Here is a 56,302-nt window from a genome sequence, read left to right on the forward strand (position 1 = left end):
CCGTCATGTCCACCAGCGTGGTGACCGGAGACGCGAGAATAATCCCGATGCAGTTGCGCTTCTCCAGCTGGCGGATGATGTTCAGCGCCAGCTCGATGTCGTCGCCGTAGTCGTAGACGGTGAGCAGGGTCTCGTTGCGCCACGCCGCTTCCCGCGCCTGGCTGATGGCGTCGATAAACGGGTCGAAGCTCTGCATGGAGCTGACCAGCAGGGCAATCTCCTCCTGGTTGCGCGGGGCGTGAACGGCGGGGAGGCGGTCGTAGCCGAGTTCGGTGGCCACGTTAATCACCCGCTGGCGGGTGTCGTCGCTGAGCTTGATGTTGCGGGACTGGTTAAGCACCAGCGATACCGTCGCCTGCGACACGCCCGCCGCCCGCGCAATATCGTTCATCGTCACTTTCGTTTTTCGCTTCATCCGTCCTCTCCCTTTCGCGACTTCGCATCATACCCTAACCGCACGCTTTAGCGCCGTCGATCACGTTTCTCATTCATCGAAGCGTGAACTTTGTGAGAGCCGTCGCTTTTCTAAACGCCGTGATTTGCGCATTTATCCCGCAACTAATATTTATTAGCTAAATATTATCAGTAAGAGGACGCGTAATGAAAGAGCAGTGGAGCAGGGAGCAGGCACAGGCGTGGTATGAGCAAAAAGGCTGGCTGTGCGGTTTTAATTATCTGCCGTCGACGGCGGTGAACTGGACCGATATCTGGCAGGAAGAGACCTTCGATGCCGCCACCATCGAGCGCGAGCTGGGCTGGGCGGCGGACGCGGGCTACAACACCCTGCGCATCAACCTGCCGTTTATCGTCTGGGAGCACGATCGTGACGGGCTGATGGCGCGCATCGACCGCTTTTTGACGATTGCCGACGGTCGCGGGTTCAGCACCATGCTGACCCTGATGGACGACTGCGGCTTCTCCGGCGACGAGCCGTACCTCGGCCCGCAGAAGCCGCCCGTGCCGGGCAAGCACAACAGCCAGGCGGCGGCGAGCCCGGGGCGCGACAAGGTGTGCGATCCCGACTGCTGGGCTGACATTGAACGCTATATCCGCGACGTTGTCCGCCAGTTCCGAGACGATAAGCGCGTGCTGCTGTGGGATCTTTATAACGAGCCGGGCAACCGCGGCATTTTCGCGACCGGCACCCAGGAGGTGCTGTACGACGCGAAGCTGGAGACCTGCGCCCACGCGCTGATGAAGCTCGCATTCCAGTGGGTGCGTGAAGAAGACCCGACCCAGCCGCTCACCGTCTGCGCGTGGCGTCTGCCGCCGGAAGAGGAGGGCGAGACGTTCTTCCAGCATCCGCTGGACCAGACCGCGCTGGCGCTCTCGGACGTGGTGAGCTTCCACGCCTACACCCATACGGGGCGCATGACGGCGATTATCCAGCAGCTGCAACAGCTCGGCCGCCCGCTGTTCTGCACCGAATGGCTGGCGCGCCACGTGGGCAGCACCATCGAAGAGCAGCTCCCGCTGATGTACGCCGCGAAGGTCGCGCCGTACCAGTGGGGGCTGGTGCGCGGCAAAACCCAGACGTGGTTGCCGTGGCCGGTGGTGATGAAGGAGTCCACGGACTACTGCCGCCTCTGGTTCCACGACGTGTTCGAGGAGAACGGCATTCCGTTCTCGCGCCGTGAAATCGCCCTGATGCAGCAGCTGCGCAAGATCGCCCCGAAAGTTCAGGGCTAATAATATCGACCCGGCGGCCGACCGCCGGGCAACCAGGCAGGCATATAACAATGGCAACGACAATGAAAATACCGTCTCGCGAGTTGTGGTCTTATTTTGGCTATGGTTTAGGTCAGTGTTTTAGCTTTGGTTTAGTGGGTTCGTTTATTAACTATTTTTACACCGACGTGCTGGGGATTTCGGCGCTGGCGGCGAGCACCATCTTCCTGATTGCCCGCGCGTGGGACGCGGTTCACGATCCGCTGTTTGCCAGCATTATGGACACCATTAACAGCCGGTTCGGCAAGTTTCGCCACTTTTTGCTGATCGCCCCGCTGCTGATCACCGGCGTCACGCTGCTGTCGTTCTATAAAATCGAAGCGGACATGACCACCAAAATCCTCTACGCCGGGGTGACCTATATCCTGTGGGGGACGCTGTACGCCATCTCCGATATCCCGTTCTGGTCGATGTCGTCGGTGATGACCAACGACTCCGCCCAGCGCACCCGCGCGGTGACGGCGGCGATGCTCGGGGTCAACGCGGGGATAGCCTGCGCCAATATCTTCTTCCCGAAGCTGGCGGCGTTCTTCGCTCAGTACAGCAACGATAAAGGCTATTTTATGGCGGCGCTGGTGATGATGCTGGTGGGCCTGCCGCTGATGCTCAACGGCTTTATGCAGATCAAAGAGCGCGTGCCGCCGAGCCCGGAAAAGGTGACCATCCGCGACACCTTCCACAACCTGCGCCAGAACAAGCCGCTGTTTATCGTCCTGCTGTCGTTCTTCTTCTGCGTGTTCCACAACGTGGCGGGCGGGCTGTATATCTACTTCTTTATCAACAACCTGGGCGACGGCAGCCTGCAGATGGCGATTGGCGTGATGGGGATCGTGGCGGCGGTGCTGTGCCTGGTTGCGCCGATGCTGACGCGCCGGATGCAGAAGCGGAAGCTGTTTATGATCCTCTGCGGGCTGGACGTGGCGGTGCGCGTGGTGATGTGGTTTGTCGGGTATCAGCAGGTGACGATGCTGTTTATTCTGCTCGGCCTGAGCACGCTGTTCGTGATGATGACCAACATCCTCACCTCGTCGATGATTGCCGACACCATCGAGTACGCGGAGTACCACACGAACAAGCGCTGCGCTGCCATCACCTTCTCCGGGCAGACCTTTACGGGCAAGATGTCGGTGGCGGTGGGCGGCGGGTTAATCGGGGTGTTTCTGACGATGATTGGCTACGTGCCGCAGGCGCAAATTCAGAGCGAAGGCGTGCTGTCGGGACTGTTCTTCGGGATCTGTTTGTTACCGGCTATCGGCTCGCTGATCCGAATGGGCTTTATGTCGCGCTTTACCTTCACCGAGGAGAAGCATGCGGAGATTTGCCGGCTGCTGGCGGAGCGGAACGCGTCTGCGAAAGCGCCGGGTGGCGGCTGCGCCTTACCCGGCCTGGAAAAAATTACAGCGACTTCACAAACGCCAGCAGATCTTCGTTGAGCTGGTCCTGGTGGGTCAGCGCGAAGCCGTGCGGCGCATTGTCGTACACCTTCAGCGTGGCGTTTTTAATCATCTCTGCCGCCAGCTTGCCGGTGCTTTCAAACGGCACGATCTGGTCGTTGCTGCCGTGAATAACGAGCGTCGGCACGTCGATTTTCGCCATATCCGGGCGGAAGTCGGTTTCGCCGAACGCGGTCACGCAGTCGATGGTGCCCTTCAGCGACGCCAGCAGGGCGATGTTCAGCGTCTGGGTCAGGGCTCCGGCGGAGACGGTCTGCCCGGCGTTGATGCCGTAAAACGGCGTCGCGAAGTCGCTGATGAACTGGGCGCGATCTTTACGCAGTCCGTCGCGAATGCCGTCGAACACGCTCTGATCCACACCCTGCGGGAAGGAGTCGGATTTGCCGAAGATTGGCGTCACCGCGCCCAGCAGCACCAGACCGGCGACGCGCGCGCTGCCGTAGTTGTTGATGTAGCGCGTCACGTCGCCGCCGCCCATGGAGAAGCCCACCAGCGTCACGTCCTGCAGGTCTAGGGTGGTAATCAGGTCGTTGATATCGGACGCAAAGGTGTCGTAGTCGTAGCCGTTCCACGGCTGATCGGAGCGGCCAAAGCCGCGACGGTCAAAGGCGATGGCGCGGAAGCCGCGCTCCGCCAGATAGTTCAGCTGGCTGTCCCACATATCGCCGTCCAGCGGCCAGCCGTGGCTGAAGAGAACCGGTTTGCCCGCGCCGCAGTCTTTGTAGTAAATCTGCGTGCCGTCTTTTGCCTTAAACGTTGCCATAGTGTGTTCCTGTGCAGGTGATGGTTATGGTTATACCGGCGCGACCAGGTAGCGAATAGCCGGTGATGTTGTGCCCTGATGAAAAGCCAGAACGCGGCTCTGCAGCAGGAGGTCATTCATGGTGTGGCGCTCCTGCTGGCGCAGATGCTCAATCCAGGAGCCCATCAGGAAGGTCTCGATAAACAGGCCGGGGCGCTCAATATCTTCGTATACCGCCCAGCTCATCGCCCCGGCGCGGCGGCGCACCCGGCGCAGCTCGTGGACCGCCTCCAGGAAGGCCTTCGTGTTGTTTGGGTCGATGATGTACTCGTGCGACACCAGCACCGGGCCGCGCTCGTTGGGCAGGTCAATCTCCACGCCGTCCAGCGGCTGGCCGCTCAGGTCGAGGTTCAGGTCCGGATCTTTGCCCAGCTTCCAGCGGAACACCGTCGCGCTCGCCAGCACCATCCCCAGCGTGGCGACAACCAGCGAGGTCGGGGTGCCGAAGCGGGAAGCGATCTGCCCCCAGATGGCGCTGCCCGCGGTCATCGAGCCGAAGAACACCGTCAGGTAGACCGCCAGCGCGCGGGCCTTCACCCAGCGGGCGGCGCTGCGCTGCGCGCCGAGGTTGAGGGTGGAGAGCACCGCAATCCACGCGAAGCCGGTGAAGAATTCAAACAGATTGAGCAGCCAGACGTGGCGCACGAACGCCAGCGCCAGCATGGTGAGGGCAAAGGTCAGGCTGGCGGCCACCATCAGGCGGTCGGCGTCCAGCCGCTGGCGCAGGCGCGGCAGCAGGATCGCCCCGGCAATCGCTCCCAGGCCAATGCACGCCAGCATCACGCCGTAGCCCGCCGGGCCTAAGCCCAGCTCGCGGCGCGCCACCAGCGGCAGCAGCGCCCAGCCCGCGCTGCCGAAAACGAAGAAGGCCACCGTGCGCACCAGCACGTTGCGCAGCACCGGCGCGGCGTGTACGTAGCGAATCCCGGATCGCACCGCAGAGAAGAAGTGCTCCGGCGGCAGACGCTGAATGGACGGCGCCGGACGCCAGCGCCACAGCACCCACGCCACGCCGACCACGGAGAGCGCGTTCAGGGCAAACACCATCCACGGCCCGGCGAGCGAGAGCAGGAAACCGCCCAGCGCGGGGCCTATCGCCCGGCTGATGTTCACCCCGAGCGAGTTGAGCGCCACGGCGGCGCCCAGCTCCGGCTTGCTCACCAGATCGGGCACCACGGCCTGGAACGGCGGCGAGCTCATCGCCGCGCCCACGCTCAGCAGAAACGTCGCTACCAGCAGAACTGCGGGGGTGACGTGTCCGGTGAAGGAGAGCACCGTCAGCCCGGCGGCGGCGATGAACACCCACAGCTGGGAGAAGAGCAGGTATTTACGTCGATCTACGATGTCCGCCATCACCCCGGACGGCAGGGCGAAGAGGAACATCGGCAGGCTGCTGGCCGCCTGCACCAGCGCGATATCCAAAGGATCGGCGCTCAGGGTCAGCATGCTCCAGTTGATACCGACGTCGCTCATCCATGAGCCGACGTTAGAGACCACCGTGGCGATCCACAGCATGCGGAACACCGGCTGGCTCAGCGGCTGCCAGGGCGAAACCGCCGATGCGGGCGTCGTCTCGACGTGTGCGTCGCGAACGTCGTTAACCTGGGTCATGCGAACCTCTCCGCTGCCTTACGCTGCAGCCGCCACTGGCCCGGCCCGGTGAGGGCAAGGGTGGTGAAGATAATCAGCAGCAGCCAGCCAAATTGCCCTTCGGCAATCGACCAGTTCGGGTGGACCGCCAGCATCGCCACCAGCAGCACGGCGATAATCGGCAGGCACGCCAGGCGGGTGTACACGCCCGCAATGATAAACAGCGGGCAAATCACCTCGGCGACAATCGCCGGGATCAGGCTGGCGTAAGGCCCGAAGCCGAACGGATCTTCAATGCGCGTCAGCTCTTCGCTGAAGTGCAGCACCTTCGGCAGGCCGTGCACGTACAGCAGCAGCAGGCTGCCGGTCAGGCGCAGGAAGAACAGCCCCAGGTCGACCCGGGGCGGAGCAAAGGTGTTTTTCATCAGAATGCAAAGCAGCTGCAGCCCAGCGCCCCCCAGAAAGCGTTATCGTCGGACACCGGCATCTCTGACGTGCGGGCGAAATCATGCTGGTGGCTGTGCACCCCGCACGGGCCGCTGCAGTGGTGGATAGGGCTCATGCCGACGCGTGCGGCCTGCGGCGGCGCGCTGCGGTAGTGGCCCGGCACCTTGACCACCGGGGACCACTCGGGCAGAACCGGAATGGCAGGCGGCGCGAGCGGGCCAAAGCTGCCTGCGGCGTAAACGATATCGCCGTTGACCACCGTCAGGACGGACTCGATGCCCTTGATCTCCTCTTCCGGTACGCGGAAGTAGTCTTTGCTCAGTACCGCCAGATCGGCGAGCTGGCCGACCTTGATCTGCCCCTTCTGGTTCTGCTCGCTGGAGAACCACGCGCTGCCCTGGGTCCAGAGCATCAGGGCGGTATCGCGATCAAGACGGGCGCTGTGGTCGTACATCTGCATCCCGCCGACGGTGCGGCCGGAGACCAGCCAGTAGAGCGCGGTCCACGGGTTGTAGCTCGCCACGCGGGTGGCGTCCGTTCCTAAGCCCACCGGCACGCCGGTCTCGAGCATTTTTGCCACCGGCGGCGTATGGCGGGTGGCTTCGATGCCGTAGCGCTCGGCAAAGTATTCCCCCTGGAAGGCCATGCGGTGCTGGACGGCAATGCCGCCGCCGAGCGCTTTGATGCGGTCGATGTTGGCCTGGGTAACGGTTTCTGCATGGTCGAAGAACCAGTGCAGGCCGTTGAACGGAATGTCGCGGTTCACCTTCTCGAAGACGTCCAGCATGCGGCTGATGGATTCGTTATAGGTGGCGTGCAGGCGGAACGGCCAGCGGTGCTCCACCAGATGGCGCACCACGCGCTCCAGCTCGTCCTCCATGCCCGGCGCGAGGTCCGGGCGCGGCTCGAGGAAATCTTCAAAATCGGCGGCGGAGAAGACCAGCATCTCGCCCGCGCCGTTGTGGCGGAAGAAGTCGCTGCCCTGTCCCGGCGTGAGCATGTCGGTCCATTTTTCAAAGTCTTCCAGCTCGTGGCCCGGACGCTGGGTAAACAGGTTGTAGGCGATGCGGATGGTCATCTGCTTTTTCTCGTGCAGCTCGGCAATCACCTCGTAATCTTCTGGGTAGTTCTGGAAGCCGCCGCCCGCGTCGATGGCGCTGGTCAGCCCCAGACGGTTCAGCTCGCGCATGAACTGGCGCGTGGAGTTGACCTGCTGCTCCAGCGGCAGCTTCGGCCCTTTGGCCAGCGTAGCGTAGAGGATCATGGCGTTCGGACGGGCAATCAGCATCCCGGTCGGGTTGCCGTTGGCATCGCGCTGGATCTCGCCGCCCGGCGGGTTCGGCGTGTCTTTGGTGTAGCCGACCACCTTCAGCGCGGCGCGGTTGAGCAGGGCGCGGTCGTACAGGTGCAGGATGAAGACCGGGGTGTCCGGCGCGGCGTCGTTAATTTCGTCGAGGGTCGGCATGCGGCGCTCGGCAAACTGGAACTCGGTCCAGCCGCCCACCACGCGCACCCACTGGGGCGACGGCGTGCGCAGGGCCTGCTCTTTCAGCATCCGCAGGGCGTCGGCCAGCGACGGCACGCCTTCCCAGCGCAGCTCGAGGTTGTAGTTCAGCCCGCCGCGGATCAGGTGCAGGTGCGAGTCGTTCAGGCCGGGGATGGCGGTGTGGCCTTTCAGGTCCACCACCTTGGTGCCGTCGCAGTGGTGTTGCATCACCTCGGCGACGGTACCCACTTCCAGAAATTTTCCGTCGCGCACGGCAACGGCTTCCGCGACGGGGTTCTCGCGATCGACGGTGTGAAACTGGCCGTTAACCAGAATGAGATCGGCTTTACCGAGGGTAACCATAAACTGCTCCTGACTGAGAGGGGAATGGTCAGGATTATGGGAACCGGTTTCGGCAAAGATCCAGTTATACAATAGGATAGGTATACCAAAGTATAACTATACCTAAGGTTAACTATACGAAGAGATAATTACGCGCAGGGACGGAAAACCGCAGGATGAGGGTGACTTTATCGTCGCGGCGCTCGCGGCGATTTCACCCTTAACCACTGGAAAATGCTATGACCTCTTCAAAGCTCGAAGTGTTAACCCCTGCGAACTGTCAGATCATCTTTATCGATCACCAGCCTCAGATGGCGTTTGGCGTGCAGTCTATTGATCGTCAGGTGCTGAAAAACAACACCGTGGCGCTGGCGAAAGCGGCTAAGGTGTTCAACATTCCAACCATCATCACCACCGTTGAGACCGAAAGCTTCTCCGGTAACACCTATCCGGAACTGCTGGACGTGTTCCCGGGCCAGGACATTCTGGAGCGTACCTCCATGAACTCCTGGGACGACCAGAAGGTGCGCGACGCGCTGAAGGCCAACGGCAAGAAGAAGGTGGTGGTAGCCGGCCTGTGGACCGAAGTGTGCAACAACAGCTTTGCCCTGTGCGCGATGCTGGAAGGCGACTACGAAATTTATATGGTGGCGGACGCTTCCGGCGGCACCTCCAAAGAAGCCCACGACTACGCGATGCAGCGCATGATCCAGGCGGGCGTGATCCCGGTGACCTGGCAGCAGGTGATGCTGGAGTGGCAGCGCGACTGGGCGCGTAAAGAGACCTACACCGCGGTGATGGATATCGTGCGCGAGCACTCCGGCGCGTACGGCATGGGCGTCGATTACGCCTACACCATGGTGCACAAAGCGCCGTCTCGCCAGAAGAGCGAGCACCGCACCTTAGCGCCGGTCCCGGCCCGCTAAGTTCCGCTGGCGGGCTGGTCCCTCATCCGGCTCGCCGCTGCCTCTTTCTCTGGAGTTCACAATGAGTATTGGGCTGATATCCCTTGCGGCAGGCGTGTTAATTGGCCTGATGTATGCCGTGCTGAAGGTGCGTTCCCCCGCGCCGCCCGCGCTGGCGCTGATTGGCCTGCTGGGGATGCTGGCGGGCGAACAGGCGACGCGCCATCTGTTATCCCGCGACGCTGCGCCCCCTCCTCAGGCGACCGTTCCGCAGGCCAAATCGCAGACGGGAGCGTCCTCATGAAAGCATGGATAATTTCGCTGGTGTGCGGCGTGGTTGCTGGGGTAATTTACGCTCTGCTCGACGTCCATTCCCCGGCGCCGCCGGTTGTCGCCCTGCTTGGCCTGTTTGGCATGCTGGTGGGCGAACAGCTCATCCCGGTGGGACGGCGTTTACTGAGTCGCGAACCGCTTACCCTCGCCTGGTTTCGTCACGAATGCGTACCGAAAATCAGCGGCACGGCGCCTCCTGCGCCCGCGAAGGACGATCGCGACGTTTAATGATTTACCAGAGGAAAGACAGCATGACGCTGCCGTGGCGCATTGCCATCATTGATGACGAACGTTCCGTCCGCAGCGGGCTGAGTAATCTCCTGGAGTCGGAAGGCTATGCCGCCGATACGTTTGATTCGGCAGAGGTGTTTCTGAGCCATCCGCTCGCCCTGTCCGGCGCAGCGATGGTGATCGCCGATATCAAGCTGCGGGGCATGAGCGGCCTGGAGCTGTTTGAAAAGCTGCGGCTGCTGGCCGTTCCCCCGCCGCCCGTGATTTTTATCTCCGGTCATGCTGATGAAAATATGCAGCGGTACGCTCTTGATCTGGGCGCCGCTGCATTTTTGCGTAAGCCTATTAACATCGATATTCTGCTGGATCATATTCAGCGGGAGATGGCCCGCCGACAATAAGGATCGCGGATGAACGAACACGAGCAGCCTGCATTCTGGCCCGCCCAGGGGAATCTTCACCAGGGGCGGGTTTTTGTCCTTAAAGAGGATGTGATTTTTACCGTGCTGGCGCAGGAGGGCGGTATCGCCTGGATGCACGCGCGACATCCTCATTCCGGCGGCTCGTTCATTATCGCCACCGCGGTGAGCGACGAAGAGGAAGAGCGGGCCACGCGGCTGCTAAAAAACGAGTTTGCGCTGCGCGACCTGCTGCAGGACAGCTGGGCCATCCGCGCCGTTGCCTCCACCCAGTACCGGGGGCGCTTTGCGCTGGTGTACGCCCCGTTTCCGTTTGAGCTGCTGGCGCTGCGCGCGGGCAGGGCGATCTCGGGCATCACGTGCTTTCTCGAGATGGCGATCCAGATCTGCGTTCCCCTGCGCCAGATGCATCTGCAAAACCTGATCCACGGCGATATCAAGCCCGGCACTATTTTTGTTCATCACGATGCCACCTGCCGTCTGGGCAGCTTTGGCCTTTCCAGCAGTCTCTCCGATGCCATCACCCAGACCCGGCTTGCCGTTTCAGGCGGTACGCCCGCGTATATGTCTCCGGAGCACACCACCCGCACCCAGCGCCCCGTCGACGGCCGCAGCGATCTCTACAGCCTCGGCATGGTGCTGTATGAACTCCTGACCGGACGCCTGCCGTTTGAGCTGGGGAAGGACGAACAGACCAACTGGGCGCACTACCATATTGCCTCGGCGCCGCTGGCCCCGGACGCGATCCGCCCGGACGTGCCGGAAATGCTGTCGACCATCATTCTGAAGCTGCTGGAAAAGCACCCCGATAACCGCTACCAGACGGTCGACGGGCTGATTGCCGACCTCCGCCGCTGCCAGGCGACGCTGACCTGCGAGGGCGAGATTGTCGCCTTTACCCCCGGCCAGCAAGACCGCACCCCGGCGATCCATCTGGCGGACTCCCTCTTCGCGACGCATCCGCAGGCGAATGACGTCGTGGCCGCGTTTGAACGGGTGGGGCAGAGCCTGGTGCCGGAGCTGGTGACGATCGGCGGGCCGTCGGGGATCGGCAAATCCTCGATTATCGCGACGGCGCTCAAAACGCTGCAGCAGCGTACGGTGCTGCTGGCGGTAGGCAAAGTCGATCAGTTTTCGCCATCGCTGCCCTACGGCGTATTAAGCTCCGCGTTCCGCACCCTGACGCTGCACCTGCTGGGACTGCCCGCAGAGGACGTGGCGAAGTGGAAAATCCGCCTGTCTCGCGCCCTGGAGGGGCACGAGGCGCTGGCCGTCAGCCTGGTGCCCGAGCTGGGCCTGCTGCTGGAGAGCAAGCCGCGCTTCTCGGCGGATACGTTTTCCATTGATGCCCGGGCGCGCTTCAGCCATATGGTGCTGGCGCTGGTAAAAACCTTTGCCTCGCAGGGCTGCCCGCTGGTGCTGGTGCTCGACGATCTCCAGTGGAGCGACGCCGCCAGCCTGCATACGCTCAAATATCTGCTGATGAACTGCGGCGCTGTTCCGCTGCTGGTGGTCGCGGCCCACCGGGATATCAGCGCCGTGCCCGACGCCGCCCTGCAGGCGCTGCTGGCGAGCCTGCCGGAGGCGGCGCAAAACGCGAGCGAGATTGTCCCGCAGGCGCTTTCCGTGAAAGCGGTGGCGCGCTGGCTGGCGACGGTATTTCGCACCCGCAGCGCGGCGACGACCGATCTCGCCACGCTGATCCACGAGAAGACGGGCGGCAACCCGCTCTTTGTGCACGAGTTTTTCCGCCGCATCGTCGATGACGGCCTGGTGGTGCACAACAAATATCAGGACAAGTGGCACTACGATCTGCAGGCGATCCGCGCCAGGCATTACACCGAAAACCTCGTCACCCTGGTGCTGGAGCAGCTCGAAGAGCTGCCCGACGAGACGCGCCGCCTGCTGGGCAGCATCGCCTGCCTCGGCGGCACGGGCGAGATGGAGATGATCTGCCGCGTGGTCGGCATGTCGATGGCGGAAATGCGCTATGCGCTGCACCCGGCGGTAATGGCCCAGCTCATCGTGCTGACGGAAAAAAAGTACGCCTTCACCCACGACCGGGTGCAGGAGGCGGCCTTTGCGCTGCTGGAACGGCATGAGAAAAGCCATATTCACCTGACGACCGCCAGCCTGCTGGCCGACGCCGCGCGTCAGGCGGCGGGGAACGAGCTGCTGTTCCGCGCCGTTCACCACGTCACGGCCGCGCTGGACAGCATCCAGCCCGCGCCGCAGCGGCAGATGTTCCGCGAGCTGAGCCTGCTGGCCGCGCGACGCGCGAAGCGTTCGGGAGATTACCTTTCGGCGCTCGGCTATATCCAGACCGCCAGAGCGCTGGGCAACGCCGGGACGGTGTCGGACTTTATGCTCGATATCGAAGAGGCGGGCTGCGAGTTTGCGCTGGGGCACCTGGAGCGCACCCGCGAGCTGTGTGACGCCATTCTCGGCTGCCCCGGTGGGCTGACCGAAAAGGCGCTGGCGGCCAACCTGCTGGTGGAGGTATACATTCGCCAGTCGGACAGCCGTCTGGCGCTGGAGGCGGCGCTCTGCTGGCTGGGGATTTTCGGGATCCAGATTAGTCGCTATCCGGAAGATGCCGACTGCGACGAGGCCTGGGCACTGTTTTGCAACCGCACGGCCGACGCGCCGCAAAACCTGTTTGCCCAGCTGTCGCTAATGGATAACCCGGAAACCGAAGCGGTGATGAACCTGCTTTACAGCGCCAGCATCTGCGCCAGCTTCATCTGCCCGCGCCTGCACTTTTTGCTGCTCTGCCGCATGATGCACCTGACCCTTGACCACGGCATTACCGGCGCGTCCACCACGGCGATGGCCTGGTTTGGCGTGCTGATTGGCCACCGCTACGCCGAGTACCGCCTCGGGTTCCAATACGGCACCCTGGCCCGCGAGCTGGTCAATCGCCACGGCTACGACGCGTTCGAAGCCAAAACCCTGCTGCCGCTCGACCAGCTCAGCGTCTGGACCCAGCCTTTATCCTTTACCATCGAGTGCGCGAAGGCCTGCTTCACCTCGGCGGTGACCCACGGGGATATGACGATGGCCTGCTTTGCGGCCTGCCATCAGGTGATTAACTTCCTCTCGCGGGGCGATCACCTGGACGGGGTGCTGACCAGCATCGATCGCGGCCTGGCGTTCGTGCGTAAAACCCACTTCCAGGACGTGGAAACCATTCTGATGGTCCAGCGCGGCTACGTTGAGTTTCTGCGCACGCCGGTCATCGGCACCTGGACCGCGGCGCAGGTGCTGCCGGAGGCGCTGCTTCCCGCGTCGCCGGAGCAGGCGCCGGAGAAGAACTCCACCATGCTGTTCTGGTACTGGCTCTATCGCGGCATGGCGCACTTTACCTGCGGCGAATATGCCGATGCGCAGGCGGATCTCGAGATGGCGGGCTGGTACGCGTGGTCTGCGCCGGGGCACATCCATCTGCTGGATTACCATCTCTACAGCGCGCTGGCGCTCTCCCGTCAGCTGACGCCGGAGACCTTCTCGGCGAATCACCGCCGCAGCATTCACGCCCACTACGACAAAATAGCCCTCTGGGCGCGCATTAATCCCGGCACGTTTGCCGATAAAGAGGCGCTGATCTACGCCGAAATCGTGCGTCTGGACGGGATGAACAGCATTGCACTCGAGCAGTATGAGAAGGCGGTCCGGCTCTCCCGCGAGGGCGGGTTTAACCCGATCAACGCCCTGGCCCACGAGCTGGCGGGCCGCTTTTCGCTGGCCTGCGGCTACCCGACCGCCTCGGACGCGCACTTCCGCGGCTCGATTGCCGCCTGGGGCCGTGCGGGGGCGCAGGCCAAGGTGCGCCAGCTGGAGCAGGATTTCCCGCACCTGCTGGCCTCCGGGCAGGCCAGCGCCTACGACACGGTGGCGTTCGCCCAGAACGAGACCATCCGCGATCTGCAAAGCGTCATCAAAGCCTCCCGCGCGCTGTCGGAAGAGATTAACCTTGAGCGCCTGATCGAAAACCTGATGACGATCCTGCTCGAACGCGCCGGGGCGCAGCGCGGTCTGCTGCTGCGCGTGAGCGAGAGCCTCATCCCGGAGATCGAGGCCAGCGCCTGGACCAGCACCGAGGGCGTGCGGGTGCGGATCCTGAAAGACGTGCCGACGGCGACCGACCTGCCGCTGTCGGTGCTGGCGGCGGTGATCCGCACCGGGCAGGAGATCCGCACCGGCAGGCCGGAGGAGTTCCATCCCTTCAGTCAGGATCCCTATCTGGTGACCTCGGGGGCGGCGGTGATGTGCGTCCCGATGTTCAAACAGGCGCGGCTGGTGGGCGTGCTGTATCTGGAAAACCGCCTGATGCCGGAGGTCTTCACCGCCGAGCACTCGCGCGTGGTGAGCCTGCTGGGCGCGCAGGCGGCGGTATCCCTGGAGACGGCGCGGCTATACGCCGAGCTGCTGGCGGAGAACATCCAGCGCCGACGGGTGGAGAAAGAGCTGCGATCCAGCCAGACCTCGCTGATGCTCGGCGAGCAGATCAGCCACACCGGCAGCTGGCGCTGGGAGCTGGAGCAGGATCTGATGTTTGTCTCGGAAGAGTACGCCCGCATTCTCGGCCTGCCCGAACGGCAAAAGATGATCTCCATGGCGGAGTTTTTGACTTTCGTTCATGAGGACGATTACGCCCGCATCAGCGCCATTGTCACCGAGAGTGTGCGCGACGGGCTCTCCATGCGTGCGGAGTTTCGCGTTAAGCGTCCCGACGGCTCAACGCGCTATATCCTCGGGATTGGCGATCCGGTGGGCGTGGGTAGCGAGGTGAACGAGTATTACGGCATCATCACCGATATCACCAGCCAGCGCGCCGCGGAGGATGCCATGCGGGTCGCGCAGGCGGATCTGGCGCGGGTGTCCCGGGCCACCACCGTTGGGCAGCTGACCTCCTCCATCGCCCACGAGATCAACCAGCCGCTGATGTCGATCGTCTCGAACGCCGGGGCGAGCCTGCGCTGGCTCAGCCGCGAGCCCGCCCGGTTGGATAAAGTGCGCGAAGGGCTGGAGGAGATCGCCGCGGAAGGCGAGCGGGCGGGGGAGATCATTCGCAGCATCCAGTCCCTGACGCGCAAGCAGGATCCCACCTTCTCGCGCATCGACATGCACTACCTGATCCACCATATCATCACGCTTTCGCGCAGCGAGCTGGAGCAGCGACACATTAGCGTTGATTATCTGTTAAGGGCGCAGGACAGCTTTATCACCGGCGATAGCGTGCAGATTCAGCAGGTGCTGCTAAATCTGGTGATGAATGCGGTAGAGGCGATGGCCGAGGTGAAGGATCGCGCCAGCACCATTACCCTCAGCACCGCCAACGCGGACGGGAAAGTGATCGTCGAGATCGCCGATACCGGGAGCGGCATTGAGCCCGAGCGGCTGGAGCAGATTTTTGACTCGTTCTACTCCACCAAAGCGCAGGGGATGGGGATGGGGCTGACCATCAGCGCCAGCATCATCGAGCGCCACTGCGGGAAGCTGAGCGCGCGCCGTCGGGAGCCGTACGGCACGGTGTTTGCGTTTGCGCTGCCGCAGGCGGCGCAGGAAGGGTAAAGGTTACTCCGCGGGCAGGCTTTAGGTCAGGCGCTCAACGGCCCTGACCAGCTCCGCCACCGAGCGCACCTGCATTTTCTCCATCACGCGGCGACGGTGTACCTTCACCGTGATCTCGCTGACGCCCAGCTCGGCGGCAATCTGCTTGTTCAGCATGCCGCTTATCGCCAGCGTCAGCACCTCATGCTCGCGCGGGGTGAGGGACATGTGGCGCTGCTTCAGGGCGTAGTGCTCTTTATTGCGCTCGGCGTTGTGTTCCGCCAGCTGAAGCGCGGACTCGATGGCGTCAATAAGCGCGGTGGATTCGACGGGCTTGGTGAGAAATTCGTACGCGCCGCCTTTAATGGCGCGCACCGACATCGGGATAGTGCCGTGGCCGGTAAGAAAGATAATCGGGATCTCGCGCCCGCTGTCCTTTAGGGCGTCAGCCACCTCAAAGCCCGAGATGGCGGGCATTTGCATATCGAGGACCACGCACGACGGCAAATCCTCAAAGCGGTGTTGAAGAAACGCTTCTGCCGATGAAAAGCCGACGGCGTTCAGGTCTGCCGAATCCAGCAGCCCGATCACGGACTGCCTGACTGCGTCATCGTCATCTACCACATACACAATGTGTTCCATTCACCGCCCCGGTGCTGATTGACATGTCGAGGATGCAAACAATCCCGACCGTTACGTAAGGGACTGTTTATGCTGACTTTCATCTTAACACATTAACTATCATTATCATTTCACAATATGATAACAGTATGAAGATGAAGTATAGCGATACGTGACCGGGGCGGCTAAGCAACGAAACGCTGATTTTATGCACCCACAAGCTCGATGCGGTTGCCGTCCGGATCCGCAATTACGGCTTCATAGAAGCCGTCCCCGGTCATGCGCGGGGCGCTGAGCAGCGTGCCGTTTGCCTGCGCCCGCTGGGCCATGCCGTCCACCTGCGCTTTGCTGCCGACGTTGATGGCGATATGCGCCCAGCCGATAAACTCCGGGTGGGCAGGGGCACCGGGCAGATCCGGCAGTGTCATCAGCTCGATGGTCGGCCCGTTATCCAGCGTAATAAAGTGTGATTCAAAACCGGGACGATTTTTACTGACGTAGCGTTCGTTACTGCGGCCATTAAAAACTGTTTCCCAGAACTCAACCTGGGCGTTCAGGCTGCGGGTCCAGAGTGCGACATGTGCAATATTCATAATAACCCTCGTTGTTTGTGTTGCGCGGTTGTGCAACATTATGCGCATTGATACTCGATTAGACTTTTACCAGGGACTTCTTATGCTCGATTATGCTGCTTTTCCGGAGCAACGACAAGCCAGGATCCGCCAGATCCTTCAGAAGAGCGGAAGGGTGGTGTGCGCTGAACTGGCGAGCCAGATGAACGTTTCCGAGCACACCATTCGCCGGGATTTACATGAACTTAGCAAAGAGGGCTATTGTAAAAAGGTCTACGGCGGCGCGGTGCTTCAGCTGCCGGATGCGGGGAATTTTTTCAGCCGCGAACAGAAAATAAGTGCAGAAAAGAACACAATCGCGCAGAAAGCAGCAGCCCTGGTTAAGCCTGGCGGCTGTATTTTTATCGACGCGGGCACGACTAACCTGGCGCTGGCGAAAGCCCTCCTGGCGGATCTCCGCGTCACGGTGGTCACCAACTCCCCGGCGATTGCCGCGGAGCTGCTGCATCATCCGCTGTGTGAGGTGATCATCACCGGCGGGCAGATCCAGCGGACGTCCGGCGGAACGGTAGATGCCACGGCGGCAAGCCAGATCCAGGGGATTATCTTCGATCAGGCGTTTATCGGCGGCTGCGCGATGGATCCGGAGATGGGGCTTACCGGGTTTGATTTTGCCGACTGCGCGTTCAAAAAAGTTGCGATCGCCCAGAGTAACCAGACCATCGTGGCCCTGACCGCCGACAAGCTTCCCGGCGTGGCGCGCTATGTGGTGGCGAAGAGCCGCGACATCGATGTGCTGGTGGTGGCAGAGGGGATTGAAAAGAGCGTTCTCGACGCGTTTGCGGCGCAGGAGGTTCGCATTGTGTGCGCCTGAGGACTTTCGGCGGTAAAACAGGCTACACTCTGGTTTTGAGCGCGACAAGCTGAGGAAATAACAATGCACTACACACTGAAAGAAAGCGACAAGGAAAAAGCGGAAGGGTCAAACGGCGCGGGCGCTCTGCAGCAAAAACTGCTGGAGTCCCGTTCGATTGTGATCTCCGGTGAGATCAACCAGGAGCTGGCGCAGAAGGTCATCACCCAGATGATCCTGCTGCAAAGCGTCAGCAACGATCCGATCAAGCTGTACATCAACAGCCAGGGCGGCCACGTGGAAGCGGGCGATACCATCCACGACTTCATCAAGTTCATTCGTCCGGAAGTGCACGTCATCGGCACCGGCTGGGTGGCGAGTGCCGGGATCACCATCTTCCTGGCGGCGAAGAAAGAGCACCGCTACTCGCTGCCAAATACCCGCTTCATGATCCACCAGCCGCTGGGCGGCGTGCGCGGTCAGGCAACGGATATTGAGATCGAAGCGCGCGAGATCATCCGCATGCTGGATCGCGTGAACAAGCTGATCGCCGACGCCACCGGCCAGCCGCTGGAAAAAGTGAAAAAAGACACCGACCGCAACTTCTGGATGTCTCCGGCAGAAGCGCTGGACTATGGCATCGTAGGCAAGATGATTACTCATTATGACGAGCTGAAGCTGGATTAAGTTTTCGCGGCGTGTTTGAGTCGGGTGATACCCGACCTACACGCCCTCGTTTGACCCATGACAAGTTCCCCCTCTGCCTTCTTGCCTATAATCGCGCCTGTTTCCCCTCTCACTGGTGCTACCCATGGCGTATCAACTGAACCTGAACTGGCCGGAATTTCTCGAAAAATACTGGCAAAAAAAACCCGTAGTGCTGAAAAATGCCTTCCCGAATTTTGTCGACCCGATTACCCCGGACGAGCTGGCAGGTCTGGCGATGGAGCCGGAAGTCGATAGCCGCCTGGTGAGCCATTTCAACGGTAAATGGCAGGCCAGCAATGGTCCGTTTGAGCACTTTGACGATCTGGGCGAAACCGGCTGGTCGCTGCTGGCGCAGGCGGTGAACCACTGGCATATGCCCGCGGCGGAGCTGGTGCGTCCGTTCCGCGTCCTGCCGGACTGGCGTCTGGATGACCTGATGATCTCCTTCTCCGTGCCGGGCGGCGGCGTGGGTCCGCATATCGATCAGTACGACGTGTTTATCATTCAGGGGATGGGCAGCCGCCGCTGGCGCGTGGGCGACAAGCTGCCGATGCGTCAGTTCTGCCCGCATCCGGCGCTGCTGCATGTGGACCCATTTGAGCCGATCATCGACGAAGATCTGGCCCCGGGCGATATTCTCTACATTCCGCCTGGATTCCCGCACGACGGCTTTACCCATGAGACGGCGCTCAACTACTCCGTCGGTTTCCGCGGGCCGAACGGTCGCGATCTGATCAGCAGCTTCGCCGATTACGCGCTGGAAAACGATCTGGGCGGCGAGCACTACAGCGATCCGGATCTGACCTGTCGCGAACACCCGGGCCGCGTGGAGCAGTACGAACTCGATCGTCTTCGTCAGATGATGTTCGACATGATTAGCAAGCCGGATGATTTCACAAAATGGTTCGGCAGCTTTGTCTCCACCCCGCGCCACGAGCTGGATATCGCCACTGCTGAGCCGCCGTACGCGCCGGAAGAGGTGCTGGACGCGCTGCAGGGCGGCGAAACGCTGTCCCGCCTGAGCGGCCTGCGTGTGCTGAACGTCAACGGCAGCTTCTTCATCAACAGCGAACAGCTGGAGACGGTAGACGCGAAGGCGGCGGATGCGCTGTGCCGCTACACCGAACTCGGCCAGGCCGAGCTTGGCGATGCGCTGAATAACCCGGCGTTTGTCGAAGAGCTCACCGGGCTGATTAACCAGGGGTACTGGTACTTCGACGAGTAGTGCGGCACGGTTTTCTCCCTCTCCCTGTGGGCTGAGGGATCCCCAGTAATGATTAAACAGAAGCAATAACGTTGTTTCAGAAAGATTGAAGACTTACAGCGACGCCCTGGTCCGGCTGTAAATCGCTGAGGCGTTTCCTGCAGGCCGGGGCGAGGCGCAGGGATGCGCCGAGAGGGCGGGCTTTACAGGGACGTTACCTCCGCCCGTACCCGATAAGCCGGAAGGAATAAGCCGAGGGCACCGCGAAGCGGCGATTTACCGCCGGGAGCCCGGGTCGCCAGGGTGGTGGCGACTGAGCCACCCTGGCACGTTCACCGGTCATGTCGTTACAGAGTAGCAAGGAACATAAATTGAACGGAATGACCACCAGAGCTGTATATTCCCCCTCACCCCAGCCCTCTCCCTCAAGGGAGAGGGGGTCGTCCGTGCTGGCATTATTTTGTGGGGATTCCTCAGCCCTGTGGGAGAGGGGCGGGGTGAGGGCACCAGGCCGCGCTAGCCCTCCTCCATCGCAATCACAATCGCCTCACCCATCTTCTTCAACGCCTCGCGATTTTTCTCCGTCGGCGGCAGCGCCACGTTGATCCGCAAGCAGTTACGGTACTTCCCGGAGGCGGAAAACAGCGACCCGGCCGCGGCCTGGATCTTCAGCCGACACAGCTGCTTGCTGACGCACACCATATCGACCTTCTCCGGCAGCTCAATCCACAGCAGGAAGCTGCCCTGCGGGCGCGTGACGCAAATCTCTGCCGGAAAATACTGCCGCACCCAGCAGGTGTAGGTTTCCATATTCTGCTGATAAATCTGGCGCATACGGCGCACGTGGCGATGGTAATGGCCGTCGCGAATAAACGCCGCCACCGCCATCTGCGTGCCCGGAACGTTAAACCCGCCCGCGGCGTATTTCATGTGCATCACCCGGTCGTAATAGCGCCCCGGCACAATCCAGCCGACACGCAGGCCCGGCGCCACGGTTTTGGTAAACGAGCTGCAGAGGATCACGCGGCCGTCGATATCCATCGAGTGGATGGTGCGCGGGCGCGGGTACTCCGCCGCCAGCTCGCCGTAAATGTCATCCTCCACGATCACGATATCGTGCCGCTGGGCCAGGGCTAAAACCTGCTTTTTCCGCGCTTCCGGCATGATAAACCCGAGCGGGTTATTGCAGTTGGGCACCAGGATCACCGCCTTGATCGGCCACTGTTCCAGCGCCAGCTCTAACGCCTCGATGCTGATGCCGGTCTCGGGATCGGTAGGAATTTCAATCGCCTTGATGTCAAACCCGCGCAGCATCTGCATGGTGCCGTGAAACGACGGTGACTCTACCGCCACGATATCCCCCGGCTTGCACACCGAGAGCAGGGCGATCGACAGCGCGCCGTGACAGCCGTTGGTAATGACAATCTCGTTCGCTGCCACGGTGGAGCCGCCGTCCAGCATCAGGCGGGCGATCTGCTCGCGCAGCTCCAGACGGCCGTCGAGCACGTCATAGCTCAGCATTTCACCCGGATTATGCTGCGCAATGCGGCTCATCTCGCGCCACAGGGGCTTCAGGCTCGGCTGATTCACGTCCGGCGAGCCGCCGCCGAAGGAGATCATCTCTTTGTCGGCGCGGGCGTCCAGCAGCATCATCACCTCATCCCACTGGGTGACGTCCACGGGGCGCTGCACCGGGCGCGTCATGGCCGGAACCGGCGGCTGGGCTTTGCGCTGCGAAACAAAATAGCCGGAGCGCGGCTGAGGGGTGATCAACTGGAGGTTTTCGAGGATCTGATAGGCCTGCTGTATGGTGCTGATACTCACGCCGTGCTCCTGGCTCAGCGCGCGTACCGACGGCAGACGTTCGCCGCTGCGATACAGCCCTTGTTCAATACGTTCTGCCAGAAGGTTGGCGAGATGTTGATAGCGCGTCATGCTGTATCCTTTGTTTTCACCATACAGATTGTAAAACCAGTACAGATTGCCGTAAAAATTGGCATGCAGATACTGTTTTAGCGGATCTGTATGTTAAACAAAAGTTGTTTTTGAGTCTGTATTGCATGGGCTGATTTCCAGGATGATACCCCACTGGCACAGTGAGGAGAGCATCATGGAATTCTATGAGAATCGTTCAAAACGTCCGTTTATTGTCTTCGTCTGGATCGGCAAAACGATCTGCAACTGGTATCGCATCAACCGTACCCGCCGCATTCTGAGCCAGATGAGCGACGAGCAGCTCAAGGACGTTGGGTTGTCGCGGTATGATGTGTAGGCGAAGATAAACCGTGGATCGTAGGCCGGGTAAGGCGCAGCCGCCACCCGGCGATTTTCAGCTCAACAGCGCAAGCGTCTGCCGCTTCGGCCTTTCCAGCAAATCCAGCGCCTCCTGATACGACCGCACGTTGTTATAGCCCATCACCAGCCCGTAGCGTTTGCCCGACCCGCGATACCACTCTGAAAGCGCATTCACCTGTAACTGCTGTTCCTGCCAGCAGCGCGCCACTTCCCGGTCACCGCTTCCTCTGGTCAGGAACGCCACGATATGCATCCCGCCGTCGTTTTGCTCGGTGAAAAACAGATCGCCATACACCTCGCGCAGGGCGGCAATCATCCAGTCGCGGCGGGTCTGATACAGCGCACGCATCTTTTTCAAATGACGGAAAAAATGCCCTTCGTTGAGAAACGCGGTGAGGATCTTTTGCGTCAGCACCGGCTGGCCGCTGGTGGTAATGTCCGCGCAGTCGGTAAAGGCCCCGACAGTGCTGGCGGGCATCACCACGTAGCCCATGCGCAGCGACGGCATGATGGTTTTACTGAAGGTGCCCATAAAAATTACCCGGTCGTGCTGGTCGAGGCTTTTCAGAGACGGCAGCACCTTGCGGGTGTAGTGAAACTCCCCGTCGTAATCGTCTTCGATAATCCACGCCTCGTTCTGACTGGCCCAGTCGAGCAGCTGCTGCTTGCGCGGCAGCGAGAGGGTGACCGCCAGCGGGCTCTGGTGCGACGGGGTGACGATGGCAAAACGTGCATCGCGATGGTGACGGAGCAGGTAGTCCGTGTCGATACCTGAACGGTCGACCGGCACCGTGTGCAGGCGCGGCACGATCCGCTTGAGCAGCTGCTGGCCCATAAAATAGCCCGGATCTTCAAACACCACCTTGTCGCTGCGGCTGGCAAGGGTGTCGAGGATCAGCCGCAGGCTGCCGCTGTAGCCGCTGGTGATCAGCACCTGCTCGGCGCTGCAGGACAGCCCGCGTGAGATATTGAGATAGCTGGCGATGGCCTGGCGCAGCGGATACCAGCCCAGAACGGGCGGATTGAGCATCTCCTCCTGACGCATGGCGCGCGTCGCCTGGCCCGCCAGCAGCAGCCATTTTTTATACGGGAAGCTGTCGAGGGCAGGGATGCCGGGACGCAGAAACCCCGCCCGCTCGCGCTGGCTGATGAGCGATGCCGGGAGCGCGCCGGTGGGCTGTTCCGCAGGGGCAGTGTTATCCGGCAACAGTAAATCCGGGTTAACCCGCGTGCCGCGCGCGCCCTGGCTCACCAGATACCCCTCACCCGTCAGAATGGCGTACGCCGTTTCGACGGTTTTACGCGCCACCTTCAGCTCTTCCGCCAGCACGCGGATGGCGGGCACCTTATCGCCCGGCTTCAGCACGCCGCGCGTGATATTGTCGCGATAGCGGGAATAAATCTCGTGATAGCCCGGCTTCATGTCCTACCTCGTTTCACGCGTTTTGTATCTTTTTACTATGTCATGAACGGCGTAGATTTGCCGCATCGCATGACATATGCCGCACAAAAAGAGGAAAGACAATGAGCACTCGCGTTAACCACCATAAAGTTACACCTGCCCTTGCCAACGCGCTGTCTGCCCTGAGCATGGAGGTGGCAAAAACCTCCATCGACCCGGCGCTGAAGCACCTGATCGACATTCGCGTATCGCAGCTGAACGGCTGTACCTTCTGCCTGGATATGCACTCGAAAGAGGCCAAAATCGCCGGCGAGCGCGAGCTGCGCCTGTACCATCTGGCGGCCTGGCGCGAGTCCCCGCTGTTCAGCGCCCGCGAGAAAGCCGCGCTGGCCTTCACCGAAGCGCTGACCCAGATTGGCGTTCACGGGGTAAGCGACGCGCTGTACCGCAGCGTGGCGGAGCACTTCTCGGACGTGGAGATTTCAGAGCTGAACTTCGCCATCGTGGCGATCAACGCCTGGAACCGTCTGGGGATCACCTCCCGCATGGCGCCCGGCTCGCTGGACGCGGCTTACGGGCTGAATAAGGCTAACCTGGAATAATCCCGCGCTCGCGGATCATCGCCACCAGCGCCCGTAGCCCTGGCGGAACGTGGCGATGGCCGGGGTAATACAGGCGCAGCCCGGCAAAGGGCTGCGCCCAGTCGTCTAAGACGCTCACCAGTTCTCCACGCTCAAGCTCTTCCCGGATATACAGTTCCGGCAAAAATCCCACCCCTAATCCCGCTTTCACGGCGCGGATCGAGGCAAAAAGATCGGACGTCGCAAAGCGCGGCGGCACGGCAAGGACGTACGTTTCCCCCCGACGCGCCAGCTCCCAGCGGTAGATCCCGCCGTGGGCCATGCGCATGCCGATCCCCTGATGTGAAAGCAGATCGTCCGGCGTCTGCGGAATGCCGTGACGTGCAAAATAGTCCGGCGTGCCGGTCACCAGTTGGCGGATCTCTCCGGTTAGCGGCACGGCAATCATGTCCTGCGGCACGGACTCCTCAAGGCGGATCCCCGCGTCAAAGCCTTCCGCGACGATGTCGATCATTCGCGCTTCGCTGACGGTCTCTACGCGCATCTTCGGGTAGCGGATCATAAAGTCGATCAGCAGCTGGTCCAGAAACAGGGCGCCGATATGATTCGGCACGTTCAGACGCAGAGTGCCGGTAAGTTCCCCGGTGTCGCTGTGGATCTCCTCGCTGGCGAGACGGATCTCCTGCAGGGCCGGGCCGATACGCGCCACGTAGCGCTGTCCGGCGTCGGTGAGCGCCACGCTGCGGGTGGTGCGGTTAAAGAGGCGGGTATCAAGGCGGCTCTCCAGCCCGGCGATGGCGTTGCTGACCGCCGTGGCGGACATGCCCAGCTCCTGCGCCGCGGCGCGAAAGCTGCCGCGCCGCACGACGGCCATCACTACTTCCAGCTCTGTCAGACCTGAACGATGCATAGATTATCCTGAAAATCGAAACAACCCTTGCAGCATAGCGTGGATTATCGCAACGGAGAAGCCGTGCCAGACTGTGCTCACACAGCCTGAGGAGGTTTATATGCACACCATCGAACAGATTTTTATTAACGGCGAATTTGTTACCCCGCACGGTACCGAGTGGTTTGATTTGTACAACCCGGCGACGGCGAAGGTCATCGGCCAGGTTCGTCTGGCGGATGAGGTTGACGCAGAGCGCGCCGTTGCGGCGGCAAAAGCGGCGTTTCCGGCGTGGTCGCAGACCACAAAGCAGGAACGCATCGCGGCGCTAAAACGTATGCACGCCGCCGTGGCCGCTCGTCACGACGATCTGCTCGACGCGATCGTTGAAGAGTACGGCGCGCCCGCCTCACGATCGGCGTGGATGGCCAGCTATCCGGCGGAGGTGATTGCTCAGGCCATTGAGGCGCTGGAGGCGTTTGAGTTCGTCACTCCCGCAGGCGCGGCCACGGTGCAGATGACGCCGCTTGGGGTGGCCGGGCTTATCACGCCGTGGAACAGCGACGCGGGGTTTATCTGCGGCAAGCTGGCGGCCGCGCTGGCGGCGGGCTGTACGGCTGTCATCAAGCCGAGCGAAATGAGCGCCCTGCAAACCCGGATTGTCACCGAAGCACTGCGCGATGCCGCGCTGCCGCCGGGCGTGTTTAACATCGTCACCGGGCGCGGCGAGACGGTAGGTGAAACCATTAGCCGCCATCCGGACGTGGCAAAAATCTCGTTTACCGGCTCCACGAATACCGGCAAAGCGATCCTGCGCAACGCGGCGGAGAGCTTTAAGCGCGTGACGCTGGAGTTAGGCGGTAAGTCGCCGACGATCCTGCTGGATGATGTGGATCTGGCGCAGGCGATCCCGCTGGTGATTCAGGCCGGGTTTATGAACAGCGGGCAGGCGTGTGTGGCCGGAACGCGCATTCTGGTGCCGCAGGCGCGTAAGGCGGAGATCGAAACCGCGCTGGCGCAGGCCGTGGCGGCGGTGAAATCCGGCGACCCGCGCGATAGCGCGACGGACGTCGGCCCGATGGTCAGTGAAAAGCAGTGGCAGCGGGTGCAGGGCTATATCCGTAAAGGCATCGAAGAGGGGGCGCGTCTGCTGGCGGGTGGAGAAGGGAGACCGGACGGGACGCGAGACGGCTGGTTTGTGCGCCCGACGCTGTTTGCCGACGTGAACAACCGGATGGCGGTTGCCCGTGACGAGATTTTTGGCCCGGTGCTGTGCGTCATTCCCTATCGTGACGAGGCGGAGGCCGTCGCCATTGCCAATGACACAGAATACGGGCTGAGCGCGATGGTGCTGGGCGGCGATGCGGACCGCGCGCGACGCGTGGCGCAGCAGATTGTTTCCGGTCGCGTGCTGGTGAACACCCTCGCCCATGAACCGAAAGCGCCGTTCGGCGGGTTTAAGCACTCCGGCGTGGGGCGCGAGATGGGCGAGTGGGGGATTAGGGCATTTATGGAGCCGAGGTCGATTCTGGGTTAAGACCGCTGAAGGTAAAGCACGCCCCGCTAGCCGGGGCGTTACGTGCTGGATCACTCTTCAAACACGCTCTCAAAGGTTTTCGTCGGTAAGAACAGCGTGCATTCATTCTCGGCCAGGAGCGGTATGAACCCCATTTTGAGGTAAAAATCTTTGGCTTTATGGCTGAGTGCTTCAACAAACAGGCCGTGAATGCCGACGGCAAAGGAGGCCAGATAAACGGTCTTCATGGCATGAATAACGAGTAATTCTCCATAGCCTTGCCCCTGAATACGTTTATCAATCGCCAGACGGCCAAGGGTGACGCTCGGCACATTTTTATAAGGAATACGTTTTTGCTGACTTTTTGAGGGCAGGTAAGCCTTTTCAAAACAGCTTCCGGAGAGCGTGTAATAGCCCAGAATACGCGGTTTTGGCTCTCGTGTGGTGAGGACATAACCCCGCAAAAACTTTCCACGATGCTGGCGTTTCAGGTGCTCCGTCAGGAAAGTGTTAAGGCTCTCTTCTCCGCAGTCGAACTGGCTTAGGTCATACTCAACGTCTTCTGAAAAAATCCCTATCTTCACGTCGTTCACGTTTTACTCCATATCCAGGAGACGCTTAGCCGCTCGCTTCAGGCGGTTATTTGGCGCAGGCGGATTGCTGATAGCATCCATCACCGTATTCCAGGATGCTTCGCTAAGGACCAGACGGCGGTGCTGGTCAATGACCTCTGCTGCGCGTTCAGAGGCTGTGCTGACCATAAATTGAGAAATCGACTGGTTTGTCATCGCCGCCGCTTCTTCGATCATGTTTTTGTCATCTTCGGTTAACCGGAGATCGATGCGCTGTTTCTTCAGTGCTGACATGGTTTCATTCTCAGACTTTATTCGGGCTTAACGCCTCGTTTCATAGGTAAAAATAATGTACGGTATTTATCCGTACATTAATCATAAGTGTGTCCTCACCGGAATTCAACGAGAAGTTGAGCGTAGCGCCATCTGGCACAACGCTTCGCTCCCTACCGAAGTATTGTGCTTTTTCATCCTGCATCCTCTCCGCATCCTCACAACGGAGATACACCCATGATTGCAGTCATTTTCGAAGCCAAAGCCGCGCCTGCCCATCAGGTGCGCTATCTTCAGCTTGCCGCAGAGCTTAAGCCTTTGCTGGCCGACATCGACGGCTTTATCGATATCGAACGGTTCCAGAGCCTGACGACCGACGGCAAAATCCTGTCCCTTTCCTGGTGGCGGGATGAAGAGGCCGTCCGCCGCTGGAAGCAGAACGTCTTCCATCTGGCCGCTCAGGCCGAAGGGCGGGAGTCGATTTTTTCTTTCTACCGTATTCGGGTAGCACAGCTGGTGCGGGAGTACAGTTCCGAAACCGGAGGGCACGAGGATGTATGACGTTCATGTGATTTTTAGCGATATCCCCGGTGAACTGGCGCGCTTTGGACAGCTGCTGGGGCACAACGGCGTGGGGCTGGAAGGCGGTGGCGTATTTGGCACGAATGCCCACTTCCTGGTGGAAGAGGGGGAAAAAGCCCACCGGGTGCTGGTGGAAGCCGGGTTCAACGTGCAGGCCGTACGCAAGCCGGTAATCAGAAAACTGAAACAGGAGCGGCCCGGCGAGCTGGGCGAGCTAGCGGCCGCGCTGGCCGCAAAGGGCGTGTCTATCCTGACCCAGTACAGCGACCATGCGAATCACCTTATTCTGCTGACGGATAATGATAAGCTGGCCGCAAAGATCACCAAACCCTGGGCGACGAATGTTAAAGACGAGCTTACCCCCTGATAACAGCGCGGCGCTGGAGCAGGCCATTGCGGCGGTGGCGGCGGCTATAGCCGATCCGTCGCGCGTGAAGATGCTGTGCGCGCTGATGGACGGGCGGGCATGGACCGCCACCGAACTGAGCGCGGCGGCAGACGTTGCGCCGTCGACCGCCAGCGGACATCTCGCCCGGCTGGTGGAGGGAAAGCTGATCACCTGCCTGTCTCAGGGGCGGCATCGCTACTATCGCCTGGCGGGCCACGACGTGGCGGCGCTGGTCGAGCAGATGATGGGGCTCTCCTGGAGCCGCATCACCCCGCCGGAAACCACCGCGCCGAAAGCCTTGCGTGAAGCGCGGACCTGCTACGACCATCTTGCCGGAACGGTGGCGGTGCAAATCTATGATTTCATGCAGGCAGAAGGCTGGCTGGAGGCCGACGGTTCAGCGCTCACGCCGTATGGCCGCGAGGAGTTTCTGAAGCTCGGTATTCCGCTAACCCCTCATCCCCGTCGCAAGGCCTGCTGCGCCTGTCTGGACTGGAGCGAGCGGCGGTTTCATCTTGGCGGTGAGGCGGGCGCGGCGCTGTTGATTTATCTGGAAAGCAAAGGGTGGATCCAGCGCGTGGCGGGGTACAGGGAGGTGGTGGTGACGGCTTTGGGAAAAAGTGCCGTTCAGAGACTTTTTAGCCGCTAAACTCTGCTGCGGGCTGGTGCCCTCACCCCGACCCTCTCCCACGGGGAGAGGGAGAACATCGTTTTCGCAATTCCTGCGCTTTAACTTCTCGTTTCTTGATACTTATCCTGATAACTATTATCGTGATGGCGTACTACGAGAGGATTTCCCATGAGTGAAGAAGAACTGTTCTGCCGCAGGCCGATGGGTATGCGGATGGCGATGATCGTGCGCCAGTGGCGTGCCGTCATTGACGACGCCATTCTCGATACCGGGTTAACCCAGTCGAGCTGGACGGTGATGATGCAGCTTCATCAGCTCGGGGATAACGTCTCGATGAGCGAGCTGGCGGAGGTGCAGGGCATTGAACTGCCGCCGCTGATGCGCACCCTGACACAGCTGGAAAAGCAGGGTTACCTGCTGCGCACCGTATCGCCTTATGACAAGCGCATCCGGCTTCTGACGCTGACGCCTGAGGGAAAAGCCATATTAAAAAGGCTCACTCAGGTGATTGAGACGTATCAGGCGCGCGTATCGCAAAACATCGCGCCGGAACATATCGACATTTTCAGCGCCACGCTGAATCAAATCGCCTGCAATTTGCGGTCAATCCGCGAAGAAGATAACAAGACCGAAAAATAATGACTCCTGAACAAAAGTTTGCCCGCTGGGTAAGGGTAAGTATTGCCTCTTTCCTGCTGATGTTTGTCTACTTTATCGTCGCGGATATCTGGATCCCGCTGACGCCGGACTCCACCGTGATGCGCGTGGTGACGCCGGTTTCTCCGCGCGTCTCCGGCTATGTGGCGGCGGTACATGTCCACAACAACAGCCAGGTGAAGAAAGGCGATCTGCTGTTTGAGCTCGACGACACGCCGTTTCGCAATAAAGTGGAAGCGGCGCAAATCGCGCTTGAGCAGGCACGCCTGTCCAACGACCAGTTGGACGCGCAGATCGCCGCCGCGCAGGCCAGCCTGAAAACCGCCGTGCTGACCGCGCGTAACGATAAAGTCACCTTCGACCGCTACCAGAAGCTGAGCACGCTGCAGAACGTTTCGCAGGCGGATCTGGATAAGGTTCGCACCACCTGGCAGAGCAGCGAGCAGTCCGTCAGCTCCATTCAGGCCAACATCCATAACCTGCGCATTCAGCGCGGCGAGCGGGACGAGCACCGCAACGTGACGCTGCAAAAATACCGCAACGCGCTGGATGACGCGGAACTCAACCTCGGCTGGACGAAGGTCTACGCCCAGGCGGACGGCACGGTCAGTAACCTGCAGTTAAGCCCGGGCTTTTACGCTTCGTCCGGCTCCGCCGCGCTGGCGCTGGTGAATAACCAGACCGATATCGTCGCCGATTTCCGCGAGAAGAGCCTGCGCCACACCCATCAGGGCACCGACGCCGCCGTGGTGTTTGACGCCTTCCCGGGGCACGTTTTCCGCGCCCACGTGACCAGCAGCGACGCGGGGATACTGGCAGGTCAGGAGGCCGTGAACGGTCAGCTGTCCGAGCCGGAAACCTCTAACCGCTGGGTGCGCGATGCCCAACGCATGCGCATCCACGTGGCGCTGGACGAAGAATTGCCGAAGCATCTGCCGACCGGCGCACGCGCGACCGTGCAGCTCTACAACAGCGAGGGGCCGTTTGCGCGCTTCTTCTCCGGGATGCAGATCCACCTGGTGAGCCTGCTTCACTATGTTTATTAGTTCGATGTCTATTAGCACCCTGGCGCGGGTCTTTACCCCGCACGGCAACATTGTCTACACGGCAAACGACTTTCGCCAGACCCTGCGTATCGTCTTTGCCGGGATGATTGCGCTGAGCATCTCCAGCTTTTACAACACCAGCTACGGCGTGTTTTTTGTGGTCTATCCGATCATGCTCCTGTCGCTGGTGCCGGTCTTTAACCGCCACGTGGCGAAGCAGTTTATTTTCAGCGCCGCGCTAAACTGCGTCGAAATGATCTTCATTATCGGCTATCTGTCGCAATGGCCGGTCATCATGACGCTGGTGGTGTTTGCCCTGTACGTGATGCGCTTTCGCTTTATGAGCAAGGGGCCGCTGTTCCTGTTTGGCTCAATGGGCGTGGTGTGCCAGAGCGTGATGCTCAACTTTATGAGCTACCCCACCACCAACTGGCACACGCTGCTGTTTTCCAACATCGAAGCGAGCGTGATGGCGGTGTGCCTGAGCGCGCTGATGAACTACCTCCTGCCGGACGTGGAGCCCCGCAAGCCGCCACCGCTGATTGAGAAAGACGACGCCCGCGTGCGCCACGAGTCGCTGCTCTCCGGCACCGTCGCGACGCTGATATTCGTGGTGTTTCAGATTAGCGACTTAAGCGATTCGCTTTCGGCGCTGATGGCGGGGATTTTGATTCTGTTCCCGATGCACTATCGCGGTTCGGTGATGAGCTCTATCTGGCGCGTAGTCGGCGTGGTGCTGGGCTGCCTCTACATTCTGGTGGTGCAGCTGATCCTCTACGATCACAGCAGCCATATGCTATTAATGATGCCGCTGATTGGCCTCGGGCTGGCGTTTGGCGCGCGCCTGCACGTGATGGAAAAGGTGGGCGCGGGCGTGGGGTTCTCCAGCATCACCACCATCGGTATTATGTTCGGGCAGAACATGCATCCGGACACTGACCTGGTGTTCAGCGATCTCTACCGCATCACCTCCGTCACCTTTTCGCTGGTCGCAACGCTGACGATGGTCTTCCTGGTGCACCTGATTCTCAACCGCTTCGAGGCGACGCGCTACGTCATCGCGCCGCCCAAAGTAGATTAATGCCCCAGCACGGCAGGCAGCTGCGAGAGTAAAAACAGAATCAGGCCAATCGTCCCGCCGACCAGCGTGCCGTTGACGCGGATGAACTGCAGATCTTTACCGATGTTAAGCTCAATCTGGCGGGACATGTCTTTGGCGTCCCAGCTTTTGACCGTGTCGCTGATGTGGCGGGTCAGAAACGCCGCGAAATCCGGTGCGAGGCGGTGTGCGGCCTGCTCCAGATGCTCGTTCAGCGACGCCCGCAGGCTGGCGTCGTTAGACAGCGTTTCGCCAAACCACAGCCCGGCGTTGGCGATGCGTTGCTTCACTCGCGAGTCTTCGCTTTGCATATCTGCCTTCAGCCACTGGCGCAGGTCAGCCCACATCTCTCCCAGATAGCGGTTAAACGCCTCATCGTTTTTCAGGTAGTGCTTGATGTTGTCGGCTTTCGCCGCCATTTCCGGATCGTTTTTCAGGTTGTCGATAAGCTTCAGCGTGGCGCGGTCGAACGCCTGGCGGATCTGGTGCGTGCTATCGTGGCTGATATCGTCCAGCAGCGCGTTCACCGCGTTCGACACCATCTCCGCGCTTTGATCGCCCAGCCACTCGGTGGGCAGCACCATCGCCTTGCGCGGGTGTTCGGTCTTCAGCCAGTGGACAATTTGATCGGCAATAAAGTCCCGCGTGCTCTCCCGCTGAATCAGGGTAATCAGACGGTTAATGATCGCATCCAGCAGCACCTGGTGGCGGTTGTTTTTGGTCATGCTCTCCAGCATCACGGCGCTGGTTTCAGTGAAATCGACCTTGTCGATGGCCTTATGCACCGCCCGTTTGAGCAGACGCTGAATGCGTCCGTCGTCGGTGAGTTCGAGAAAACCGCTCATCACCTGCATCAAATGCAGCCCGACGCGCTGGGCGTTGTCGGGCTTGCTGAACCAGGCGCCGATCATCTGGGCAGGTTCATAGCGGCGGATCAACGCCACCAGCGATTGCGTGTCGAGAAACTTCTCCTGTACAAACTGGCCGAGATTGTCGCCGATTCGGTCTTTATTGCGTGGGATAATCGCGGTATGGCGCGAGATAAACGGAATCGGCACCCGGCGAAACAGCGCAACTACGGCAAACCAGTCTGCCAGCGCGCCGACCATCGCCGCCTCGGCAATGGCCTTCACGCCGCGCACCCAGAAGGTCTGCGGCAGGAACAGGGTGGTGATAAAGGCCGCGGCGGCAATCAGCAGCAGCGACAGCGCCAGCAGCTTGGCGCGTTTGAGTTCAGCTATTTTTTCCATGGGTTAAGGATAGAGGGAAGCAGGGGGAATGTGCAAAGGTGATCTGGTTACTATTTGCACTCTCCCCATTCACAGTTTTCGCAGGTAATTAACATAGAATTGTAAATTTTGTTCTAATTTGTGAGTGTAATAATCGGTAATTAAATATTTTAGATTGCCATATTTTTTTCTATTTATTTTTAACTGTTCTATTGATTTTTTAATTGTAAGTAGTTTTATGATTTTTATTTGATATTTTTTTTGAAATTTAACTTTTTGTTTACAAGAGTGTTTTGCTTTGAATATATATTTCCGGAGACCGATTTTTGAGTAAACAGATAAGTATTAAAAGTAAATGTTGAGTTAATGACTAATAATTGTTAAGGATAATAGCAGGAAAGGATGTGTGGTTGAAAGCCATTATGTAGATAGTGGATAACAGTCTAAGCGAAAAGTAACGTTAAAGCTTTTATATTTTTGATTATGGGGGTAATCTTGATAAGATTCTATTTCAACGAGTTGAAGTTATGAGCTATGTAATCTTTCGAACCATCAATGGTATCGTCAGGCCTTTTACTGTAGGCAATTCGTCTGCGAAATCCAAAGTGAAAAAATCAACGGTTGAGTCTGATTACAATCTTAAGAAGAATCATTATCGTGATTTCCGTTCATTTACTGTGCCGAATGTAGAATGTAAAACGTGTGGTCAGCGTGTTTACTATTATGAGCATCCATCGGGTTCTCGGGTATTGTTTGATGCGCTTGGTCCGCCGTGGCCTCTTCATCCGTGTTTTATTTCTGGGCAAAATGCGAAGAATAAATTAGCTAAGCCCATTGGTGATGTAGCGGCTAAAAAAGAGAAAGGTTGGTTACCCGTTGTGATTGACCATGTCCAATTGCAAGTAGATCGTATTGAGGTACGTGCACGTACTGAGAAAGAGGAGCTACTTTTTACCATTAAAGCGTCTACGTTAAAGTCGCGAAAAATTCATGTTAATCAGGTGAAAAATCTGTTGGTATTAATAAAGCGGCAGTCAGGAACAGTAGTTCGTGTGCAGCTGCATGATGGTAAATCAGGATGGGAGCAAAATGGGGTATTACAACATCTGAACAGCAAGCAGTCAGCAACGCTTGCACCAATGGTTCTAAGCGAGAAGAAATTTAAGTCACTTACTCCGTTACAAAATGGACGGATAGTCATCGAAAATGAGCGGCTTCGGTTCGATTTTTTATTCTATGGAAAAAAATATCACCAGTCTATCGGTGGAAATCAGTGGCATACTTTAAGGCATAAACTTGATCGTCTTAAACTTTATTTCGGAAAAAACAAAATGGAGGATAAGATTATTATTTATGCTCTTGACCTTGTAACACGAGAATTCATTAATTTTACTATCAAGGGTGAGGACACTCCTGAACTTTCAACGATCCCCGATAATTCGGATAAGCGAGTCTTGCTTGAAGATATTTATCTTGAAGACGTTGAGTCTCAACGAATTAAGCTTTTAGGAAAAATTGATGATAGCTATATTACCTTTTACATGTCCAGAAGGTATCTTCGAGCCGATGAAAATATTGATGTTTTACTTGATGGTGGCATAACACTCTGGCTCGAACATGCTGAAGGTGCGGAATGTCACCTATATGTCGAAACAGCTTCAAGAAAGAAAACTATTCGCGGCAAGGTAACTATACTCTCTTGCATGAAATCGAGCCAGATACAATTGCCTGAATCGACTGATTTTATTGTTGAGAATATTGATTTGCGTAAGGAGGAGCATTTGCTGCTCTCTGTTACTTCTAAAAGAAAACGTTGGGAAATGCAATTGTTTGTCAGCGATTTTCAGCGTAACTATTTATTAAATAGGTTTGACTCTGCTGCTGAAGTTCCCTTAAGGCAGCGGAGAAATACAAAAAAAATATCACAGGTCTTTACATTGAAAACAGATGTGTAGGTTACTACAAGGCTTTAATTGCACAGTCAGCTTCAACACTGGAGGAGGTTGTTCTTGAACATATTACAGAACATACCTTGCTTGGTATGGCATTTAGTAAAGCGCTGAAACGTTAGTTTGTATCTTATGTTAAGAAAGGCTCATTATTGTTGTGACCAAAGTTTCTTGGCCTCACTCATTCCTAAATGAAATAATGAGGACAGCTTGCTTATTGTCCTCATATCTGAGGTAAGCTTTAATTCGAAAGATGGTTAATTCCTGTTAGATCTATGCTCCTTAATATCCGGGCTATTCGAGTATCCGCAACAGCACCCATCCCCCAAACCCCATCAACACCACCCCCGCCGTGCGCTCAATCCACCACAGCGAACGGCTGAGCTTCTGTTGCACCGCCGATAAGCCCATCAGCGTCACCAGCGCCAGATCCCACGCCAGCACTACCATTACCATCCAGACGCCGCAGGTCGCCTGCTGAAGCAGCGTGACGTCCGGCCCCAGCAGCGCCGTCATCAGCGCCAGATAGAAAAGCGCGTTCTTCGGGTTTAACAGCGCCGAACCGAGCCCCAGCAGGATCTGCTTGCGCAGCGAAGGGAAGCGCTGGTGAGTTTCATTTAGCGCCAGCGCCTGTGGTCGGCTGCGCACCAGATGCGAGCCGATCCACAGCAGATACAGCGCCCCGCAAAGTTCGATCAGCGTAAACAGCCACGTAAACTGGCGCAGCGCGCTCCAGCCGATAATCACCAGAAGAATATAGAGCGCGTTTCCCGCGGCGATGCCGAGGCACAGCCCGGCGCTGCCGCGCAGACGATAGCGTGCGGCGTAGCCTACCAGCAGGAAGAAATCCGGACCCGGGCTGAGCAGGGCAACAAAATGCGCCAGCGCCAGCGCAAGAAAAGCGGAAGGAAATAACAGTTCCATTGAGACCTCGGTTAACAATCCGAGGTCAGTGTACGGCGCTGCAGAACCTATTTATTGTCGGATATTGATCGGCCCGTGGCGTACTGGCGCGGCGTGGCGGCGGTATAGCTCACGAAGGTCTTATGAAAGTGGCTCTGGTCGGCAAAGCCGCTCTGGTAGCCGACGTCGGCAATATCATCCCCGGCGCGCAGCCGCGCTTTAGCGTATTCCACGCGGGAGATGTTGAGAAAGCTGCCCGGCGTCAGGCCGGTGTCCTGCCTGAAGGTGCGAATCAGCGTCTCCTTGCGCAGCGAGAAGCGCTGGGCAAGCTCGTCGAGGGACGGCGGGCAGGTGAGATCGGAAAGAAATGCCTCCTGAACCTGCTGGCTGGTTGAGCGAAGCGCGTCTGCGTTATCCGCACCGCGGGGAAGGGCAGAAAGCAGCGTGTCGACTGACGCTGGAGACATTGTCTCGACAACGTCCAGGTAATGGGCAAACAGGTCAGGGCTACGAATCACCTGTAGCGCCAGCGGAAGCCCGGTGTCGATATAGAGCATATGGTAGCTGCGCGGATTACCGGCGACGGGGTTACAGCTGTGCGGCGCACAGGCCGGGATCACGATGAGGTCCCCGGGGTTAAGGATGTACTCTTTATCATGACACACGCAGCAGGTCTGGCCCTCCATAATCGCGCCGATGGAAAGCTGAGGGTGACTGTGGCGTTTGTACGCCTGCGTACTCTGCCAGGTGCTGCGCAGCTCAAGGCCTGAGGCACGGTGAAAAGTCTGACGGACGTATCGGGTATCGGTCATGGGCGCTCCTTCTGAAGGTTTTTTATACCACGTCAGCGAACCGTCTGGCAGCGCTTCATTAAGAACCTTCCGGATATACCCAACTTTACGTCCATAGCCAGTCATGTTGACTACCCTTAATACCCTAAGCGGTAAAACAAGGAGATTCGACATGGCTTATCAGACAGTAAATCCTGCCACTAACCAGCTCATCAAAGAATACCCCTCGCATACCGACGCGGATATCGAAGCGGCGCTCAAGGCGGCCGATGCGCTTTATCATTCGGACTGGGCGAAAGGCGACATCAGCCAGCGCCTGCCGGTGCTGCATAAGCTTGCCGACCTGATCGACGAGCGCGTGGAGGATCTGGCGAAAATCGCAAGCCGGGAGATGGGTAAGCTCATCGAGCAGAGCCGCGGCGAGGTGAAGCTGTGCGCGCAGATCGCCCGCTACTACGCCGACAACGCGAAGCAGTTCCTGGCCCCGGTGAAGTACGATTCTGAGCTTGGGGAAGCCTGGGTGGAGCATCACCCCATCGGTGTGCTGATGGCCGTTGAGCCGTGGAACTTCCCGTATTACCAGCTGATGCGCGTTCTGGCGCCAAACCTGGCGGCGGGGAACCCGGTGATCGCCAAGCATGCCAGCATCGTGCCGCACTGCGCCGAGACTTTTGCCCATCTGGTGCGCGAGGCGGGCGCGCCGGAAGGGGCGTGGACCAACCTGTTTATCTCGTCCGAGCAGGTGGCAAAAATTATCGCTGACGATCGTGTGCAGGGTGCCGCATTAACCGGCTCCGAAAAGGCCGGCAGCGCGGTGGCCGCGCAGGCGGCGAAGCACATCAAGAAATCTACGCTGGAGCTGGGCGGTAATGACGTGTTCGTGGTGCTGGATGATGCCGACCTTGATAAAGCCGTGAAAATAGGCGTGAATGCGCGGCTCAACAATGCCGGGCAGGTCTGTACCGCGGCGAAGCGCTTTATCCTGCATGAGAAGATTGCAGACGCGTTCCTGAGCAAATTCACCGAGGCGTTTAAGCAGGTGAAGATTGGCGATCCGCTGGACGAAACCACCACGCTGGGGCCGCTGTCGTCTAAAGATGCCCTCGAAACGCTGACCAAACAGGTTAACGAGGCGGTGAAAAACGGTGCGACGCTGCACTATGGCGGCAAGCCGGTGCAGCGCGACGGGAGTTTCTTCGAACCGACGATCCTGACGAATATCTCCCGCGATAACCCGGCGTACTTCGAGGAGTTCTTCGGCCCGGTGGCGCAGATGTACGTGGTGAAAAGCGACGACGAAGCGGTCGCGCTGGCGAACGACTCCCACTACGGCCTGGGCGGTGCGGTATTCAGCCAGGACATCGAGCGCGCGAAGAAAATGGCGTCGCGGATTGAGACCGGGATGGTGTACATCAACTGGCTCACCGATACCGCGCCAGAGCTGCCGTTCGGCGGCGTGAAGCGGTCCGGCTACGGGCGCGAGCTGTCGGATCTGGGGATCAAAGAGTTTGTGAACCAGAAGCTGGTAGTGGTGCGTAAGTAATTTCAACCATAAAAAAACCTGCCGGATGGCAGGTTTTTTTTGCACGTTGCGGAGCCTTAGAAGCTCACGCCGCCGCCCACATACGCACCGTCAATCAGGGTGTGGTTTGGACGACCATCTTTGCCGTCAACGCTCACGTGGCGGTAACCCACTTTCAGCGTAACTGGTTTGATTGGGGTCCAGCTTACGCCGCCGTTGGCTTCAACGTAGTTTTTCACGCTGTTGTTCAGGCCGTCTGGTGCCACATAGCCTTCACCGAAGACGTTGATGCTGTCGGTCAGGGCCACGTTTACGCCGCCACCGATTGGGAACGCAACGCCGTTATCGCCTTTTTTCGGGCCGATGTAGATCGCTTTCGCACCTGCGTTCAACATCACCGGGCCGACTTCAAAGTTGTAGCCTGCACCTACGCCGCCAGTCTGGGTGCCGTCGTCAGTGTTTTTCAGCCAGTTGCTTTCAGCGTACAGGCCGGATGAGGATTTCCCCATTTCCAGATTGAGGTTAGTAAAGTTTTTCCCCTGCTCAATGCTGCCGCCCATTGCCAGTGCGGAGCCAGATACCGCGGTCAGGGCGGAAAGGATGAGTACGTTAAGCTTTTTCATGAGTGTTCCTCGTTATCAAATTAATCTGAGGGCACCTTAACAACGGATGTTTATGACTGCAAATGTGATGTCTATCGCGGTTTTATACTGTTTTTGTTGGGTATTTAATCTTTATCTGTTGCCAAATTGTTTGTTTAGAAGGTCGTCAATGGCAAATAAATTCGCGTTTAGGAACAGTTTAGAGTTTTGGCTAAACGACAACTGAACGAGGCAAAGAAAGCCATTTGAGATGAATTAATTGAGTTTCTAATAATTTCCAAAAGTGTTTCATCTGTCACAGATAAAGACAGAGGTTTACATTTCTGGTGGTTGCTATACGTAATTTTGTGCAGATCCGCCGTCCTTTCATGTCATTTTTCTGACACGTTTCTTCATTACGTTGTTGGCTTCACTAACTGGATGCTAACAACATGAAAAGAAAAATTATTCCTGTGCTCGTGAGCTGCGCGCTCTCATTCTCTGCCCTGGCGGCTCAACCTACCGCAGAGCGCTATATCGTCAGCTTCCCTGAAGGCTCGCATGTGAAATACAGCGGCGCGTTTGCCAGCGCGTTTCCGAACGGACTCCCGGTCGGGATTGGCTCTGGCCTGCTGTTTACCGGCAAGCAGGGCGATGCCCTGACCTTTGCGACCGTGACCGATCGCGGTCCCAACGCCGATGCGCCAAAAATGGGTAAAAACGAAGCCAAAATATTTGTCACGCCAGATTTCGCGCCGCTGCTGATGACCATCCGCGTCCAGAACGGCAAAGCGGAGGCTATCGACGCCCGCCCGCTGCATGACGATAAAGGCGAGATTAACGGCCTGCCGCTGCAAAGCGGCGTGATTGGCTCCACCAATGAAGTGGCATTCAGCGACACGCTAAACATTCTGAATGGCGACAATCGCGGGCTGGACACGGAAGGCATCACCCCGGACGGCAAAGGCGGCTACTGGCTGTGCGACGAGTATGGCCCGTTCCTGATCAACGTCGATAGCAAAGGGAAGATCCTGGCGATCCACGGGCCGCAGGCAGCGGAAGGGGAGAAATCCATCGCGGGCGGTCTGCCAAATATTATCAAATGGCGCCAGGCAAACCGGGGCTTTGAAGGCCTGACCCGGATGCCGGACGGGCGGATTATCGCCGCCGTGCAAAGCACGCTGGATATTGACGGTAAGAGCAAAAAGCAGGCGCTGTTTACGCGTCTGGTGAGCTTCGACCCGGCGACCGGCAAAACCGCGATGTACGGTTACCCTATCGACAGCGCGGTCTACGGTAAAAACAGCGATGCCAAAATCGGCGACATTGTGGCGCTCGATGACCAGCATATCCTGCTGATTGAGCAGGGTGAGGATAAAAATGACGCCATGCGTAACCTGATTTACAAGGTGGATCTCAGCAAGGCGAGCGACCTTTCCGCCTTTGACAAGCCGGGCGAGTACCCTGAGTTTGATGATGAGAAAACCCTGGCGCAGCGCGGCATAACGCTTGCGGCTAAAACGCAGGTTGTCGATCTGCGCGCGCTGGGCTGGCAGCAGGAGAAGGCCGAAGGGCTGGCGCTGATCGACAGCAAAACGCTTGCGGTGGCGAACGATAACGACTTTGGCGTGAAGGTGGCGATGCAACACCCGGTCGAGGGCAAGAAGCTCAAGGATTATCGGGTGAACGCGGAGGGCAAGCTGACGCTGGATGATAAACCGGTGGAAACCACGCTCAGCGTGAAGCCGCTGAAAAAGCCGGAGTCGGACAGCGAGCTGTGGATTATAACGCTGCCGGAAGCGGTGAAATAAGTTTACCCCTCACCCTAACCCTCTCCCCATAGAGGAGAGGGGATTATTCGGGGAGGTTATTTCTTCAGCCCTGCAAACGCCGCTCGAATGTCTTCTTCCGGGAGTTGGATGCCTATAAACACCATCACGCTGCGCGGCGGTTCATCGCCCCAGGGCCTGTCCCAGTCGGCGCTGTACAGGCGCTGCACGCCCTGGAATAGCAGGCGGTTCGGCTCGCCGTCGATCCACAGCATCCCTTTGTAGCGCAGCAGCTTGTCGGCAAACGACAGCAGCAGGTTCTCCATCACGCGCGAAACCTCGCTGATGTCCACCGGGTAGTCCAGCTCCACCACAATCGACGCCACGTCGTTTTGCTTGTCTCCCATAAAGTGGAAGCGCGGTTTCGCGGTGACGTTCTCTTCCAGCATAAAGCCGTTGGTGTTGAACAGCTGAGACAGATCGATGTCGCCATGCGTCACCGTGTAAATCGGCGCGCGGGAGTTAATGCGCGTCAGGCGCTCGCGCAGCTTAACGCTTTCGCCCGCCACGTCGGTTTTGGTCAGCAGGATGCGGTCGGCGTAGCCTACCTGAGACTGGGCGATGGTGAACTGGTTCATCTGCTCGTCGGCGTGAACCGCATCCACAAGGGCAATCACGCCGTCCAGCAGGTAGCGCTGGCAGAGGATCTCGTGAGAGAAAAAGGTCTGAATAATCGGGCCGGGGTCGGCCATGCCAGTGCACTCGATCACCAGACGGTCAAAGTCGATCTCGCCGCGGTCGCGGCTGTCGAGCAGGTCCAGCAGGGCGTCTTCTAATTCGTTAGAGCGGGTGCAGCAGATGCAGCCGTTGGTGAGGGTTTTGATCTGGGTGGCGCGATCGCCAATCAGCTGATCGTCTACCGAGACCTCACCAAATTCGTTTTCGATGACGGCGATTTTGAAGCCGTGCTGTTCATTCAGGATGTGGCGCAGCAGGGTGGTCTTACCGGCGCCGAGAAAACCGGTCAGCAGGGTAACGGCAATCGGGGTCATGGTCTCTCCTTTAGCAGCAGCGGACGCCGCCTTCTCCACTTCCGCCGTAGCGCGCTTCCTGACGCTCGCGGAAGAATTCGGTGTAGGTCATGTACGGCTTATCCGGATGGTTGGTCTTCATATGCTCAACGTAGTTGTCATAGTCCGGAATGCCAATCAGCATTTTCGCCGCCTGACCGAGGTATTTTTTTGCTTCGCCTAAGTTACCAAACATTGTGGGTTCCAGACAGAAAAAGCCCGGTGGCGCTACGCTTACCGGGCCTACAGTTACTGTGTAGGGCGGGTCAGCGTAGCGCCACCCGCCATTATTTTAATGGTGTGATGAGGTCTTCACGCCGCCTTCCGGCACCGGCACGTACGGGGTTTCTTTATCCGTACGACCGTCGGCGTTGCGCACGTTCATCCAGGTTTTGATGCCGTAGAAGATGATGCTGTACACCACCACCAGGAACAGAATGCTCAAACCCGCGTTGGTGTAGTTGTTCACCACGATATGGTTCATGTTGGCAATCTGCTGCGCGGTCAGATCCGCACCGCCTGCTGCAATCTTCTCTTTGTACTGATTAGCCATGAAGAAGAAGCCTTCCAGCTGCGGGTTGGCGCTGAACAGCTTCAGGCCAAGCGCCCAGGTGGTGCAGAGCAGCAGCCACAGCGCAGGAACAACCGTTACCCAGATGTATTTGGTGCGTTTCATCTTCACGAGGACCACGGTACCGAGCACCAGAGCAACGGCTGCGAGCATCTGGTTAGAGATACCGAACAGCGGCCACAGGCTCTTCACGCCGCCGAGTGGGTCGACAACGCCCTGATACAGCAGGTAACCCCACAGGCCTACGCAGCCCGCAGTACCCAGAATGCCCGCTACCAGAGAGTCGGTTTTCTTCAGGAACGGCACGAAGTTACCGAGCAAATCTTGCAGCATAAAGCGGCCCGCACGGGTACCGGCGTCCAGCGCGGTCAGGATGAACAGCGCTTCGAACAGAATACCGAAGTGGTACCAGAAGCCCATGTCCGCCCACGGCAGCACTTTGTGGAACACGTGTGCGATACCGACGGCCAGCGTAGGAGCACCACCAGCGCGGTTCAGCACGGACGGTTCGCCGATGTCTTTCGCGGTCTGCATGATCTGCTCAGGCGAAATCACGAAGCCCCAGGAGCTGACGGTCGCCGCCGCGTGTGCGCTCGCATCTTTCAGCTGCGCCATAATCAGCGCCGCGTTGTCACCGCCCATCTCGTGCAGGTTTGGCATGGTAATGCCGAGGCCAGCAGGCGGGGTGTTCATCGCGAAGTACAGACCCGGTTCGATAATGGAGGCTGCAACCAGTGCCATGATCGCCACGAAGGACTCCATCAGCATTGCGCCGTAGCCGATCAGACGCGCATCTTTCTCGTTCGCCAGCAGCTTAGGCGTGGTGCCGGAAGCAATCAGGGCGTGGAAGCCAGAGACCGCACCGCAGGCGATGGTGATGAACAGGAATGGGAACAGGGCGCCTTTCCACAGCGGGCCGGTGCCGTCGATGTACTGCGTGACCGCAGGCATTTTCAGATCCGGGTTAATCACCAGGATGCCGATCGCCAGACCGACGATAACGCCGATTTTGAGGAAGGTCGCCAGGTAGTCACGCGGGGCCAGAATCAGCCAGACCGGCAGCAGCGCGGAAATAAACGCGTAGCCAATCAGCGCGAAGGTAATGGTGGTGTCCTTGAAGGTCAGCGCCGGGCCCCAGTACGGGTCGTGCGCAATCACGCCGCCGAAGTAGATGGAGGCCACCAGCAGCACGATACCAATCACCGACACTTCACCCACGCGTCCCGGTCTCAGGAAGCGCATGTAGATACCCATGAACAGCGCAATCGGCACGGTTGAGCAGACGGTGAAGACACCCCACGGGCTTTCGGCCAGCGCTTTCACCACGATCAGGGCCAGCACCGCGAGGATGATGATCATAATCAGGAAGCAGCCGAACAGGGCGATAGTCCCCGGCACGCGGCCCATCTCTTCTTTGACCATCTCACCCAGAGAGGCGCCGTTACGGCGAGAAGAGATAAACAGCACCATAAAGTCCTGCACCGCACCCGCCAGCACAACGCCCGCGAGCAGCCACAGGGTACCCGGCAGGTAGCCCATCTGCGCGGCCAGCACCGGGCCGACCAGCGGGCCTGCACCGGCGATAGCGGCAAAGTGGTGACCAAACAGCACGTAGCGGTTGGTTGGCACGTAGTTCAGGCCGTCATTGTTAATGACCGCCGGGGTGGCGCGCGTCGGGTCGAGCTTCATGACCTTCTGCGCGATGTACAAGCTGTAGTAGCGATAAGCCACAAGATAGACGGAAACGGACGCGACCACGATCCACAGGGCGCTTACGTGTTCGCCCCGGCGTAATGCGACAACCGCCAGACAGAAAGCGCCGAGGATCCCGAGTAAGGCCCAGGGCACGTGCTTCAGTAGTTTTTTAGTATCCATAGTAAGACCTGGTTTTTTATGTAAAGAAAAAAGGGTCAGGGTTCGTTGTGAGGAGGTATTGATTAATGCTGGAGCGATCGTGCCAGATCCTCGCGCGTGTAAAGGACGGTAAATGAGTGAGTGGTTGAAAGTGATGGGTGAGCGGTCAAAGGTGAGGGCGAGTGGTTCAGGCTCGCCGCCAGTGGGAGAAAATATGTGATTGCGATCACGCAGTTAGCTATACCGTGCACTCAGCCAGATAGGTTGTCAGGGTCGTCACCAGCTTTTCCCTCAGCCAGGCAGGTTCTAAAATGTGAATGTTTGGCAGCCAGTACAAAAGCAGCGGCAAAATTTGGTTCTCATGTGCTGCCTGGCAGCGGATCGTGACGCCATCGTGATGGTCTTCCAGCACCTCTTGTTCCGGCAGGAGATCGCGTCGCATAAAGTAATGCGAAATATTATCGTTGATAAATATTTTCACTTCGAAAGTATCTTCAGAGACCCAGGGATCGAGGCTTTTTTCCAGCAGTTCAGTCACGCTATCTTCAGGAATAAACGTCGTGTCCTGAATATCCATCCAGCGAATCTGGCTCAGCGAAAAGGATTTTAACCTGCTATTTTCGGTGGCTTGTAAATACCATATATTTTTTTTGTTAATGAGTTTGTAGGGATTAATCAGACGGGTTTTACCTTTATAAACGATCTGACAAACATTATGGTTTTTAATCGATTTCTCAATTTTCGGTAAATAACGACCAATATCACGGTGTACGGTGTGTTCAGCGTCGTTGCCAAGAATAAGAATATGATTTTCATCAACGCGGTTTTCGAGTTTCTGCCAAAACTCGGTATTACGATCGGGGAAAAAGTTATCAGCATTCAGGAAGTTAGCAAGGGTGTGATGCAGCCCTTGCGAGCCGGGAGATTGCGCTGAATGAATGAGCCGATATAGCCCATTACCGGTATGTTCAACAATCGGGGAGAGTGCATTTAAATCGCGGTAGACGGTGCGCTCGGTAATTTTAAATTTATCCATGAGCGCACTGCGGTTTACCACACCGTGTAAATGTAGCTCAACCAGAATATCGACCAGACGTTCAGCCGAGCGGCTCCGCGTCGATTTAGCCATAAGGTCTTCCTGTATATTGGGGTCGGCGCTGAATGATGCGGGTAGCACTGACACGGGGTGTCAGTATTCAGGCACAGAAAATTTCTCTTATGGTTATATAACGGCGTGCTTTAGCGGAAACCTTAGGGGTTTTTTGTAGAAAGCCGCGCTGACCGAAGAAAGGTCAGCGCGTGAAGGGATTAAACGGCAGCTTCAAGCTCCATCATCACGGGGTGGAAGCGGCGTTTGAAATAGATCAGGCCGTGGCCCTCTTCACTGAGGATGATGTTTTTAATTTCAACGAGATAAACCAGATGCGTGCCGATGGTTTGCACCTGGCTTATCTCCCCTTCCAGGCTGGCGAGCGCGCCCTTGAGCACCGGTTGCGCCAGTGGGCCTTTCTGCCAGCAGGAGAGGGCAAAGCGCTCCTCCATGGCCATGCCGGTCATCCCGGCGAAATGGCGGGCCATGATCTCCTGCTCGTGGTTCAGCACGTTGACGCACAGCCTGCCGTTGCCCTGAAAGACCGGGTTCATGGCGCTGTTGGCGTTGATGCACACCATGACCGACGGCGGGGTGTCTGTGACCGAACAGACGGCAGTGGCGGTAATCCCGCAGCGGCCCGCCTCGCCCTCGGTGGTGACTACATTAACCGCAGCCGACAGGCTGCTCATCGCGTCGCGAAAACGCAGGCGTTGTTCATCTGAATGCATTGCAACCTCCCGCTGCGCTATTTCAGCAGCTTGTCGAGCATGTTGATATCGGTGTTGTTGTGCAGGTGCGGTACGGTCCAGCCGTGCTGGTCGTACTCCGACATGCAGCGGTCGACCATCGCCATCATCTTGTCCATGTTGCCGGAGCTCTGCGCCTGGCGCAGACACTGCAGGCGGATCTCATCCTGGCTCCCGGAGTAGTTGATTTCGTACAGCTCGTGGCGTCCGCCAAACTCGCTGCCGATGGCGTCCCACATCAGTTTCAAAATCTTGATGCGTTCGACGTGATCCATGCCGTTGGAGCCGCGCACGTATTTCGCCAGATACTGGTCGATCTGCGGGTTGTTCAGATCCCGGGCGCTGGACGGGAGGTAGATCAGACCGGACGTCACGTTACGCTCGATGATGTTCTTGATCTTCGCGTATGCCATCGGGGCCATGACGCGGTAGGTTTGCAGCGCGGCGTGATCCGGCAGATACGCGCCGTTGACCCACGGGGTGGCTTCAGAACACATGGAGTCGCTTAGCGCCCAGAACATGTTGCGCCAGGCCACCACTTCGCCGAGATCCGCCTGCACGCCGCGGAACTCCAGGGTACCGGTGCACTCCAGGGATTTTTTCAGCAGGGCGGTGATGAAGTCGAGCTTCACCGCCAGACGCACGCAGGCCTGCAGCGGATACATGCGGGCGAAGCCGCCTTCCATCGTCCAGCGGCGGCAGCGGTCGAAGTCGCGGTAGATCAGCACGTTTTCCCACGGGATCAGCACGTGGTCCATCACCAGGATCGCATCGTTCTCGTCGAAGCGGCTGGAGAGCGGGTAGTCGTACGGGGAACCGGTTGCGCCAGCCACCATCTCGTAAGAGGCGCGGGAGATCAGCTTCACGCCCTCGGCGTCCATCGGCGCGACGAACATCAGCGCGAAGTCCGGGTTTTCGCCCATCACCTGCGCGGAGCCGAAGCCGATCATGTTGTAGTGGGTCAGCGCCGAGTTGGTTGCCACCACTTTCGCGCCGCTGACGATGATCCCGGCGTCGGTCTCTTTCTCCAGCTTGATGTAGACGTCTTTCACTTCGTCCGCCGGCTTGTGGCGGTCGATCGGCGGGTTAACGATGGCGTGGTTGAAGTACAGCCCGGTTTCCTGAATGCGCGTGTACCAGTTACGGGCGTTCTGCTCGAACTGACCGTAGAAGGCCGGGTTGGCGCCGAGCGCGCAGCCGAACGCGGCCTTGTAGTCCGGCGTGCGGCCCATCCAGCCGTAGCTCAGGCGCGACCACTCGGCGATAGCGTCGCGCTGCTGGCGCAGGTCGTCGGCGCTTTTCGCCACGCGGAAGAACTTATGGGTATAGCCACCGCTGCCGGTGTCGGTGCCCCAGCAGAGGGTATCCTGCATGTCCGGCTTGTGCAGCGCGTCGTACATCTGCGCGATGGAGGCCGCCGCGTTGCGAAACGCCGGATGGGTGGTGACGTCTTTGACGCGCTCGCCGTAGATATAAATCTCACGACCGTCCTGCAGGCTTTTTAAATACTCTTCGCCGGTTAACGGACGTTTGGCATCAGCGCGGAAATCTTCAGGCTTCATTGGGACCTCGTATCGGAATAGGGTTGTTAAATTTATGTTTTGTTTTTGTTGTTTAATTGAAGCCTGAGCGCGGCGTAACGTGAAGGGACGATTGGGACAACGGCAGGTACTTTTCGGGCTGGATTGGGATTTGTGATCTGTGCGGCTTTTCGGCGGGTGGCGCTACGCTTACCCGCCCTACACAACGTGATGCGTTCAGGAAACCGGTACTTTCTGCGCCCGATACGCGCTCGGCGAGCACCCCACTAAGCGGTTAAAAAACCGGGCAAAATAGGCCGGATCCTTAAACCCCAGCTGCCAGGCAATCTCGCTCACCGCGCTGTCGGAGAAGAGCAGCAGCCGCCTGGCTTCCCGCAGCTGTCGGTCGAAGATCAGCCGCTTCGGCGGGCGGTTGGCGAAGCGGCGGCAGATGTCGGTCAGGCGGGATTCGGTCAGGTGCAGCTCGCTGGCGTATTCCGGCACCGTCCAGTGCTGGTGGTAGTGGGCATCTATCAGCTGTGTAAAGCGCTGGAACAGCTTCAGCTCGCCGCGCATGCCGCCCGAAGCGTGGTCGTCGAGCTTCGCGTTGCGCAGCAGAAGGGTGAAGACCGCCTGCGCCAGCAGGACCAGGGTGTGCTCGCGCCCGGGCAGCTGTTCCGTCGATTCCCGGGCAATCAGCTGCCAGTAGTGCTTCAGCGCCGCCAGCTCGTCCGGCCTGTCGGCCAGCGAGAGGCAGATCCCCGGCAGGCCAAACGCTTCCCGCGTGCCGGGGTAGAGCACCTCCAGCAGCGGCCAGATCAGATCCTCGCGCACCGTCAGCACGTGCCCGTCGCTGTCGGATTCGGTGATAAACGCGTGCGGTACCGACGGCGGCGTGAGGACGAACAGCGGGGCCTGCACCGAGTAGCGGTGATCGTCGAGCTGCAGCTCAATCTGCCCGGTATCGAGAAAGTGCATCTGAAAATACTGGTCGTGACGATGCGCCTGCATGTCGCGGCCAAAAAAGGCCGCCATGCGGGCGAACGACTGGTAGTGCACATCGTCGGTGCCCAGACTTTCGTCGTACTCCTTGCTGATATCAATGTTGGCGATAGGGCTCTGGCACATGCTCGTTCCTCTGTTGATCCCGCTGCGTCATCGGAATGCGCGTCAGCACCAGCGCGCCGACCACCAGCAGCCCGGCCACGAACCACAGTCCGGAGCTGAAGCTACCGGTGGCGTCACGCAGGATCCCAATCAGCAATGGGCTGACGGCGGATCCGACGTTGCCGATGGCGTTGATCACCGCCAGCGCCACCGCCCGGGACTGCAGGCTAATCACCCGATCCGGCGTGGTCCAGAATATGGCCATGGCGGTAAAGGATCCGGTTGAGGCCATAATGATGCCAAGCAGCTGGATCAGGCTGTGATCGGTCGCGGAGGCCAGCATCCATCCCGCCGCGGCGAACAGGTACGGCAGGATGGTGTGCTTTTTTCGCTCTTTCAGCCTGTCGGAGCGTCGGCTCCACCAGATCATCCCGAGGATGGTGCAAAACTGCGGGATCGCCGCCAGCAGGCCGATGACGATATTGCTGCTTCCCGTGTTGAAGCTTTGCAGGATCTGCGGCGTCCAGATGTTGATGGCGCTGAGCGTGTTGGTCAGGCAGAAGTAGGCCAGCGTGTAGAGCAGCACCGCCGGTGTCAGCACCTCGCGCAGCGTCGATCGCGGCGTGACGGATTGGGCAATGGCGACCTCCTGCTCGCGGGCGATCATCGTTTTCAGCGCCTGCTTTTCGTCGTCGTCCAGCCAGGTGGCCTGATCCGGCGTATCGTTGAGGTAAAACCAGGTCACCACGCCGAGCACCACCGACGGCAGCCCCTCCAGCAGGAACAGCCACTGCCAGCCCTTCAGGTTCCACAGCCCGTCCATCGCCAGAATGTAGCCGGAGAGGATCGAGCCGAGCATCATGGTCACCGGCATGGCGATCATAAACAGCGCGTTGGCGCGGGCGCGGTGATAGGCCGGGAACCACCAGGTGAGGTAGACCAGGATCCCCGGCAGGAAGCCCGCTTCGGCAATGCCCACCAGCATGCGCAGGACGTAGAGCGTTTCAGGGCTGGTGGCGAACATGGTGCAGGTCGAGGCGATGCCCCACACCACCATGATCCCGGCGATCCAGCGCCGCGCGCCGATCTTTGCCAGCATGATGTTGCTCGGGATCCCGCACAGCACGTAGGTGACGTAAAACAGCGTCGCGGCCAGGCCAAACATGGTCGACGTAAGGCCCAGATCTTTACCCATCGTCAGCCCGGCAAAGCCGATGTTGATGCGATCGAGAAACGAAAAGACAAAGAGGATAAAGAGAAAGACGATCAGGCGTCGGAACAGCTTGTTAATGGCGCGATGTTCAACAGCTTTATTATCATGGGTTTGCAGGGTAGAGGTCGTCATGGTGCGCTCCAGATCTTACGTTTAGTAGACGGATTTATTGTTATTAACTGACGTAACCGGTTGTTCGATAAAGCGTGCCGCCAGCGCCTCCGCGCCGCGGGCGAGCAGGGTGGTGTCGACGCCGACGGCGACAAACAGCGCGCCGAGTTCAAGGTAGCGTTTCGCCAGCTGCTCGTTCGCCATCAGGATGCCGGGCGCTTTACCAGCGCTAAGGATCTGCTCGATCGCCTGCTCGATGGCGGCCTGCACCTCCGGGTGCTGCGGATTGCCGGCAAAGCCCATGTCGGCGCTCAGATCCGCCGGGCCGATAAACACGCCGTCGACGCCCTCCACGTCCAGGATCTGCGGCAGGTTTTTTAGCGCCTCGCGGGTTTCAATCTGCACCAGCACGCACATGGCGTCGTTGGCCTGCTGCAGGTAGTCCGGAATCCGGTTCCAGCGCGAGGCGCGCGCCAGGGCGCTGCCGACGCCGCGAATGCCCGCGGGAGGGTAGCGGGTGGAACGTACCGCCAGCCGCGCTTCGTCGGCGTTTTGCACCATCGGCACCAGCAGGGTTTGCGCGCCCACGTCCAGCAGCTGTTTGATCTGCACCGGGTCGTTCCACGACGGGCGCACCACCGGCTGGCTGGGATAGGGCGCGATGGCCTGCAACTGGGTTAAGACGGTTTGCACGCTGTTCGGCGCGTGCTCGCCGTCGATCAGCAGCCAGTCGAAGCCTGCCCCGGCCAGCAGCTCGGCGCTGTAGCTGCTGGTCAGCCCCAGCCATAAACCGATTTGCGGGCGGCCCGCCTGCAGCGCCGCCTTGAATGCGTTTTGCATGGTCCTCTCCTTACACAAAGCGGCAGCTGATGGAGCCCATGCTGCCGTAGTCGACGTGGAAGGTGTCGCCTCTGCTGGCGGGCACCGGGCGGGTAAAGGAGCCGCCGAGGATGATTTGCCCCGGCTCAAGCTGCACGTCGTACGGCGCCAGCTTGTTCGCCAGCCACGCCACGCCATTCGCCGGGTGGTTAAGCACGCCTGCGGCAACGCCGGTCTCTTCGATCACGCCGTTGCGGTAGAGCAGGGCAGAGATCCAGCGCAAATCCAGCTCGTCGGGCTTAATCGGACGACCACCGAGGATCACCCCCGCGTTGGCGGCGTTATCGGAGATGGTGTCGAACACCTTGCGCGGGCGCTGGGTTTCCGGGTCAACGTTGTGGCAGCGGGCGTCGATCAGCTCCAGCGCGGGGATGACGTAGTCCGTAGCGTTGTAAACGTCGAAGATGGTGCAGTTCGGGCCGCGCAGCGGTTTAGCCAGCACGAACGCCAGCTCCACTTCGATGCGCGGAACGATAAAGCGATCGACGGGGATGTCGCTGCCGTCGTGGAAGAACATGTCGTCCAGCAGCGCGCCATAGTCCGGTTCGCTGATCTGCGAGCTGGCCTGCATCGCTTTGGAGGTGAGGCCGATCTTATGGCCCTTCAGCACGCGGCCTTCGGCGATTTTCAGGCTGACCCATTCGCGCTGGACGGCGTAGGCGTCTTCAATGGTGATCTCTGGGTACTCCAGCGAGATCGCGCGGATCTGCTCCCGGGATTGTTCCGCCTGATGCAGGCGATGGGCGATCAGGGTATGGGTATGTTTGTCGAGCATGGTGATATCCTTTGTGCGGCTGTTGCCGGGTGGCGCTGCGCTTACCCGGCCTACGTTCGGAGCCGTTGTAGGCCCGGTAAGCGCAGCGCCACCGGGCGAGCAAACGGCTACTTAAACAATGCGTGCACGTTGTTTTGTTTGTAGTTCAGCGTCGGATCAAGTTCTTCCATGGCGAAAGAGAGCGCCAGATACCGGCTGTTCATCAGCGCTGCGAAATGATCTTTAATCAACGCAAACAGCATCTCGCCCACCTGCTGGCGGCTCTCCAGGCTGCGCCCGGCGCCAATCTTCAGCGTCATATGCACAAAGGCGTAATCGTGCCTGCCGTCGGCCATCTGCCAGGTGTCCAGCCAGTGGGCGCGGCTGCGGATACCGCCGAGGGGGAAGATGCCCGTGGCGGCGAGCGCCTCGTTGACTTTGGCAAACAGTCCCGGCAGGTCGGCCTGCTCGCGGATGTTGTCGGTACATTCAGCAATAAAGTGCGGCATGGTAACTCCTTACGCGGGCAGCGGGAAAACGGCGTTAACCTGGCCGGTGCCGGAGCTGGCGAACAGCTCGGTGAGGAACTCCACCTTGCCGTCGTATTTGTCCCAGCCGAGCATGCCCAGCAGCATCACCGTGTCGTGCATGTTGCCCTCGCCGTAGCAGTAGTCGGCGTACTCCGGCAGCATGCTGCAAAACTCTTTGAACTGGCCCTCGCGCCACAGCTTCACCACGCGCTCGTCCATCTGACGGTCAAACTCGCGGGTGTAGCTGTTCATCCCTTCTTCCGCGCGCTGGTCGTCAATAAAGCGGTGCGACAGCGAGCCGCTGGCGAGCACCGCCACGGTGCCGTCGTATTTCTCAATGGCGCTGACGATGGCCTCGCCCAGCCTGCGGCTGTCGGCAAAGTCGTGAACCGTGCAGAACGCCGAGATGGAGACCACCTTGAAGTGCTTATCCGCATTCATGTAGCGCATCGGCACCAGCGTGCCGTACTCCAGCTTCAGGCTCGGGATGTTGTGCGCTTTGGCACGCACGCCGAGCTTCACCGCCTCGTCGGCAATCAGCTGGCCGAGCGCCGGGTTGCCGTCGTAGTCGTAGGTCATGTCGCGGATAAAGTGCGGCAGCTCGTTGCTGGTGTAGACGCCCGCAAAATGGTCCGCACAGTTGATGTGGTACGCGCTGTTCACCAGCCAGTGGGTGTCGAACACGATGATGGTGTCCACGCCCAGCTCGCGGCAGCGCTTGCTGATCTCTTTATGCCCGTCGATGGCCGACTGGCGGCAGCCGTGGTTTTTCCCCGGCAGCTCGGAGAGGTACATCGACGGCACGTGGGTGATTTTTGCCGCTAGCGCTAATTTACCCATGGTCAGATCCCCCATTTTGGAATCGGATGGTCGCCCATGGAGATGCAGACGTTCTTCATCTCCGCGAACACTTCGAAGCTGTACTCGCCTCCCTCGCGGCCGGTGCCGGAGGCCTTCACGCCGCCAAACGGCTGGCGCAGGTCGCGAACGTTCTGGGTGTTCACGAACACCATGCCCGCCTCGATGCTGCGCGCCAGGCGCAGCACTTTGCTGACGTCCTGAGTCCAGATGTACGACGCCAGACCGTACTCCACGTCGTTGGCCAGGCGCAGGCCTTCCGCTTCGTCCTTAAACGGCAGAAGGCAGGCCACCGGCCCGAAGATCTCCTCCTGCGACACGCGCATGCGGTTGTCGACGTCCGCCAGCACGGTTGGGCGCAGGAAGTTGCCGCCCTTCAGGTGCGCAGGCAGATCGGTCGGTTTGTCCGGGCCGCCCGCCAGCAGGGTTGCACCCTCTTCAATGCCGAGGCGGATGTAGCCGGAGACCTTCTCCCAGTGCTGCTTGCTGATGAGTGCGCCAATCTGGGTATTCGGATCGGTCGGATCGCCCACGCGCAGGCGGTTGGCGCGCTCGGCAAAGCGCTTGACGAATTCCGGGTAGATGCTCTGCTGGATAAAGATGCGCGAGCCCGCGGTGCAGCGCTCGCCGTTGATCGAGAAGATGGTGAACAGGGCGGCGTCCAGCGCGCGCTCGATGTCGGCATCTTCAAAAATCAGCACCGGGGATTTGCCGCCCAGTTCCATGGAGTACTTCTTCAGCCCGGCATTTTTCATGATGTTGCGCCCGGTGGCGGTGCCGCCGGTGAAGGAGACGGCGCGCACGTCGTGATGGCGCACCAGCGCGTCGCCTGCCGTCGCGCCGTAGCCCTGCACCACGTTGAGCACGCCCGCCGGAATACCCGCCTCCAGCGCCAGCTCGCCCAGACGGTCAGCGGTCAGCGGGGAGAGTTCAGACATTTTTAGCACCGCGGTGTTTCCCAGTGCCAGGCACGGCGCAACCTTCCAGGTGGCGGTCATAAACGGCACGTTCCACGGCGACACCAGCGCGCAGACGCCCACCGGTTGCACCAGGGTGTAGTTGAGCATCTTGTCGTCGACCGGGTAAGTTTTGCCGTTCATCTGCTGGCACACCTCGGCGAAGAACTCGAAGTTGTGCGAGGCGCGCGGAATGAGCACGTTTTTGGTCTGGTGGATCGGCAGGCCGGTGTCGGCGGTTTCCATGGCGGCGATCTCGGGCACGTTCTGGTCGATCAGATCGCCCAGACGACGCATCAGGCGCGCACGCTCCTTCATCGGCAGGTTAGCCCACTTCGGGAACGCCTTTTTGGCGGCGGCAACGGCCTGGTGAATTTCAGCTTCACCGCCGGAGGCGACTTCAGCTAACACCTCGCCGGAGGCCGGGTTGGTGGTGTGGAAGTACTCGCTTCCGGCGACGTTTTTACCGTTTATCCAGTGGTTAATCTTTTTCATTTTGCAGTCTCCTCGCTGACAATCCGGTTTACCAGGCGGCCTACGCCTTCCACTTCCACCACCACTTCATCCCCCGGCACCACGTCGGACAGCCCCTTCGGCGTGCCGGTGGCAATCATGTCGCCCGGCTGCAGAGTCATAAAATCGCTCAGGTACGCAATCAGGAACGGGATGCTGAAAATGAGATCGGCGGTGGTCCCTTCCTGACGCAGTTCGCCGTTAACGAAGGTGCGAAGACGAAGGTTGTGCGGGTCGGGGATGGCTGCTTTCGGCACGACGTTCGGGCTGATGGGCGTCAGCCCGTCGCGGCTTTTGACCCGCAGGTTCGGGCGGTAGTAGTTTTCCAGGTAGTCGCGGATGGCGTAGTCGTTGCAGACCGTGTAGCCCGCAACATAGTCCATCGCCTCGGCTTCACTGACCTTACGCGCGGTTTTACCGATGACCACCACCAGCTCCGCCTCGTAGTGCATGTATTCGATATTGTTCGGGCGCACCGACGTCTGGTTGTCGCCGTTGAAGGTGTTTGGCGCTTTGATAAATACCAGCGGCTCGGTGGGCGGCTTGAACTCCAGTTCGCTGGCGTGGTCGGCATAGTTCAGACCGAGGGCAAACAGCGTGGCGTGCGGCGGCGTGCTGTGCGCAATAGTGACGTTGCGCTCATCCACCACCGGGTTTTCCAGCGGCGGAAAGCCTGCCGCCAGAATACGCACGCGATCGCCCGGGCGGATCTCCACGCGGCTTTGCGGGGTGCCGAGCAGGATCGCATCGCCGGGATTGAGGGTGGCGAACTCGCTCAGGGCGCTCAGCAGTTCGGCAGCGCTGCGCTGAAGATCGGCGGTGTTCCAGTGGTCCGCTTCGCGGCCGTTGATCTCGGTGATGATGGTCAGGTTATCCACGCTATCAACGGCGACCAGCTCGCCCAGCGGGCAAAATCCGTCCCGGCATTTGGCCTTGATGGCCGGGCGGTAGAAGCTCTCTTCCGGCAGGCTCACCTCGTTGGCCAGCGCGTATCCCGCGATGTACGCCGCGGCGTCCTCCACGCGCACCCTGCTGGCGGTTTTGCCCACCACCAGCGCCACCGTCGCGCCGCTCAGCACCGTTTCTCCCTGCGGGAAGGGGATCGGCTCGCCCGCGCGGATCACCGTGTTGTGCGGTTTGATAAACCATACCGCTGTTTTCGGCGGCGTGTTGTAGGGGGCTTTTTCAAACGCCTCACGCCAGGCTTCGCGCTGGCTTTGATGGTTGAGGGCGACGGCAAAAACGGTACCTTTCATTCACATACTCCTCACCCCGGTGGTCCGGGTTATGATTTCATTAATATGTTAATGATCTGGTTTTATGCTTTTGCTGTTTATTTCGCAATCAGAAGTGAAAAATTTGTGATATGAATAACAATAAATTTACATGTTGGGTTTTATTTATAGTTAAATCATGTAGTTAATAAAAATGAATGGTTTCTGTTAGACTTTTTGACTGAAAACGTGTTGTTTATAAAAGCATCTTTTAGTGATTGTTTACTTGTTAATGATGTGAAGGGAGAGGCTATGCATGACTCATTAACCATCGCGCTGCTGCAGGCGCGGGAAGCGGCGATGTCGTACTTCCGCCCGATCGTTAAGCGCCATAATCTGACTGAGCAGCAGTGGCGCATTGTGCGCGTGCTGGCTGAGCATCCGTCGATGGATTTTCACGATCTGGCGTTTCGGACCTGCATCCTGCGCCCGAGCCTGACGGGTATTCTGACGCGGATGGAGCGTGACGGCCTGGTGCTGCGCCTAAAGCCGGTGAACGACCAGCGCAAGCTGTACGTGTCGCTGACCAAAGAGGGGAATGCGCTGTACGAACACGCCCAGGCGCAGGTCGAAGAGGCGTATCAGCAAATTGAGGCGGAATACACGCCGGAGAAGATGAAACAGCTGACGGCGCTGCTGGAAGAGTTTATCGCACTCGGCAATAACCACATCGCAGAGCGTGGGGAAGAGGGGTGATTTACCCTTTTAGCGCGGTCAGCAGTCTGCTGAACAGTTCAGGCAACGGAGCGTCATACCAGAGCGCATAGAGATCGGCCGGGATAGTTTCCTCAAGCGGTAAAAATTTGACCCCTGGCCAGTGGATCAGGGCGCTGGTTTCTGGCAAAAGAGTGACGCCATTCCCGGCACTGACGAGGGCCAGCGCGGTTTGCGGTTCATACACCTGCTGAGCAATAGGCGGCGTGTAGCCATGTTCAACACAGGCCTCATAAATCTGGCGAGCATAATCGCTTTGGCTAAATGCCAGGGAGATAAACGGGCGTTGATTGAGCTCAGTGATCGAGATGCGCTGACGATGGCTGAGGGGATCGTTTTCATGCAGCGCAACCCGCATCGCTTCCCGTGAAATAAGCTGGCAACGGATATCGGATTCAATACGGGGGATGACGTTGCGGTTAATCGCAATATCAATCGTACGGGCGCGCAACGCGTCAATTTGCTGCTGCTGCGACAGTTCACTCAGGCTCCAGTGAACGTTGGGGTTTTCCTCCCTGAAGGATTTCAGACGAGTCAGCAACGTTCCCCAGAGCGCGCTCCCCACCACACCGAGGTGAATATGTTGCTTTTCGCTACGACCAATTTGCCGGACGTA

The 56,302-nt window shown here is 59.1% G+C and carries 53 protein-coding genes and 1 pseudogene (2 of these 54 running past the window's edge); 22 read left to right on the plus strand and 32 right to left on the minus strand.

All coding sequences use genetic code 11. The features are described from left to right. Positions 1-415, minus strand: the 5' portion of a protein-coding gene (locus K5E19_RS13150) for a LacI family DNA-binding transcriptional regulator (RefSeq protein ID WP_221551594.1). Its footprint begins 593 nt before the window's first position; the window shows 415 of its 1,008 coding nt (coding positions 1-415); the start codon lies at positions 413-415; the stop codon falls past the left edge of the window. A gap of 185 nt (positions 416-600) precedes the next feature. Here K5E19_RS13150 and K5E19_RS13155 point away from each other — a divergent pair, with 185 nt between their 5' ends. Further along, a complete protein-coding gene (locus K5E19_RS13155) occupies positions 601-1,689 on the plus strand; it encodes a cellulase family glycosylhydrolase (RefSeq protein ID WP_221551595.1) in 1,089 nt (362 codons plus the stop codon). A 50-nt stretch (positions 1,690-1,739) separates the two neighbouring features. Continuing rightward, on the plus strand, positions 1,740-3,161 hold the full coding sequence (locus tag K5E19_RS13160) for an MFS transporter (RefSeq protein ID WP_221551596.1): 1,422 nt from the start codon (positions 1,740-1,742) through the stop codon (positions 3,159-3,161). On the opposite strand, the gene K5E19_RS13165 is transcribed toward K5E19_RS13160, so the two are convergent. From K5E19_RS13165 to K5E19_RS13180, 4 genes are read right to left on the minus strand one after another with little or no spacing between them, the layout of a single operon-like run. Beyond that, complete coding sequence (locus tag K5E19_RS13165) at positions 3,124-3,945, minus strand: alpha/beta fold hydrolase (protein WP_221551597.1); 822 nt, start codon at positions 3,943-3,945, stop codon at positions 3,124-3,126. The two genes, K5E19_RS13160 and K5E19_RS13165, sit on opposite strands and share 38 nt — an antisense overlap. 30 nt (positions 3,946-3,975) lie before the next feature. Beyond that, positions 3,976-5,595, minus strand: coding sequence for an MFS transporter (locus K5E19_RS13170; protein ID WP_221551599.1), 1,620 nt, complete (start codon positions 5,593-5,595; stop codon positions 3,976-3,978). Beyond that, positions 5,592-5,999 carry a DoxX family protein gene (locus K5E19_RS13175; RefSeq protein ID WP_032642739.1) on the minus strand — a complete coding sequence of 136 codons (408 nt, stop codon included), beginning with the start codon at positions 5,997-5,999 and terminating at the stop codon, positions 5,592-5,594. Before K5E19_RS13175 ends, K5E19_RS13170 begins: the two co-directional genes overlap by 4 nt. Then, entirely contained in the window at positions 5,999-7,870 is a 1,872-nt protein-coding gene (locus K5E19_RS13180; RefSeq protein ID WP_221551600.1) for an amidohydrolase, read from the minus strand. Before K5E19_RS13180 ends, K5E19_RS13175 begins: the two co-directional genes overlap by 1 nt. A 218-nt stretch (positions 7,871-8,088) precedes the next feature. Here K5E19_RS13180 and K5E19_RS13185 point away from each other — a divergent pair, with 218 nt between their 5' ends. From K5E19_RS13185 to K5E19_RS13205, 5 genes are all read left to right on the plus strand, one after another. Beyond that, positions 8,089-8,775, plus strand: coding sequence for a hydrolase (locus tag K5E19_RS13185; protein ID WP_008501349.1), 687 nt, complete (start codon positions 8,089-8,091; stop codon positions 8,773-8,775). 61 nt (positions 8,776-8,836) lie between these two features. Next, positions 8,837-9,058 carry a DUF1427 family protein gene (locus K5E19_RS13190; RefSeq protein WP_221551602.1) on the plus strand — a complete coding sequence of 74 codons (222 nt, stop codon included), beginning with the start codon at positions 8,837-8,839 and terminating at the stop codon, positions 9,056-9,058. Beyond that, entirely contained in the window at positions 9,055-9,315 is a 261-nt protein-coding gene (locus K5E19_RS13195; protein ID WP_010427264.1) for a XapX domain-containing protein, read from the plus strand. Before K5E19_RS13190 ends, K5E19_RS13195 begins: the two co-directional genes overlap by 4 nt. Positions 9,316-9,338: 23 nt before the next feature. Further along, on the plus strand, positions 9,339-9,719 hold the full coding sequence (locus tag K5E19_RS13200; protein WP_221551604.1) for a response regulator transcription factor: 381 nt from the start codon (positions 9,339-9,341) through the stop codon (positions 9,717-9,719). 9 nt (positions 9,720-9,728) lie between these two features. Continuing rightward, entirely contained in the window at positions 9,729-15,311 is a 5,583-nt protein-coding gene (locus tag K5E19_RS13205) for an ATP-binding protein (protein ID WP_221551606.1), read from the plus strand. Between the two features lie 21 nt (positions 15,312-15,332). On the opposite strand, the gene K5E19_RS13210 is transcribed toward K5E19_RS13205, so the two are convergent. Continuing rightward, a complete protein-coding gene (locus K5E19_RS13210) occupies positions 15,333-15,932 on the minus strand; it encodes a response regulator transcription factor (protein ID WP_221551608.1) in 600 nt (199 codons plus the stop codon). Between the two features lie 185 nt (positions 15,933-16,117). Next, a complete protein-coding gene (locus K5E19_RS13215) occupies positions 16,118-16,504 on the minus strand; it encodes a VOC family protein (RefSeq protein ID WP_221551609.1) in 387 nt (128 codons plus the stop codon). A gap of 82 nt (positions 16,505-16,586) precedes the next feature. Here K5E19_RS13215 and K5E19_RS13220 point away from each other — a divergent pair, with 82 nt between their 5' ends. The 3 genes from K5E19_RS13220 (at position 16,587) to K5E19_RS13230 (ending at position 19,269) form a co-directional block, all read left to right on the plus strand. Next, positions 16,587-17,357, plus strand: coding sequence for a DeoR/GlpR family DNA-binding transcription regulator (locus tag K5E19_RS13220; protein ID WP_221551611.1), 771 nt, complete (start codon positions 16,587-16,589; stop codon positions 17,355-17,357). 63 nt (positions 17,358-17,420) lie between these two features. Next, positions 17,421-18,023: an ATP-dependent Clp protease proteolytic subunit gene (locus K5E19_RS13225; RefSeq protein ID WP_006174169.1), complete on the plus strand. Its 603-nt coding sequence runs from the start codon at positions 17,421-17,423 to the stop codon at positions 18,021-18,023. 124 nt (positions 18,024-18,147) lie between these two features. Beyond that, complete coding sequence (locus K5E19_RS13230; RefSeq protein ID WP_221551613.1) at positions 18,148-19,269, plus strand: cupin domain-containing protein; 1,122 nt, start codon at positions 18,148-18,150, stop codon at positions 19,267-19,269. A 495-nt stretch (positions 19,270-19,764) separates the two neighbouring features. Here K5E19_RS13230 and K5E19_RS13235 read toward each other — a convergent pair whose 3' ends face one another. Further along, positions 19,765-21,183, minus strand: coding sequence for a PLP-dependent aminotransferase family protein (locus tag K5E19_RS13235; RefSeq protein ID WP_221551615.1), 1,419 nt, complete (start codon positions 21,181-21,183; stop codon positions 19,765-19,767). Positions 21,184-21,358: 175 nt separating this feature from the next. Here K5E19_RS13235 and K5E19_RS13240 point away from each other — a divergent pair, with 175 nt between their 5' ends. Further along, entirely contained in the window at positions 21,359-21,520 is a 162-nt protein-coding gene (locus K5E19_RS13240; RefSeq protein WP_013095422.1) for a DUF1127 domain-containing protein, read from the plus strand. A 57-nt stretch (positions 21,521-21,577) separates the two neighbouring features. Here the strand turns inward: K5E19_RS13240 and K5E19_RS13245 are convergent, their stop codons facing one another. Beyond that, complete coding sequence (locus K5E19_RS13245) at positions 21,578-22,966, minus strand: PLP-dependent aminotransferase family protein (protein ID WP_221551617.1); 1,389 nt, start codon at positions 22,964-22,966, stop codon at positions 21,578-21,580. A 101-nt stretch (positions 22,967-23,067) separates the two neighbouring features. On the opposite strand from K5E19_RS13245, the gene K5E19_RS13250 reads away from it, so the two are divergent. Then, positions 23,068-23,547 (plus strand): carboxymuconolactone decarboxylase family protein, encoded by a 480-nt coding sequence (locus K5E19_RS13250; protein ID WP_014882392.1) that lies wholly within the window; start codon positions 23,068-23,070, stop codon positions 23,545-23,547. Here the strand turns inward: K5E19_RS13250 and K5E19_RS13255 are convergent. After that, the gene (locus K5E19_RS13255) at positions 23,534-24,436 is read right to left on the minus strand and encodes a LysR family transcriptional regulator (RefSeq protein ID WP_221551619.1); all 903 of its coding nucleotides are present in this window, start codon (positions 24,434-24,436) and stop codon (positions 23,534-23,536) included. The genes K5E19_RS13250 and K5E19_RS13255 overlap by 14 nt on opposite strands. Positions 24,437-24,536: 100 nt before the next feature. Here K5E19_RS13255 and K5E19_RS13260 point away from each other — a divergent pair, with 100 nt between their 5' ends. Next, a complete protein-coding gene (locus K5E19_RS13260) occupies positions 24,537-25,952 on the plus strand; it encodes an aldehyde dehydrogenase family protein (protein WP_221551621.1) in 1,416 nt (471 codons plus the stop codon). A gap of 50 nt (positions 25,953-26,002) precedes the next feature. On the opposite strand, the gene K5E19_RS13265 is transcribed toward K5E19_RS13260, so the two are convergent. Both K5E19_RS13265 and K5E19_RS13270 read right to left on the minus strand, forming a co-directional pair. Continuing rightward, entirely contained in the window at positions 26,003-26,524 is a 522-nt protein-coding gene (locus tag K5E19_RS13265; protein WP_221551622.1) for a GNAT family N-acetyltransferase, read from the minus strand. Positions 26,525-26,527: 3 nt separating this feature from the next. Continuing rightward, positions 26,528-26,797, minus strand: coding sequence for a DUF1778 domain-containing protein (locus K5E19_RS13270; protein WP_221551623.1), 270 nt, complete (start codon positions 26,795-26,797; stop codon positions 26,528-26,530). A 216-nt stretch (positions 26,798-27,013) separates the two neighbouring features. On the opposite strand from K5E19_RS13270, the gene K5E19_RS13275 reads away from it, so the two are divergent. After that, entirely contained in the window at positions 27,014-27,337 is a 324-nt protein-coding gene (locus K5E19_RS13275; RefSeq protein ID WP_221551624.1) for an antibiotic biosynthesis monooxygenase, read from the plus strand. A 297-nt stretch (positions 27,338-27,634) separates the two neighbouring features. On the opposite strand, the pseudogene K5E19_RS24380 reads toward K5E19_RS13275, so the two are convergent. Continuing rightward, positions 27,635-27,724, minus strand: a pseudogene (locus tag K5E19_RS24380) (hypothetical protein); the annotation flags it as partial. On the opposite strand from K5E19_RS24380, the gene K5E19_RS13285 reads away from it, so the two are divergent. The 4 genes from K5E19_RS13285 to K5E19_RS13300 all read left to right on the plus strand — a co-directional run bounded on the left by K5E19_RS13285 (position 27,700) and on the right by K5E19_RS13300 (position 31,161). Beyond that, positions 27,700-28,395: a helix-turn-helix transcriptional regulator gene (locus K5E19_RS13285; RefSeq protein WP_221551626.1), complete on the plus strand. Its 696-nt coding sequence runs from the start codon at positions 27,700-27,702 to the stop codon at positions 28,393-28,395. The pseudogene K5E19_RS24380 and the gene K5E19_RS13285 overlap by 25 nt on opposite strands. Positions 28,396-28,545: 150 nt before the next feature. Then, a complete protein-coding gene (locus K5E19_RS13290; RefSeq protein ID WP_221551627.1) occupies positions 28,546-29,016 on the plus strand; it encodes a MarR family winged helix-turn-helix transcriptional regulator in 471 nt (156 codons plus the stop codon). Continuing rightward, complete coding sequence (locus tag K5E19_RS13295) at positions 29,013-30,080, plus strand: HlyD family secretion protein (RefSeq protein ID WP_155739950.1); 1,068 nt, start codon at positions 29,013-29,015, stop codon at positions 30,078-30,080. Before K5E19_RS13290 ends, K5E19_RS13295 begins: the two co-directional genes overlap by 4 nt. Positions 30,081-30,084: 4 nt before the next feature. Then, a complete protein-coding gene (locus tag K5E19_RS13300; protein WP_119935694.1) occupies positions 30,085-31,161 on the plus strand; it encodes a DUF2955 domain-containing protein in 1,077 nt (358 codons plus the stop codon). Here K5E19_RS13300 and K5E19_RS13305 read toward each other — a convergent pair. Continuing rightward, entirely contained in the window at positions 31,158-32,429 is a 1,272-nt protein-coding gene (locus K5E19_RS13305) for a DUF445 domain-containing protein (RefSeq protein ID WP_221551628.1), read from the minus strand. The genes K5E19_RS13300 and K5E19_RS13305 overlap by 4 nt on opposite strands. Positions 32,430-32,935: 506 nt before the next feature. Here K5E19_RS13305 and K5E19_RS13310 point away from each other — a divergent pair. Beyond that, positions 32,936-34,363, plus strand: coding sequence for a hypothetical protein (locus K5E19_RS13310; RefSeq protein ID WP_221551629.1), 1,428 nt, complete (start codon positions 32,936-32,938; stop codon positions 34,361-34,363). Positions 34,364-34,651: 288 nt separating this feature from the next. Here K5E19_RS13310 and K5E19_RS13315 read toward each other — a convergent pair whose 3' ends face one another. Both K5E19_RS13315 and K5E19_RS13320 read right to left on the minus strand, forming a co-directional pair. Further along, entirely contained in the window at positions 34,652-35,281 is a 630-nt protein-coding gene (locus tag K5E19_RS13315) for a LysE family translocator (RefSeq protein WP_221551631.1), read from the minus strand. 47 nt (positions 35,282-35,328) lie between these two features. Continuing rightward, positions 35,329-36,072 carry an AraC family transcriptional regulator gene (locus K5E19_RS13320; protein WP_221551633.1) on the minus strand — a complete coding sequence of 248 codons (744 nt, stop codon included), beginning with the start codon at positions 36,070-36,072 and terminating at the stop codon, positions 35,329-35,331. Between the two features lie 151 nt (positions 36,073-36,223). On the opposite strand from K5E19_RS13320, the gene K5E19_RS13325 reads away from it, so the two are divergent. Beyond that, the gene (locus K5E19_RS13325; protein WP_221551635.1) at positions 36,224-37,594 is read left to right on the plus strand and encodes an NAD-dependent succinate-semialdehyde dehydrogenase; all 1,371 of its coding nucleotides are present in this window, start codon (positions 36,224-36,226) and stop codon (positions 37,592-37,594) included. Between the two features lie 56 nt (positions 37,595-37,650). Here the strand turns inward: K5E19_RS13325 and K5E19_RS13330 are convergent, their stop codons facing one another. Further along, the gene (locus K5E19_RS13330) at positions 37,651-38,196 is read right to left on the minus strand and encodes a YfaZ family outer membrane protein (protein ID WP_221551637.1); all 546 of its coding nucleotides are present in this window, start codon (positions 38,194-38,196) and stop codon (positions 37,651-37,653) included. Positions 38,197-38,606: 410 nt separating this feature from the next. Between K5E19_RS13330 and K5E19_RS13335 the strand changes: the two genes are divergently transcribed. Further along, positions 38,607-39,965 (plus strand): esterase-like activity of phytase family protein, encoded by a 1,359-nt coding sequence (locus K5E19_RS13335; protein ID WP_221551639.1) that lies wholly within the window; start codon positions 38,607-38,609, stop codon positions 39,963-39,965. A gap of 56 nt (positions 39,966-40,021) precedes the next feature. Here the strand turns inward: K5E19_RS13335 and yjiA are convergent, their stop codons facing one another. The 14 genes from yjiA to hpaG all read right to left on the minus strand — a co-directional run bounded on the left by yjiA (position 40,022) and on the right by hpaG (position 54,954). After that, the gene (gene yjiA, locus K5E19_RS13340; protein ID WP_221551640.1) at positions 40,022-40,975 is read right to left on the minus strand and encodes a GTPase; all 954 of its coding nucleotides are present in this window, start codon (positions 40,973-40,975) and stop codon (positions 40,022-40,024) included. 10 nt (positions 40,976-40,985) lie between these two features. After that, a complete protein-coding gene (locus tag K5E19_RS13345; RefSeq protein WP_003856610.1) occupies positions 40,986-41,189 on the minus strand; it encodes a YbdD/YjiX family protein in 204 nt (67 codons plus the stop codon). Between the two features lie 96 nt (positions 41,190-41,285). Further along, complete coding sequence (locus tag K5E19_RS13350; RefSeq protein WP_100165532.1) at positions 41,286-43,439, minus strand: carbon starvation CstA family protein; 2,154 nt, start codon at positions 43,437-43,439, stop codon at positions 41,286-41,288. Between the two features lie 217 nt (positions 43,440-43,656). Further along, entirely contained in the window at positions 43,657-44,547 is an 891-nt protein-coding gene (locus K5E19_RS13355; RefSeq protein ID WP_221551642.1) for a YafY family protein, read from the minus strand. A 179-nt stretch (positions 44,548-44,726) separates the two neighbouring features. Next, positions 44,727-45,239, minus strand: a complete 513-nt coding sequence (locus K5E19_RS13360) for a 4-hydroxyphenylacetate 3-monooxygenase reductase subunit (protein ID WP_089598028.1) — start codon at positions 45,237-45,239, stop codon at positions 44,727-44,729. A gap of 17 nt (positions 45,240-45,256) precedes the next feature. Next, positions 45,257-46,819 carry a 4-hydroxyphenylacetate 3-monooxygenase, oxygenase component gene (gene hpaB / locus K5E19_RS13365; protein WP_010427196.1) on the minus strand — a complete coding sequence of 521 codons (1,563 nt, stop codon included), beginning with the start codon at positions 46,817-46,819 and terminating at the stop codon, positions 45,257-45,259. A gap of 195 nt (positions 46,820-47,014) precedes the next feature. After that, positions 47,015-47,905, minus strand: coding sequence for a 4-hydroxyphenylacetate catabolism regulatory protein HpaA (gene hpaA, locus K5E19_RS13370; protein WP_042717310.1), 891 nt, complete (start codon positions 47,903-47,905; stop codon positions 47,015-47,017). Continuing rightward, complete coding sequence (hpaX, locus tag K5E19_RS13375; protein ID WP_048978976.1) at positions 47,877-49,229, minus strand: 4-hydroxyphenylacetate permease; 1,353 nt, start codon at positions 49,227-49,229, stop codon at positions 47,877-47,879. Before hpaX ends, hpaA begins: the two co-directional genes overlap by 29 nt. Before the next feature lie 21 nt (positions 49,230-49,250). Then, on the minus strand, positions 49,251-50,048 hold the full coding sequence (gene hpaI, locus K5E19_RS13380) for a 4-hydroxy-2-oxoheptanedioate aldolase (RefSeq protein ID WP_221551643.1): 798 nt from the start codon (positions 50,046-50,048) through the stop codon (positions 49,251-49,253). 10 nt (positions 50,049-50,058) lie between these two features. Next, complete coding sequence (gene hpaH / locus K5E19_RS13385) at positions 50,059-50,862, minus strand: 2-oxo-hept-4-ene-1,7-dioate hydratase (protein WP_061099339.1); 804 nt, start codon at positions 50,860-50,862, stop codon at positions 50,059-50,061. A gap of 107 nt (positions 50,863-50,969) precedes the next feature. Next, a complete protein-coding gene (locus tag K5E19_RS13390) occupies positions 50,970-51,350 on the minus strand; it encodes a 5-carboxymethyl-2-hydroxymuconate Delta-isomerase (RefSeq protein ID WP_221551644.1) in 381 nt (126 codons plus the stop codon). Between the two features lie 9 nt (positions 51,351-51,359). After that, the gene (gene hpaD, locus K5E19_RS13395) at positions 51,360-52,211 is read right to left on the minus strand and encodes a 3,4-dihydroxyphenylacetate 2,3-dioxygenase (RefSeq protein WP_039262285.1); all 852 of its coding nucleotides are present in this window, start codon (positions 52,209-52,211) and stop codon (positions 51,360-51,362) included. A gap of 2 nt (positions 52,212-52,213) precedes the next feature. Next, positions 52,214-53,680 carry a 5-carboxymethyl-2-hydroxymuconate semialdehyde dehydrogenase gene (gene hpaE, locus K5E19_RS13400; protein ID WP_221551645.1) on the minus strand — a complete coding sequence of 489 codons (1,467 nt, stop codon included), beginning with the start codon at positions 53,678-53,680 and terminating at the stop codon, positions 52,214-52,216. After that, complete coding sequence (hpaG, locus tag K5E19_RS13405; protein WP_221551646.1) at positions 53,677-54,954, minus strand: 4-hydroxyphenylacetate degradation bifunctional isomerase/decarboxylase; 1,278 nt, start codon at positions 54,952-54,954, stop codon at positions 53,677-53,679. Before hpaG ends, hpaE begins: the two co-directional genes overlap by 4 nt. A gap of 270 nt (positions 54,955-55,224) precedes the next feature. Here hpaG and hpaR point away from each other — a divergent pair, with 270 nt between their 5' ends. Further along, complete coding sequence (gene hpaR / locus K5E19_RS13410) at positions 55,225-55,668, plus strand: homoprotocatechuate degradation operon regulator HpaR (protein WP_221551647.1); 444 nt, start codon at positions 55,225-55,227, stop codon at positions 55,666-55,668. Position 55,669: 1 nt separating this feature from the next. Here hpaR and K5E19_RS13415 read toward each other — a convergent pair whose 3' ends face one another. Further along, positions 55,670-56,302, minus strand: the 3' portion of a protein-coding gene (locus K5E19_RS13415) for a LysR family transcriptional regulator (protein ID WP_260411782.1). Its footprint extends 300 nt past the window's final position; the window shows 633 of its 933 coding nt (coding positions 301-933); its start codon lies beyond the right edge, outside the window; it ends in the stop codon at positions 55,670-55,672.

It is taken from the genome of Enterobacter sp. RIT637 (assembly GCF_019718755.1).
GTDB lineage: Bacteria > Pseudomonadota > Gammaproteobacteria > Enterobacterales > Enterobacteriaceae > Enterobacter.

Coding starts and splice junctions, on each gene's coding strand:
- hpaE (WP_221551645.1), bottom strand. CDS start 53,680: ATGAAAAAGATTAACCACTGGATAAACGGTAAAAACGTCGCCGGAAGC.
- K5E19_RS13190 (WP_221551602.1), top strand. CDS start 8,837: ATGAGTATTGGGCTGATATCCCTTGCGGCAGGCGTGTTAATTGGCCTG.
- K5E19_RS13245 (WP_221551617.1), bottom strand. CDS start 22,966: ATGAAGCCGGGCTATCACGAGATTTATTCCCGCTATCGCGACAATATC.
- K5E19_RS13225 (WP_006174169.1), top strand. CDS start 17,421: ATGCACTACACACTGAAAGAAAGCGACAAGGAAAAAGCGGAAGGGTCA.
- K5E19_RS13390 (WP_221551644.1), bottom strand. CDS start 51,350: ATGCCGCACTTTATTGCTGAATGTACCGACAACATCCGCGAGCAGGCC.
- K5E19_RS13170 (WP_221551599.1), bottom strand. CDS start 5,595: ATGACCCAGGTTAACGACGTTCGCGACGCACACGTCGAGACGACGCCC.
- K5E19_RS13205 (WP_221551606.1), top strand. CDS start 9,729: ATGAACGAACACGAGCAGCCTGCATTCTGGCCCGCCCAGGGGAATCTT.
- K5E19_RS13305 (WP_221551628.1), bottom strand. CDS start 32,429: ATGGAAAAAATAGCTGAACTCAAACGCGCCAAGCTGCTGGCGCTGTCG.
- K5E19_RS13195 (WP_010427264.1), top strand. CDS start 9,055: ATGAAAGCATGGATAATTTCGCTGGTGTGCGGCGTGGTTGCTGGGGTA.
- K5E19_RS13300 (WP_119935694.1), top strand. CDS start 30,085: ATGTCTATTAGCACCCTGGCGCGGGTCTTTACCCCGCACGGCAACATT.
- K5E19_RS13240 (WP_013095422.1), top strand. CDS start 21,359: ATGGAATTCTATGAGAATCGTTCAAAACGTCCGTTTATTGTCTTCGTC.
- yjiA (WP_221551640.1), bottom strand. CDS start 40,975: ATGACCCCGATTGCCGTTACCCTGCTGACCGGTTTTCTCGGCGCCGGT.
- hpaH (WP_061099339.1), bottom strand. CDS start 50,862: ATGCTCGACAAACATACCCATACCCTGATCGCCCATCGCCTGCATCAG.
- hpaB (WP_010427196.1), bottom strand. CDS start 46,819: ATGAAGCCTGAAGATTTCCGCGCTGATGCCAAACGTCCGTTAACCGGC.
- K5E19_RS13185 (WP_008501349.1), top strand. CDS start 8,089: ATGACCTCTTCAAAGCTCGAAGTGTTAACCCCTGCGAACTGTCAGATC.
- K5E19_RS13350 (WP_100165532.1), bottom strand. CDS start 43,439: ATGGATACTAAAAAACTACTGAAGCACGTGCCCTGGGCCTTACTCGGG.
- K5E19_RS13320 (WP_221551633.1), bottom strand. CDS start 36,072: ATGACCGATACCCGATACGTCCGTCAGACTTTTCACCGTGCCTCAGGC.
- K5E19_RS13330 (WP_221551637.1), bottom strand. CDS start 38,196: ATGAAAAAGCTTAACGTACTCATCCTTTCCGCCCTGACCGCGGTATCT.
- K5E19_RS13160 (WP_221551596.1), top strand. CDS start 1,740: ATGGCAACGACAATGAAAATACCGTCTCGCGAGTTGTGGTCTTATTTT.
- K5E19_RS13360 (WP_089598028.1), bottom strand. CDS start 45,239: ATGCATTCAGATGAACAACGCCTGCGTTTTCGCGACGCGATGAGCAGC.
- K5E19_RS13335 (WP_221551639.1), top strand. CDS start 38,607: ATGAAAAGAAAAATTATTCCTGTGCTCGTGAGCTGCGCGCTCTCATTC.
- K5E19_RS13270 (WP_221551623.1), bottom strand. CDS start 26,797: ATGTCAGCACTGAAGAAACAGCGCATCGATCTCCGGTTAACCGAAGAT.
- K5E19_RS13200 (WP_221551604.1), top strand. CDS start 9,339: ATGACGCTGCCGTGGCGCATTGCCATCATTGATGACGAACGTTCCGTC.
- K5E19_RS13175 (WP_032642739.1), bottom strand. CDS start 5,999: ATGAAAAACACCTTTGCTCCGCCCCGGGTCGACCTGGGGCTGTTCTTC.
- hpaX (WP_048978976.1), bottom strand. CDS start 49,229: ATGACGACCTCTACCCTGCAAACCCATGATAATAAAGCTGTTGAACAT.
- K5E19_RS13210 (WP_221551608.1), bottom strand. CDS start 15,932: ATGGAACACATTGTGTATGTGGTAGATGACGATGACGCAGTCAGGCAG.
- K5E19_RS13180 (WP_221551600.1), bottom strand. CDS start 7,870: ATGGTTACCCTCGGTAAAGCCGATCTCATTCTGGTTAACGGCCAGTTT.
- K5E19_RS13155 (WP_221551595.1), top strand. CDS start 601: ATGAAAGAGCAGTGGAGCAGGGAGCAGGCACAGGCGTGGTATGAGCAA.
- K5E19_RS13220 (WP_221551611.1), top strand. CDS start 16,587: ATGCTCGATTATGCTGCTTTTCCGGAGCAACGACAAGCCAGGATCCGC.
- K5E19_RS13255 (WP_221551619.1), bottom strand. CDS start 24,436: ATGCATCGTTCAGGTCTGACAGAGCTGGAAGTAGTGATGGCCGTCGTG.
- K5E19_RS13285 (WP_221551626.1), top strand. CDS start 27,700: ATGTTAAAGACGAGCTTACCCCCTGATAACAGCGCGGCGCTGGAGCAG.
- hpaA (WP_042717310.1), bottom strand. CDS start 47,905: ATGTGCCAGAGCCCTATCGCCAACATTGATATCAGCAAGGAGTACGAC.
- K5E19_RS13345 (WP_003856610.1), bottom strand. CDS start 41,189: ATGTTTGGTAACTTAGGCGAAGCAAAAAAATACCTCGGTCAGGCGGCG.
- hpaR (WP_221551647.1), top strand. CDS start 55,225: ATGCATGACTCATTAACCATCGCGCTGCTGCAGGCGCGGGAAGCGGCG.
- K5E19_RS13230 (WP_221551613.1), top strand. CDS start 18,148: ATGGCGTATCAACTGAACCTGAACTGGCCGGAATTTCTCGAAAAATAC.
- hpaD (WP_039262285.1), bottom strand. CDS start 52,211: ATGGGTAAATTAGCGCTAGCGGCAAAAATCACCCACGTGCCGTCGATG.
- K5E19_RS13355 (WP_221551642.1), bottom strand. CDS start 44,547: ATGGCTAAATCGACGCGGAGCCGCTCGGCTGAACGTCTGGTCGATATT.
- K5E19_RS13215 (WP_221551609.1), bottom strand. CDS start 16,504: ATGAATATTGCACATGTCGCACTCTGGACCCGCAGCCTGAACGCCCAG.
- K5E19_RS13275 (WP_221551624.1), top strand. CDS start 27,014: ATGATTGCAGTCATTTTCGAAGCCAAAGCCGCGCCTGCCCATCAGGTG.
- K5E19_RS13315 (WP_221551631.1), bottom strand. CDS start 35,281: ATGGAACTGTTATTTCCTTCCGCTTTTCTTGCGCTGGCGCTGGCGCAT.
- hpaI (WP_221551643.1), bottom strand. CDS start 50,048: ATGCAAAACGCATTCAAGGCGGCGCTGCAGGCGGGCCGCCCGCAAATC.
- K5E19_RS13235 (WP_221551615.1), bottom strand. CDS start 21,183: ATGACGCGCTATCAACATCTCGCCAACCTTCTGGCAGAACGTATTGAA.
- K5E19_RS13310 (WP_221551629.1), top strand. CDS start 32,936: ATGAGCTATGTAATCTTTCGAACCATCAATGGTATCGTCAGGCCTTTT.
- K5E19_RS13325 (WP_221551635.1), top strand. CDS start 36,224: ATGGCTTATCAGACAGTAAATCCTGCCACTAACCAGCTCATCAAAGAA.
- K5E19_RS13290 (WP_221551627.1), top strand. CDS start 28,546: ATGAGTGAAGAAGAACTGTTCTGCCGCAGGCCGATGGGTATGCGGATG.
- K5E19_RS13260 (WP_221551621.1), top strand. CDS start 24,537: ATGCACACCATCGAACAGATTTTTATTAACGGCGAATTTGTTACCCCG.
- K5E19_RS13250 (WP_014882392.1), top strand. CDS start 23,068: ATGAGCACTCGCGTTAACCACCATAAAGTTACACCTGCCCTTGCCAAC.
- K5E19_RS13165 (WP_221551597.1), bottom strand. CDS start 3,945: ATGGCAACGTTTAAGGCAAAAGACGGCACGCAGATTTACTACAAAGAC.
- hpaG (WP_221551646.1), bottom strand. CDS start 54,954: ATGAAAGGTACCGTTTTTGCCGTCGCCCTCAACCATCAAAGCCAGCGC.